Origin of the sequence: Mesorhizobium sp. L48C026A00, assembly GCF_000502375.1 — a bacterium.
Taxonomy (GTDB): Bacteria; Pseudomonadota; Alphaproteobacteria; order Rhizobiales; family Rhizobiaceae; genus Mesorhizobium; species Mesorhizobium muleiense.
The window spans coordinates 284,529-342,199 of record NZ_AYWU01000006.1 but is presented as its reverse complement, the minus strand read 5'-3'; the positions used below and the strand labels follow the sequence as shown (position 1 = coordinate 342,199).

Below are 57,671 nucleotides of genomic sequence, written 5' to 3'. Positions count from 1 at the left end.
CCTCGCGGAAGCGCGGCAGGCTGTCGGGCAGCGGCTTGCCGCGGAGGCGGCCGGTGAAGCCGCTGACCATCGCGGTGCCGAACAGATGCGCATGGTCGATGACCGTTTCCCAGGCATCAAGCACGCCGCGATCGACATCGCCGCTCTCCAGCGGATTGCCGAAGACGCCGAGCGAGGAGACGACGACGTCGGCGTCGCCGATCGCCTCGCGGATCTGGCCGGCCAGCCGCGGAAGATCCTTGCCGCCCAGCGTCTGCCAGAAGAAGGGCTGGATGCTTTCGAAGCCGAGCGGCAGGATGGCCTCGATATAGGCGGCCGGGTCATCGAGATTGGCCCGCATCATGGTGCCGATCCTGATGTCGAGAAGCGGGTTTGGCATCGTCACCCTTCCTGTGCGATCGCGACCCGGCGCCCGGTTTCGGCGCTTTCGATCGCGGCGAAGACCATGGCCAGGCTCTTGATGTTGTCGGCGCCACGCGTCTCCGGCTCGCTGCCGGTTTCGACGGCGCGCACAAAATCCTGGATGATGCCGAGATGGCCGCCGATGCGGTCATTGGGATCGAGCGGCGGCACGGCGAGCGGCTCTGTGCGATCGAACAGGCCTTCACGGATAGGCCGCGCGACTTCCGCCCTCAGCCCGTCCTCACCGTCCCAGACCAGGCTGCCGTGCTCGGCGACGATGCGCCATGTGCTCTCCCAACTGGTGCGGAACCCGTCGGCGCACCAGGAGCCGGCATAGGTGAACAGCTTGCCGCCGCCGAGCTCGAAGATTGCGGTGGCCGACGATCCCTGCCGGTACCAGGAATTGACCGGCTCCCATTCTTGGCAGTAGACGCTGGCCGGCGCGCCGCCGACCATGTAGCGGGCGGCGTCGAAAGTATGGATCGCCATGTCGAGCAGCAGGACATGGCGCATCTCCTCGCGAAACCCGCCGAAATGCGGCGCGACGAAGAATTCGGCGTGGATGCTGGTTGGCGCACCGATGGCGCCGGAATCGAGAAAACGCCTGATGCGCCTGACGTTGGCGACATAGCGGCGGTTCTGGACGACGGCGTGCACGCGCCTGGCGCGTCGGGCAGCCTCGACGATGGCGCGCGCGTTCTCCGGGCTGTCAGCCAGCGGCTTCTCCGTCAGGAGATGGCAATGATGGGCAAAGGCCGAAAGCGCGACATCGCGCCGGGCCGCCGGAACCACGACGTCGAACACAGCGTTGGGCTTGGTCTGGTCGAGCACTGCGTCAAGATTGGTCCCGACAATGGCGCCGGCAAGCTCGTATTCGCGCGCCCTTGCCTTCGCCCTGTCGGCGTCGAGGTCGACAAGGCCGACAATAGCCAACCCGTCGATCTGCCTCGCCGCATCGAGCCAGTGCTTGCTCATCGCTCCGCAGCCGACCAGGACGACATTCATCATCCAGCGCTCCTCCTCCGCTCGGCCCCTCCAGACCGGTCGTCACGGCATTCACGGCATGACCGTAAACGTTTTTCCGTAAACGTTTACGAGAACACACCGGAAGGCGTAGAATGTCAATTGGCCGCTCGCGAAAATCACCTTGATCACCTTGGCCTGAAGAGCGGTCGATGATAGCCAGGCAAGGGGGAGAACTGTCCTTTGGCGTCCAGCATTCACGACCTTGCGCGTCACCTGAACATTTCGATCGGCACCGTGTCGCGCGCGCTCAACGGCCGTGCCGACGTCAATGCCGACACCCGCCAGCGCGTGCTCGATGCGGCGGCAAAGCTGAACTATTCGCCGAACCAGTCCGGCCGCAGCCTGCGGCGCGGCGCCACCCACTCGATCGCCTTCATGCTGCAGCCGCACCCGGGCGACCAGCAATATGGCGAGCCGTTCTTCATTCCGTTCCTGACCGGGCTGCAGGCGAAACTCGCCGAAAGCGGGCTCGACCTGATCGTGGTGATGGGCGCGCCGGGCGACTACCAGCAGGAGCGCCTGCGCCGGGTGGTCGAGACGCGCCGGGCCGACGCCGTGGTGCTGGCCTATACGCGTCGCGAGGACGAGCGCATCGATTATCTGACCAGGGTCGGCTTCCCGTTCGCGACGCTCGGCCGCAGCCGCTCCGGCGGCAAGACCTACCCGTCGCTCGACCTTGATTTCGAAAAAGCCGGGGCCGACGCGGTCGACCGCCTGGTGGCGCGCGGCCACCGCCGCATCGCCGCCATCCGCCCGTCCCTCAACCTCAATTTCGGCTATCTGTTCCTGGCCGGCTATCGCAAGGCCTTGCGGCGGCACGGCATCGAGGTCGACCCCGGGCTGATCGCGAAAGGCTTCATCAACGAGGCCGGCGGCGACGCGGTGACGCCGCAGGTCATGCGCTCCAAGGACCCGCCGACCGCCATCATCTTCAACAATGACGCTATGGCACTCGGCGGCTGCAAGGCGCTGGCCGAGATGGGCATCAAGCCGGGCCACGACATTGCGGTGATCGTCATCGTCGACACGCCGCTCTGCCGCTATTTTTCACCGGCACTGACCGGCTTCCGCCCTCGTCTGGAGCCGATGGGACGGCGGCTTGCAGAAATGTTGCTGGCGTCGATCCCCGCCTTCGCCGGCCCCGAAGGCGCGCGGATCATCCGTGAGGTCTGGCCGCTGGAGCTGATCGCGCGCGACAGCGACTGATCGTGGCCGCGTGTCGTGGTCTTCTACATGCCGCATCGCGCTGAACTTTCGTCAATCGATGGATTGGCGTCGCGCTCTATGGCTGGTTGCCATGATCTGGTTCGTGCTGGACAAGCGTTTCGAAAGGAGATCGAAAAATAGGTCCGCCCTATTCCCGCATTGCCTTCAGCTTTTCGGCCACCGAGGCAGCGAGGTCGGCATAGCGCTCCTCCAGCCGCTCGGCCGCCTTGATCACCGAAAAATCATGGCCGAATTTTTCCAGCGCCATGCGCAGCTTCTCGACGAACTCCGCCTGCTTTTCGAGCGCCGAAAACAGCGTTCTCACTTGCGCTTCGCTGATGTCGGGATTGGCAAGCATTTGCGGCACCTCACGGCTCATCTGGTCGCCGGTGGCGGTCTGTTCTTTCAGGATCTCGATCCAGTCGGTCAATCGGTAATCTCCTTCTTACGCGGACAGCATGCGCAGCGCCTGCCGATGTGGTCAACCCAAGGGCGCCCAAACGGGGCTTGCGCGAGCCTGTCGCCGCGTTAAGTTCGGCGCAACCTGAACGAGGACACTATCGATGACCACCGACGCCGAAATCCAGAGCGCTTTGCCTGCCCTTGGCTCCGGCAACGTTGCCGTCATCACCGGCGGCGCCAGCGGCATCGGCCTTGCCGCGGCCAAGCGGCTGGCGGCAATGGGCCTGAAAATCGTGCTGGCCGATATCGGCGGCGCGCGGCTCGACGAGGCTGCCCGCGCCGTTGCTACGATTGCCGGCGACAGTGCCGTGCTTGCTGTCGCCACCGATGTCTCGAAAGCCGAGGAGGTCGGCCGGCTGGCCGAAAAGGCTTTCGATGCCTTCGGCGGCGTGTCGCTGCTGATGAACAATGCCGGCGTCGGCAACAATCCCGGCAAGCCCTGGGAGAACCGCGACGGCTGGAAGCGGCTGCTGGACATCAATTTCTGGGGCGTCGTCCATGGCGTGGAGGCCTTCGTGCCACGCATGCTGGCTGCAGGAAAATCGGGCCTGATCGTCAACACCGGCTCCAAGCAAGGCATCACCACGCCGCCCGGCAACCTTGCCTACAACGTCTCCAAATCAGGCGTGAAGACCTTCACCGAAGGCCTGGCACATGCGTTGCGCAACGAGCCCGGCGGAAAGATTGCTGCGCATCTGCTCATTCCGGGGTTCACTTTTACCGGCCTGACCGAAGGTGCGACCGAAAAGCCCGCCGGCGCCTGGTCCGGCGAGCAGGTGATCGACTTCATGCTGGCCGCGCTGGTGCGTGGCGACTTCTACATCCTGTGCCCCGACAACGAGGCGACGCGGCCTATGGACGAAAAGCGCATGGCCTGGGCAATCGGCGACATCATCGAGAACCGCCCTGCTCTGTCGCGCTGGCACCCGGATCACAAGGACGCTTTCGCGGCGTTCATGGAAAGCTGACGCTCACGCCGCATGTGTCTTCGAGCCGCGCTTTTGCCCAGTGGCTTTCTTGACCGCCCTATCATGCCGTTTTGCCGCCTGTTCACATTTTCTACGGATCTCCTTGACCTCGGATTCGGTCAGGTGCTCGATGCCGATAAAGGTATTGTGAGCTTTGCCGACCCGGATCAACTCGTCGAGTTTCGTCTGAATCGCCGTGCCATCGCGGTTCTGGGTGTTCTGGATGAGGAACACCATCAGGAAGGTGACGATCGTCGTGCCGGTGTTGATGATGAGCTGCCACGTATCGGAAAACCCGAACATCGGTCCGCTTGCCGCCCAGGCAACAATGATCAGGAAACAGACGGCGAATGTCGACGGCAGACCGGCTAGATGCGCAACATAGTTGGCGATCCTGGTGAAATGCTTCTCTATCATGGCAGGAGAAACAACCAGCATCCGCTCCGGGTTCCCTCCTTTCACCGACGTAGCCGTTCAGAGAGCCGCAAGGATCAGGGGATTTCGTGCTCCCAGCGGTCGAGGAAGGCCTCGATGGAAAGCGCCTGCATGTCGGGAATGGCCCTGGCGAGTTTTTCGACCGACCAGTCCCACCAGCCGAGGCTTTCAATCCGCGCAGCGGTTTTCTCGGCAAAACGCTGGCGCAGCGGCTTGGCCGGAACCCCGGCGACGATCGCATAGGCAGGTACATCGCGCGTCACCACCGCATTGGCGCCGACGATCGCGCCATTGCCGATGGTCACATCAGGCATGATCACCGCACCATGACCGATCCAGACGTCGTGGCCGATAGTGACGGGCGTCGCCCGCCGTCGCTCCCGAAATCCGGCGTCGACGCCGAGCCAGCGGAAATACTCGTTTGGCCGGTAGCTGATCTTGTGCTGGGTCAACCGTTCGATCGGATGCTCGAGCGCGTTGATACGGCTGTTGGCGGCGATCGAACAGAACTTGCCTGTTGTCGTGTAGATCGCCTCGGCGTGGCGCTCGAAATAGGAGAAGTCACCGACTATGACTTCGCGCAATATGACCCGCTCGCCGATTGAGGCGTAGCGCCCAAGCTTGCATGCCTTCAACTCCGCGGTCGGGTGGATCCGCGGCTCGGGGACTTTCAGGACGAGGTTTTCGGGACGGTCCATCCCGGCGGCTTTACGCCCGAGCGGTTAGTCCCGCAAGCGGGAGCAATCGTCCGTCACCTGTTTCCAGAGCCTATTTCGGCTTGCCGTTGGTCCACATCACGTTCTGGCCATAGAGCGGTACCGTGGTGACCGACATTTTCGCTGAACCGTCCTGCACCTGGCGCGAATGCGACAGATAGATCAGGGTCTCGTTGGCTTTATCGTAGATGCGGTTCACCACCTGTTTCTTCCAGATCAGGCTGATGCCTTGCTTGAACACCTCCTCGCCGGCCTCGCTCATGTCGATGTCGCCGATGGTGATCGGCCCGGTTTGGCGGCAGGCGATCGAGGAATCGGATGGGTCCTCGAACCAGTTGCCCTTTTGCAGGCGATCGATCACGCCACGGTCGAAATAGGAGACATGGCAGGTCACGCCTTCAACCTTCGGGTCCTTGATCGCCTCGACGATGATGTCGTTGCCGAGCCAGTCGACGCCGACCTTGCCGACCTCCTGGGCGACAGCCGCACCAGCACCGATGACAAGGCACGCGGCCAAAGCGCCGCCGATCAGTTTTCGCCTAATCAGTCCTTGCCCAATCAGTCCTTGCCCAATCAGTCCTTGCAAGAAAGCCTCCTGCCGTTCGAGTTTTGCCGACCTCAGGTGGGACGGGCGGCAGCACTTTGCAAGCGGATCATTTTTTAAGAGAAAGCCGGTTGCGGCAACGCGACATCTTTGCGCGAGCGAGATCAAACCGTTAAGAGTGTTCGCCCAACAAGCTCCAAAGGCGCCGATACGGCGCCGATGAAAATAGCGACGGACAGCCAATTGATGATGCGTTCAATACTGGTCGGCATTCTCGTCCTGATGGCGGCGGGCATCGGCTGGCTCACCTTTGAATGGTACCGCGGGCATTATGGCGGCGAGCCGTTCGGCGCGCCGTTCACGCTGGTCGACCAGAAGGGCGCCCCGATCACCGAGGCTGCCTTTCGCAGCCACCCTAGCGTCGTCTTCTTCGGCTTCACCCACTGCCCGGAAGTCTGCCCGACCACGCTGTTCGAACTGGCCGGCTGGCTGAAGACGATGGGTGACGATGGCAAGAACCTGCGCGCCTATTTCGTGACGGTCGACCCGGAGCGCGACACGCCCGAAATCATGAACGCCTATATCAGCAACTTCTCCGATCGCATCCTCGGCATCACTGGCGACCCGGACAAGGTCCGCGCCATGGCCAAATCCTTCGGCATCTATTCGAAAAAGGTCGATACCGGCGACGGCGACTACACGATGGACCACACCGCTTCGGTGCTGCTGCTCAACGCCAGGGGCGATTTCGCCGGCACCATCGCTTATGGCGAAAGCCCGGACGCTGCCATCGCCAAGCTCAAGCGGCTGGCGGCAGGTTAGTGCATGATCCCGAGCCGAAGGTCCGCGCCAGCGAAAAGTGGGGACCGGATTTCGGACAAGATCATGCTCACAAAGAAAATCGGTTGATGACCCAAACGCGGCTTTATTTCACCACTGGAAAGGTCGAGGCCGACCGTATCTTCGCGGTGTTCGAAGCGGCATTCGAAGATGAGGGCCTGCCGATTGGCTTGGTCGAAGTCGACGAGGACCGCGACATCCACGAAGTGTCGCTCTATGCCGACGGCGATGTCGATGCCGTCGAGGCGCGCTTGAAGGGGATCCTTGCCGGGCTTGCTCTGTCGAGGCCGATTGCGCGCGAGCCCGTGCCTGATATCGATTGGGTGACACGTTCTTTGGAGGGACTGAAGCCGGTGCGCGCCGGCCGTTTCTTCGTCCACGGCGCGCATGACCGCAGGAAGCGCCACAGCGGCGAACTCGCCATCGAGATCGAAGCGGGCCTCGCCTTTGGCACCGGCCATCACGGCACCACCGCCGGCTGCCTCGAAATGCTGGAACAGGTCGTGCGGCGCGAACGCCCGCGCAACGCGCTCGACCTCGGCACCGGCAGCGCGGTGCTGGCCATCGCGCTGGCCAAGCTCGCCCATATTCCGGTACTGGCGACCGACATCGACCCGGTCGCCACAAAAGTCGCCGCCGCCAACGCGCGGCTCAACCACGTCAAGGCGCTCGTCGAAACGGTGACAGCGCCGGGCTTTCATCATCCGATCTTTGCCGCGCGCGGCCCTTTTGGCCTCATCGTCGCTAACATACTGGCGCGGCCGCTGATGCGGCTGGCGCCCGAAATGGCCGGGCATGTCGGTTTGGGCGGCTCGATCGTGCTGTCAGGCATCCTCGACCGGCAGCGCGACGCGGTGATCTCGGCCTATGTCGGCCAGCGGTTCCGCCATGTCAGGACGTTGCATCGCGAAGGCTGGGTGACAATCCACCTCAAGCGGTGACGCACAGCGCCTTCAATCGCACACCGCAAAATCGCTCAGACGTAGCGCGACCTTGCCGCCTTCTTCAGTTCTTCGCGATCGTAGCCGTTGGCTTTCAGCGTTTCGTCGTCAAAGCCAAGCAGAACGCCGCTCACATAGCGGCTCGCTTCGCGCTGGCGCGCTTCGATGAGAGCGTTCACGGCGCTTCTGAAAAATCCGCGTCTGGCTGAATTCGTGGACATGATGGTCTCCTTTGCAGGGCAGTAAGACTCGTTCCTCCACGTCGAAAAGGTAAGCTCTGCTGACCTTTTTGAGAATCGCTGATTCTGCATGGCGTCCATGCGCAAAAGCGCACGTCGATGACCACTGTCGATGCCGGCGCCGCCCCTCATCCGCCTGCCAACACCTTCTCCCCGTCACTATACGGGGAAAGTGCCCGGTCCACCCTCCGCAGCTGCAGCGCAGCTGCTGCGGAGGACGGGCAGGGCAATGAGGGGCAGCGCAGACCTGAAGCGATTGCCCTGCTGGACCGAATCCGGCCGGCGCCTGGCGCAGCAAAAGTCGATTCCGATTTTCGGGGTCATGCGCTACGGTCGAGCCAAAGCATCGGGCCCAAAAGTGGAAACCGGTTTTGGGAAAACCCGATGCTCAAACAAAAGGCTAGATGTGAGCGGCGGCAGGGTTCGACTTGAAAGTCCGCCGCTCACATCTAGCATCCGAGGAGAGGCCATGATGTTCCAGACCTTTGATTCCGCAGGCGACCCCGCCGTCGGCAAGCCACGTGTGGCGTTGCTGCGTCAATGGCTGGCGGCCAACGGGCTGGATGGCTTCATCGTGCCTCGTGCCGACGAGCATCAGGGAGAATATGTCGCCGACCGCTCGGCGCGGCTGAAATGGCTGACCGGGTTCAGCGGCTCGGCCGGCGTCGCCATCGTGCTCGGCGACCGTGCCATCATGTTCGTCGACGGCCGCTACACGCTGCAGGTGCGCCACGAGGTCGATCTCGACATCTTTTCGATCGAAAGCCTGGTCGACAATCCGCCCGCCACCTGGATCAAGGACAATCTCGGCAAGGGCGTGCGGCTTGGCTTCGACCCGTGGCTGCAGACGATCGGCGACGTGAAAGCGCTGAAAGCGTCGGCCGAAAAATCGGGGGCGACATTGGTGCCGCTCGAGAAGAATCCGATCGACGCCATCTGGGAGGACCAGCCCGAACCGCCGCTGGCGCCGGTCGAGATTCATCCGATTGGCTTTGCCGGCGAGTTGGCCAAGGACAAGCTGGCGCGGCTGGCCGAGGCCATCGGCAAGGATGGCGCCACCCATACCGTGCTGACCGACCCGTCCTCCATCGCCTGGGCCTTCGACATCCGCGGCGGCGACGTGCCGCACACGCCGCTGGCGCTCGGCTTCGCCGTGCTCGCCGCCGATCGATCGCACCTGCTTTTCATGGATCAGCGTAAGTTTTCACGCACCGTCGCGGCCTATCTGACGCAGCTCGCCGAATTGCACGAACCCGGTGAATTCGAAGCTGTTATCGCAGCCCTGGCCAAGGGCGGCGCGAAGATCGCGCTGGATCCGGTGCTGGCGGCGGAGAAGCTGAAAATGCTGGTCGAGGACAATGGCGGCACCGTCATCACCGCGCCGGACCCTGCCCGCATTCCGCGCGCGACGAAAAACCATGCCGAGATCAACGGCGCCCGCGCCGCGCATCGCCGCGATGGCGCCGCGGTCGCCAAGCTGCTTTGCTGGCTCGACCGCCAGGAACCCGGCAAGCTCGACGAGATCGCGGTCGTCACCGAGCTTGAGGAGTGCCGCCGCAGCACCGGCGAGGAAACACAGATGCCGCTGCGCGACGTGTCCTTCGACACCATCGCCGGCGCCGGCCCGAACGGCGCCATCATGCACTACCGCGTTTCCCGCGCCACCAGCCGAAAGCTTCAGTCTGGCGAACTGTTCCTGCTCGATTCGGGCGGGCAGTATCAGGACGGCACCACCGACATCACCCGCACGGTGCCGATCGGCACGCCGACCGAGGAAATGCGCGAACGCTTCACGCTGGTGCTGAAGGGCATGATCGGCATTTCCATGCTGCGCTTTCCCCCGGGCACGCGCGGCTCCGAGATCGACGCCGTGGCGCGCCTGGCGCTGTGGAAACATGGCTGCGATTTCGCCCATGGCACCGGCCACGGCGTCGGCTCCTATCTGGCCGTGCACGAGGGCCCGCAGCGCATCGCCAGGACCGGCACCGAAAAGCTGCTGGCGGGCATGACCGTCTCCAACGAGCCGGGCTACTACAAGGAGGGTTCTTACGGCATCCGCATCGAGAATCTCATCCTGGTGACGCCAGCCGAGCCGATAGAGGGCGGTGACATCGCCATGCACGGCTTCGAGACGCTGACGCTGGCGCCCATCGACACCAGGCTGGTGCGGTCTGACCTTTTGACGCGCGACGAGCTGCATTGGCTCGACACATACCACGCCCGCGTGCTGGCCGAGATCGGACCGATGGTCGACGGCGAGGCGCTGGCCTGGCTGGAAAAGGCAACCGCACCACTGCCGCACGACCAGAAGATTTGATTTTTCGGAAAGGCGGTGGGTCAGCTATCGACGCGGGATGCCGGTCTGCAGGAATGGCCTGCAGCCTTATCGCTGCCTTCTAACGCCTCAGCCCGGGTCGCCGACGGATTTCGCAGCGAAACCCGTTGAAGACACATGGCGGGTGCAGGATGACGGTCGTGTCGGCAGAAGGTCTGGCGTGGTGGAACGAGAAGGCAGAGCGTGGGCGAAACCGACGAGCGGCTGCTGGCGCTGATCGCTCAGAACAATGCGGCTGCGGTGGAAGCCATGGTCGAGCGCAAGCTGCCGCGGCTGATCCGTCTCGCCACGCGAATGCTGGGCGACCGCGGCGAGGCCGAGGATGTCGCGCAGGAGACGTTCTTGCGCATCTGGCGGGCGGCTCCGGGCTGGCGCGCCAGCGAGGCGAAGTTCGACACCTGGCTGCATCGCGTCGCGCTCAATCTCTGCTACGACCGGCTGCGCAGGCGGCGGGAGACGCCGGTGGCGGAACTTCCCGATCGCCCCGACGAACGCCCGGGCGCAGAAGCGGATATGCTCGCAGCCGACGACCAGCACCAGGTGCGGCGCGCGTTGGCCGAGTTGCCGGAGCGCCAGCGCGAAGCGTGCACGCTCCGGCTACAGCCAGGCCGACGTGACCGAATTCGCACTGGCGCTGACCGGTTTCAGCACCGGACGCACCAAAGGGCGAGGCCAGGCCGGCGCCTTCACCTTTCGACCCGGGCTGCACGAACCGGGCCAACGCACGATCATGGGCAAGACCTACGGCCAGCGCGGCGACAAACAGGCGCTCGCCGTGCTCGGCGACCTCGCGGCGGCCGACGCGACCGCAATGCACATCGCGACCAAGCTGGCGCGCCACTTCATCGCCGACGAGCCGCCGGCAGCGGTCGTGACGCGGCTCGCCGAAGCCTTTCGCCGGTCGAAGGGCAATCTCGTCGCGGTCTACCGCGCGCTCCTCGACAGTCCAGAAGCCTGGCAACCAGCGGCGGCGAAGTTCAAGACGCCGTGGGAATGGACGATTTCGGCGCTGCGCGGCCTGGGCCGCAGCGACATCGGCAAGCCGCGCCTAGCGCAACTGCTCAACCAACTCGGCCAACCGGTATGGCGGCCGCGTTCGCCGGCCGGCTATGACGATGTTGCCGGGAGCTGGGCCCCACCCGACGCACTGGTCCGCCGGGTCGAGGCGGCGCAGCGCCTCGCCGCGCAGAGTGGCGACATCGATCCGCGAGATCTCGCGCAAAAACTCTTTGCCGGCTCACTCAGCGACCTGACGTTGGCCGAGATCGACCGCGCCGAGAGCCGGCGCACCGGCATCGCGCTGCTGCTCGTGTCGCCCGATTTTCAGCGAAGATGACTTTCAGAGGAGATGACCCAGATGAAACGCCGTCAATTCCTTACTCTCGCCGGCGCCGGCCTCGGCTCGATGCTGATCGCGCCGCGCATCGTCTTCGCCAATGTGGAAACCGACCGCCGCTTCGTTTTCATCATCCAGCGCGGCGCTGCGGACGGGCTGGACACGATCGTTCCCTATGCCGACCCCGCCTACCGCGCACTGCGCGGCTCATTGGTCATCGACGATCCGATAAAGCTCGACGGCATGTTTGGCCTGCATCCCTCGCTTACCGGTCTCGGCAAGCTGCATCAGGACAAGCAGGCACTGTTCGTCCACGCGGTCGCTTCGCCCTATCGCGAGCGCTCGCATTTCGATGGTCAAAATGTGCTCGAAAGCGGCGGCACCTCGCCCTATGAACGCAAGGACGGTTGGCTGAACCGGCTGGTCGGCATGCTGCCGAAGTCGCGCGGCGAAGCAATCGCTTTTGCACCGACTATCCCGCTGGCACTGCGAGGCGAGGTGGACGTCACCTCCTATGCGCCGTCCGCCCTGCCGGAGGCGCCGGACGACCTGATGATGCGCGTCGGCAAGCTCTACGACGCCGACGAACCGCTGCATGCGCTGTGGAGCAGCGCGATGGAGACACGGGCGTTGGGCGCGGTGAACGCGCAGCGCAAGGACGCGGCGAGCGTCGGCCGCACCGCCGCGGGTTTCCTCGCCAAGGCCGGCGGACCGCGCGTTGCCATGATCGAAACCAGCGGCTGGGACACCCATAGCGGCCAGCAAGCCAGGCTGGCCAACCAGCTCAGAGCGCTCGACGCGCTCATCGATGGGTTGCACGTTGGGCTCGGCGATATCTGGAAGGATACGACCGTGCTGGTCGCCACCGAGTTCGGCCGCACTGTCGCCGTCAACGGCACTGGCGGCACCGACCACGGTACGGCATCGGCTGCGATGATCGCTGGCGGAGCGGTGAATGGCGGGCGGGTGATGGCCGACTGGCCGGGACTGTCTGCCGGTGCGCTCTATCAAGGACGCGACCTCGCACCGACGCTCGACCTCGACGCGCTGATTGCGGTGACATCAGCCGAAACGTATGGTCTCGATCCGCAAGAGACGATGCGCAGGCTCTTTGCAGAAGGTCGATTCGATCCCGCAATCTCCGACATCGTGCGCAAGTAAGACTGGCGTACTCAGCCGGTCCGGTTACCCGACGAACTGCCGGGCCAGCACCAGCACGACGGCGCCGGCCAAAAACATCGCCATGAGCCCGCTGCGCAGCGAGACCAGCCCGGCGACGATCAATGCCGCCCATTCCGCCGGCCCGCCGCCAAGTGCTGCCGGCGCCACCAGCGTCGTCAGCACTGCGGCAGGCACGGCGTTCAGCCCGGCCTCGACGCGCGGATGGATGTTTTCGAAGCGCGAGATCACCAGATGGCCGCCGATGCGGGTCAGATAGGTCGCGATCGCGCCGGCGATGATGATCCACAAGGTCGTGCTCATGGCCGCGCCTCCACGCCGCTGTGGCGCGGCGGCAGGATAACCGCGAGCAGCACGCCGGCCACGGCGCCAATCGAGACGTGCCAGGGCGAGCCCACCGTCTTGTAGGCGATGATCGAGGCAGCAGCACTGGCGACGACCACCGGCAGCCACAGTGGCCGTTTGCGAAAGCCCATTACCAGTCCGAGGAAATAGATCGGCAGCAGGAAATCGATGCCCAGCGCATGGGTATCGGGAATAAGCCTGCCGAATACCGCGCCAAGCGCGCTTTCGGTCACCCAGAACACATAGACCGGCAGGCCAAGCCCCATATACCAGGCGAAGCCGACCGTCTCGCCAGCCTCCGCCTTGCGCTCGGCCACGGCGAACTGCGGATCGGTGAGCAGGAAATAGCCGACCGCCTGCTGCACCGGCGGCCAGTGCGCGATGCGGCGGCCGATGCCCGCCGAGTAGAGCACATGGCGGAAATTCACGGCGAAGATCGACAGCACGATCAGCCATGGCGCGACATGCTGCCCGAACAATTCGATGCCGACCATCTGGCTGGCGCCGCCGAAAACCATGGCGCTCATCAGCAAGGCTTCAAGCACCGAAAATCCGTTGTCGACGGCGAGCGCCCCGAACAGCAGTCCAAACGGCGCCGCCGCCACCACGACGGGCATGCTGAGCCGCACGCCTTGCCAGAAATCGCTTTTTGCGCGGTTTTCGGAGATTGCTTGCGCCGACATCAGCCACTCCTTGGAGCGCCGCTCGCCCTTGGACGAGCAAAGGACGCTCTAACACTTTGAATCCACGCGTCGGGCCATCCGAAAATCGACCCCGATTTTCGGGCCGATGCGGGGGGAAAGATCGTATGTAGGGAGCGCTGTCAGCCTTGTCACACCAATTCGCTTGAGCCAACGATCAGCGGAAGTGATCCCTCGTCGCAGGTTCAGGCGTGCGCGTTCGGCCAGGTGCTCAGTCCACCGGGACCTTGGCTGCGATCGCCCTGCCCCAGTCGAGCAGCGGCTTGGCCCGCAAGGCGAAATCGACCAGCTCGTCGACCAGCGCCGGCCCGTGGATTCCCGCAGGGTCGACTTCGTGCCGGACGGCGAAATGCCGGTTGCGGATGGCCGCCGCGAGATCGGCCGCCGTGACATGCTCGAAGCCGCGTGGCGCGCGCTTCATGCAGCCTTCCGCATCGAGTTCGAGGCGGTTTTGCTTCAGCGCCTCGATCAGCGCCCGGAATTCACCCGGCCGCGCCGCGATGGCCTGGCGCATCGCCAGCAGCAGCGCCGGCCCCGGCTGCCACCAGGCAACGCCGGCAAAGCAGCGCTCAAGCCCGATATGGATGAAGAACACGCCCTGTTCCATCTTGGTGCCATCAGGCGAGAGGATTGCCGACAGATGCCGGTTGTAGGGCCGCTTGTCCTTGGCGAAGCGCACGTCGCGATTGATCCGGAACAGCGACTTCTTGCGATCGCCGCGCAAGCCCAGCCCCGCTGCCGCGAAGCGCCCGGAGAGCGTTTCGACCAGATCGCCGAAGGGGTCGCGCAGCTCGGTTTCGAAGAGGTCGCGGTTTTCCAGAAACCACTCCCGGCTCTGGTGAAAATCGAGCGCCTTGAGGAAGGGAATTGCCTTTTGGCCGAAACCGGTGAACGCGCCTTCCATCACGCCTTGCCGATCCGCGCCAACCAAGCGTCTTCGTCGATCACCTCGATGTCGAGTTCGGTGGCAAGCTTGAGCTTGGAGCCAGCACCTGGGCCCGCCACCACGAGATCGGTCTTCGCGGAAACCGAGCCCGCGACCTTCGCGCCGAGACGTTCGGCCATCGCCTTGGCTTCAGGGCGCGTCATCTTTTCCAGCGTGCCTGTAAACACGATCGTCTTGCCGGCAACCACGCTGCCGGCTGAGACGTTGACAATGTACGGCTTCGGCCGGACCTGCGCGAGCAGCGCTGCAAGCACGTCGTCATTACGTTCATTGCCGAAGAAATCGCGAAGCGCGCCTATCACCGTGTCGCCGATGCCATTGACCGATGGAAAAACCGTGTGTGGATCGTCCGCCGCAGCTGTCTCTTTGCTGACGCGGATCAACTCCTCGATGGTCGAGAAGGTTCGAGCAAGCACAGCGGCCGTGGTTTCGCCGATATGGCGGATGCCTAGCGCAAAAATAAAGCGATCGAGTTCCGGTTCGCGACGAGCGTCGATGGCCGCGAAGAGCTTGTCGAGACCTTCGTAGTTGCGTTCCTCGACACCGCGTACATTCTTGCGCGTCTTGCCCGATGCGGCCTCGCGCTGTCTGGCCTGCTCCTCGCGCCGCTCAGCCAGAGCCTTGGTGACGGCGGGACGGCGATCCCTGAGAGTAAAGATATCGGCGGCTGTTTTGATCAACCCCGCATTGAAGAACAGGTCTATGTTTTCAGCGCCCAGGCCTTCGATATCCATGGCGCCGCGTGACACAAAGTGGCGCAATCCTTCCACGGCCTGCGCGGGACAGACCAGTTCGCCGGTACAGCGTCGACGGGAATCTTCCTTGCCAGTCTTTTCGTTGATCTCGCGCGTTGCGGGTGAGCCGCAGATCGGACACTTGTGCGGGAATTCGTAGGGCACGGCATCAGGCGGACGCTTGTCGATAACGACGCTGACGATCTGCGGAATAACGTCCCCTGCCCGCTGGATCACGACTGTGTCGCCGATACGTACGTCATAACCGTCGCGGATCGGCTGGCCGTTGCTGTCCAGACCCTTGATGTAGTCTTCGTTGTGAAGCGTGACATTTTCGACCACCACGCCGCCAACGGTGACGGGAGCTAGCCGTGCAACGGGCGCCAGCGTGCCGGTACGGCCGACCTGAATGTCGATCCTAAGCACGGTCGTCATCGCCTGTTCAGCCGGAAATTTGTGGGCGATGGCCCAGCGTGGTTCGCCGGTGACGAAACCCCATCTGCGCTGCAACTCCAACTGGTCGATTTTGTAGACGACGCCGTCGATGTCGTAGCCAAGCGATGAGCGCTGGGCCTCGATAAGGTGATAGTGCGCGACCAGTTCCTCGACCGACTTCGCCCGCACCATCAGCGGACTGATCTTGAACCCCCACTCCGCGAATCTTTGCACTGAATCGTATTGGGTCGGAGCTGGGTCCTCGGATGTATAGCCCCATGCGTAGGCAAAGAACTTGAGTTTGCGGCTGGCGGTAACGGACGGATCCTTCTGGCGCAAGGATCCGGCCGCCGTATTGCGCGGATTGACGTAGTCCTGGCCGCCGACCGCTGCCGACCGTTCCTTCAACGCCTTGAATTCTGCATAGGTCATATAGACCTCACCGCGTATTTCGATGATATCAGGCCAGCCTGAGCCCTTCAGTGTCTTGGGAATGTCGGCGATTGTCCTGAGATTGGCGGTGATGTCCTCCCCAACGGCGCCGTTGCCGCGCGTTGCTCCCTGCACGAACACACCACCTTCATAACGCAAAGAAGCCGATAGCCCGTCGATCTTCGGCTCAGCCGTGAAGGCGATGTCGAGGTCCTTGTCGCGATCAAAGAATCGACGGCCACGTTCGATGAAGTCGGTGACGTCCTGGTCGGTATAGGCCTTGGCGAGACTGAGCATCGGCACCGCATGGCGCACCTTGGCAAAGCCTTCCGCCGGTGGCGCGCCCACTCGGCGCGATGGCGAATCCTCTAGCAGCAAAGCGGGGAAGCGCTGTTCGATGGCGAGGTTGCGCCGCGTTAGCGCGTCATATTCCGCGTCCGTTATAATCGGTGCATCCTCGGTGTGGTAGCGCCGGTCATGCTCGGCGATCTCAGCCGCCAGCCGCTTTAGCTCGCTTGCGGCCTCGCTTTCGCTCAGCGAATCAACTGGTTTTTCGGCCATGCATTGCTCCCTTCCCGATGGCGCGACACAATAGAACAGGATTCTCTGATGAGGGAGAGACCGGGCACGAAAAAATCATTGCTGAACAGCGGGATGGAGCCACATCCTGACTCGATCCACGACGCCGAGCATGAGCTCCGCTATGCTGCGGTGTTTTCGCGAAGCAGCCGCTCGGCCGCTGCGCGCGCCTCGTCGGTGATGGTCGCCCCGGCAAGCATCCGCGCGATCTCTTCCTGGCGCGCCGCCCGGTCCATCTCGGCGATGCCGGTGGCGACGCGATCGGCGCTGCCGGATTTGGAGATCAGGAAATGCGTTGCCGCGCGTGCCGCCACTTGCGGCGCGTGCGTGACCGAAAGCACCTGCACGCGCTTCGACAGCCGCGCCAGCCTTTGGCCGATGGCGTCCGCCACCGCACCGCCAACGCCGGTGTCGATTTCATCGAACACCAAGGTCGGCGCCGAGCCGCGGTCGGCCAGCGCCACCTTCAGCGCCAGCAGGAACCGCGAAAGTTCGCCTCCGGAGGCGACTTTCATCATCGGGCCCGGTCTTGTGCCGGGATTGGTGCGCACCCAGAACTCGACCTGATCGATGCCGTCTTCCATGCGGCTCTCGGCCTCGCTTGTCATTTCGACGATGAAGGCTGCCCGTTCGAGCTTCAGCGCCGGCAGTTCGGCCATCACCGCCCTTGTCAATCCGACCGCCGCCGCATGGCGAAGCGACGAAAGCTGGGCAGCGGAAATGTCATAGGTCTCGCGCGCGGCGGCGGCCTGCTTCTGCAGCCCGTGCAGGCGCTCCTCGCCGGCGTCGAGATCGGCAAGATCGGCGGCCATCGTATCGCGCAATTGCGCCAGGTCGTCGACCGCCACACTGTGCTTGCGTGAGGCGGCGCGCAGCGAAAACAGCCGCTCCTCGGCCTGTTCCAGCCGCCGCGGATCGTATTCGGTGGCGCGAAGTGCCGCTTCCACGCCCGATTGCGCTGCGTCGAGCGACAGCATCGCCTCATCGAGCGATTTGACCACGTCGTCGAGCAGGCCGGGCGCCTCGGTCACCTTGCGCTGCAGCCGCCGCAACAGGCTGGCGAGTTGCGGCAGGGGCGAAGACGGGCCTGAGAGCACATCCTGCGCGTCATGGATTTCCGAGGCGATCTTTTCCGCCCGCATCATCGAGGCGCGCAGCTCGGCAAGGTCGGCTTCCTCGCCGAGCTGGGGGTCGAGCTTCGTCAATTCGGCGACCGCGGCGCGCAGATAGTCGGCCTCACGGGCCGCCGCTTCCACCTTGGCGCGATGCCGCGAAAGTTCCTGTTCGCAGGCCCGCCAGTACCGCCATGCCTCGCCGGTCGCCCGCCCAGCGCCGAGATGACCGCCAAAACTGTCGAGCAATTCGCGATGGGCGCCGGGATCGACCAGGGCACGCTCGTCATGCTGGCCGTGGATCTCGACCAGCGCGTGACCGACATCGCGCATCAGTGTCACGCTGGAAGGCTGGTCGTTGACGAAGACGCGGGTACGGCCATCCGCCGTCTGCACGCGGCGCAGGATGATGTCGCCATCGTCCTCGATAGCGTTGTCGGCAAGCAGCATGCGGGCAGGATGGTTGCGCGGCACGTCGAACACGGCAATGACCTGGCCCTGTGCCGCGCCATGCCGCACCAGCGAGGCGTCACCGCGGGCGCCAAGCGCCAGCGACAGCGCGTCGAGCAGGATGGATTTTCCAGCACCGGTTTCGCCGGTCAGCACCGAAAGACCGGACGAGAAGTCGATGTCCAGCTTCTCGATCAGAACGATATCGCGGATCGACAGTCTGGAAAGCATGTGACGCGCCGCTCAGGCGCCGGTGATCAGCTTCCCAGCCTTGGCGATCCACGAGCCCGCATTCTCGCGCGGCTCGAGCCCACCAGTCTGCAGGAGCTTGTAGGAATCCTTGTACCACACGCTGTCGGGATAGTTGGTGCCAAGCACAGCAGCGGCAGTCTGCGCTTCCGATGTCAGTCCCATCGCATAATAGGTTTCGGTAAGGCGCGCGAGCGCTTCCTCGACATGGCGCGTGTTGGAATAGGTCTCCACCACGACGCGGAACCGCTTGACGGCGGCGATGTATTCACGGCGCTCGAGATAGTAGCGGCCAATCTGCATCTCCTTGCCGGCGAGCTGGTCGTTGGCGAAGCGGATCTTTTCCTTGGCGTCGTCGACATATTCGGAATCGGGCCAGCGCGTCACAAGATCCTGCATCGTCTGCACGGTCTGACGCGCTTCCTTCTGGTCCTGGGTGACATCCCTGATTTGCCGGTAGTAGCTCAGCCCGATGATGTACTGGGCATAGGCAGCGTCGTCGGTCGACGGATAGAGCGTGAGATAGCGCTTGGCCGAACCGATAGCCTCGGTATAGTTGCCCTGGCGATAGTCGGCAAAGGCGCCCATCACCATCGATTTGCGGGCGTATTCGGAATAGGGATGCTGGCGGTCGACCGCACTGAATTTGCGGCTCGCCTCCTGCAGGCGCCCGGCATTCAGATTGGCGAGGCCCTGATTGTAGAGAACGTCTGCCGGCTCGGTCTGCTCGACATAGGTCGACAGGTCGACATCCTTTTCGGACGACATGCAGGCCGACAGGAACAGCGATGGAACAACCACCGAAAGCGCCAGGAAAACAGCCCGATGCGGCGCTTTCGATTGACCAATTCGCTTGAAGAACATGATTGGATTCCGCCCTTTCGGCGTCATTTCAGTCGACATTTCGCCCTGGGGCAGCAGGCATAACCATAATCGCCGTGCCCGGCAACGCTATCTCCGGCCATTCGCACATTTTTGTGGCAGCCTGGCGCAGCCCGCACACTTGCGTGATTTCGCCGGCCGATGGTGCATTCATGCAACACAGGCCGGCGGCCATAAAACGCAAACGTTAAGAATCAGATCATCCAGGGCGCGTAGACAGGTGCATAGACGGCGCTCTTTTCGACGGTGCGACCGCGCTCGCGGCGTGTCGTCTCGACGATCTCGAACGCCGAACGGTCCGACAAAAGGCGGCGCAGCGCTGCCGCATTCAGCCTGTGGCCGCCGCGATAGGAACGGAAGCAGCCAATGAACCGGGCGCCGGCCAGCGCCAGATCGCCCATGGCGTCCATCGTCTTGTGGCGCACGAATTCGTTGGGATAGCGCAAGCCTCCGATGTTGATCACGCGGTTGTCGTCGCCGATCACCAGGGAGTTTTCCAGCGAGGAGCCGAGCGCATAGCCGGCTGCCCACAGCCGCTCGACGTCCTTCATGAAACCAAAGGTCCGGGCCCGCGCGATATCGCGGCGAAAAATGTCGGCGTTCATGTCGGATGCAAAGAGCTGACGGCCGATCGCCGGGCTTTCGAAATCGATCTCGATTTCGAAGCGCGTGCCGTCATAGGGCCTGAACTCCGCCCAGGAGGCACCGTTCTCGATGCGAACCGGCTTGACCACCCTGATGTAGCGGCGCTTGACCGGCAGTGTATCGATGCCCGCCTGGTCGATAGCCTCCACGAACGCCATGGCGCTGCCGTCAAGGATCGGAACCTCACGGCCGTCGATCTCGATGACGACATTGTCGATCCCGAGCCCGAAAACCGTGGCCATCAGATGTTCGACTGTGGCGATGTGCTCGCCTGCCGGATCGCCGAGCATGGTGCACAGATCGGTGGCGCCGACCTCGGAAACGAGTGCGCGGAACTCCCGGACTTCGCTTCCATTCGAAAGCTGGAACACGACACCCGTATCAGCGTCTGCCGGCAGGAAACGAACGGTAACGGAATTGCCGCTGTGAACGCCGGTGCCGGTCAGCGTCGCACGCGATCTAAGTGTCGTCTGATAGTCGTGCAAAACAAACCCCATAGCCCATACTGCCTACGTCCGCTTCATAAGCCCAAGGGCGCGGCTCTTTGATCGGCAGGCAGGGCCACTTCCCCGAATCCCAGCAAACCGAAATTGATCGCGGCGAAGATAGTGGTCCGGCAGGAAGTCTCCAAATCACGGTTTCTTACTTTCTGTAACCGCGATCCGAACCGGATACGGTCTCATAACTCCTTGTTTTACATGCACTTTTAGCGTTAACAGGCAAACAATTTCTTGTCTGCCTGTTAACAACTGTTACGGTCCGTTAACAGGTTAGTTGGCCTGGCGGCGCAGGAATGCCGGAATCTCCAGCTGATCGTCTTCCTGGACAGCCCTGCTCTGCGGCGTCAGCCGGCCCTGGTCGTCCAACTGGCCGCGGCGTGGCGCGTAAAGCTGCGGATCCTGGCTGGCAAGGCGGCGCACTTCGGGTGCCGCCTGACGCAGTTTCGGCTCGCGCGGCTGCGCCGGCTGCAGCCGTGCAGGCTCTTCTTCGCGACGGGTAAGGCCGTTGGTCAGGCGCTTGAGCAGTCCCATCGGTCCGCTGTTCTCGTGGTCGGCCGGACGGCTTTTGGCTTCCACCTCGGCTTTCACCACCGGCGGAAAGTCCTCGACGCGCGGCATGCGCTGGGGCGCTGCCGGCTGAAGCACTTCACGCTGCGGCGCGGGCTGCATCGTTTGCTGAACCATTGGCTGCAGCATCGGCTGCGGCTGGGCCGGCGGCGCCTGGAAGATCTTGCTCTGCGGGCGGAAATCTTCCGCCTGGGAGGCCGGCGCGGGACGCGCCATCGCCGCCGCATTCGCCTCGGCGAGCTGGATTGCCTCGGCGACCGGATCGGCGGCGCGCGGCTCGTAGCCTCCCTGCTGGACAGGCGCCGGACGGCTTTCCGTGACCGGAGCGGCCGGGCGGCTGACCGGCTTTGGCGGAGCCGTGCGGATGGCGATCGGCGCGGCAGCGATTTCTGCCGCCGATTTGTCGATGCCGGTAGCAACCACCGAGACGCGGATGACGCCTTCGAGATCCTCGTCGAAGGTCGCACCCAGGATGATGTTGGCTTCCTGGTCGACCTCCTCGCGAATTCGGGTCGCCGCCTCGTCGACTTCGAACAGGGTCAGGTCGCGGCCGCCGGTGATCGAGATCAACAACCCCTTGGCGCCCTTCATCGAGGTCTCGTCGAGCAGCGGATTGGCGATCGCGGCTTCGGCGGCGGCCATGGCGCGCCCCTCGCCGGAAGCTTCGCCCGTCCCCATCATCGCCTTGCCCATCTCGCGCATGACCGAGCGGACGTCGGCGAAGTCGAGGTTGATCAGCCCTTCCTTGACCATCAGGTCGGTGATGCAGGCGACGCCGGAATAGAGCACCTGGTCGGCCATGGCGAAAGCGTCGGCAAAGGTCGTCTTGTCATTGGCCAGCCGGAACAGGTTCTGGTTGGGGATGACGATGAGGGTATCGACGCATTTCTGCAATTCCTCGATGCCCAGATCCGCCGTCTTCATGCGACGCTGGCCTTCGAAATGGAACGGCTTGGTGACGACGCCGACGGTGAGAATCCCCTTCTCGCGCGCCGCACGTGCAACGACCGGCGCGGCCCCCGTGCCGGTGCCGCCGCCCATGCCGGCAGTGACGAAGCACATATGGGTGTTGGAGAGATGATCGACGATCTCGTCGATGCATTCCTCCGCCGCGGCGCGTCCGACTTCCGGCTGCGACCCCGCACCCAGGCCCTCGGTGACATGCGCGCCGAGCTGGATCAGGCGATCCGCCTTGGACATGGTCAGCGCCTGCGCATCGGTATTGGCCACCACGAACTCGACGCCGCGCAAGCCGGCGGTGATCATGTTGTTGACGGCATTGCCGCCGCCGCCGCCGACACCGAACACGGTGATACGCGGCTTCAGCTCGGTGATGTCCGGCTTTTGCAGATTGATGGTCATTGTCTCCGTCCTTTGCCTTTCCCGCCGCTTCGCCGCTGCGGCCGCCTATGGGGCTGTCCCCGTCAATTTAAAAACTGTCTCTCAACCACTGACTCATTCGATGCAGTTTTCCGCCTGTTCCGGTCATCCTGAGACCAGAAATTCCTTTCGCCGGATGGCTCTCGAAATTCGCCATCTGCGGGTAGATCAGAAGCCCGACTGGCGTCGAGAAAGCCGGCCCCTTGGCCGCCTCCGGCAGGCCCGCTACACCGAGCGGACGGCCGATGCGCACATTGCGTCCGAGAATGCGGCGCGCTGCCTCGGGCAGGCCGGAAAGCTGGCTGGCGCCGCCGGTCAGCACGACGCGCTTGCCGGCCGCGTTGCCGTAGCCGGACCTGTTCAGCCGGTCGCGCAACAGTTCGAGCGTCTCGTCGATGCGCGCCCGGATGATGCGCGTCATCACCGAACGCGGGATCTGAAGCGGCACCTCGCCGTCCTCGCCGATCGGCTGTATCGAGACCAGGTCGCGGTCGTCGGCACTGCCGGGCAGCGCCGAGCCATGCATCACTTTCAGCCTCTCGGCGGCATCGAGCGAGGTTGACAGGCCCTTGGCCATGTCCAGCGTAACGTGGTTGCCGCCGATGGCGATGGCGTCGCCATGAACGAACTTGCCTTCCGAAAACATCGAGATCGTCGTGGTGCCGCCGCCCATGTCGATGCAGGCTGCGCCCATCTCGAGTTCGTCGTCGACCAGTGCGGCAAGACCGCTGGCATAGGGCGTCGCCACCATGCGCTCGACCGACAGGTGCGAACGGTTGATGCAAAGCTCCAGATTGCGCAACGGTGCCGCGTCACCCGTCAGCACGTGCATGTCGACGCCGAGCTGGTCGCCGACCATGCCGCGCGGATCACGCACGCCGCGCTCGGCGTCCAGCGAAAAGCCGACGGGAAGCGAATGGATCACTTCGCGCTCGGCCCGCAGCGCCTGCTTGGCGCCGGCGGCAAGCACGCGCTTGATGTCGGCCTCGTCCGCCTCATGGCCGCCAAGGTTGATGGTTGCCGAGAAGCTTTCGCTCTTCAGCCGGCCGGCCGTCATGTTGACGATCAGCGAATCGACGGTCAGCCCGGCCATGCGCTCGGCGGCATCGACGGCAAGGCGGATGGCGTGCTCGGCCCTGTCGAGATCGATGACGACACCCGATTTCACGCCTTGCGATTTCTGGTGGCCGATGCCGATCACCTGGATGCGATGCGAGCGCCCGCGCAGCAGCATGCCGTCCTCGCGCGGCTTGAGCTTGGCCACCACGCAGCAGACCTTGCTCGAGCCGACATCCAGCACCGTCATGATGCCGGACCGGCGCGACGAGGCATCGCTGTTGCCGCCAAGCCAGCTCATATCTTCGTCTCCGGCTTGCGCTTCGGCATTTTCGGCTTTTCATTGAGCGCGGCCTGACGCTGCGTCGCCGCCTCCGGCGTCAACTGGACGACGAGGCGATCGGAAAGGCGCATGTCGACGGCGGCGATATCGCGCGTCAAAAGCCCGTTCTCTCGGTCCATCCTGAGCAGATCGGCGATCGCCTGGTCCTCGCCATCCTCGGGGAGCTTGACCGTGATGCCGTTTTCCAGCTTCAGGTCCCAACGCCGTTCGCCGATGCGGATGTAGCCTTTGATCCGTGCGGCAAGCTCTGGGTATTTCTTGATCCTGGCCAGGAAATCCGGCGCCTTGGCCGGGGCGCCGGTGCCGACGATCAGCGGCAGCAGCGACTGCTTGCCGCCGGAGAATGGCGCGATCACGGCGCCGGAGCGCTCGATGACCGAAAGCTCGCTGCCCTGCTGCCAGAGCGCGAAGGGCTCACGCTCCTCGATGCGCACCTCCAGCGTGTGCGGATAGACCTTGCGCACCGCCGCAACCTCGACCCAGGGCAGCGTGGCGATGCGTTCCCGCGCGGCTTCGGCATCGAAGCCGATCAGCGACGTCCAGCCATCGAGCTGCATCCTGTCGAGAATATCGATCTCGGAGGTTGCGCGGTTGCCGACGACCTTGATCTGGTCGACGGCAAAGCCGGTGCGGGCGGTGATGCCCTGGACGATAGCGTCGACATGCCCGCCGAGGTAGGCGCCATAGGCACTGCCCGATACGAGCAGCGCCGCCGACAGCACGGCTGCGGAAAACGGCGGCACCTCGAAGTCGTCCTCGCCCAGACGCGCCAGCATGCGCGCCGGCCGGCGAAGCAGGCGCGGCAGCACGAAATGATCGAACGACAACGCCACACCGAACAGCGTCGGCCCGGCCGCGCCCTTCCCCTTGCCCTGTCCCCACCTCAACGCAGACACGAAGCGTCCTCCACCATCCAACTCAACAAATCGCCGAACGAGTGTCCCGCCTGCGCGGCGATCTCAGGCACCAAGGATGTCGGCGTCATGCCGGGCTGAGTGTTGACCTCGAGCCAGACAATTTCGCCGTTCTCGGAGTGTCGATCATCATAACGGAAGTCCGACCGGGAAACGCCCCGGCAGCCGATGGCTTGGTGAGCCCTGAGCGTCAGTGTCTGTATTTTTTGGTAAATATTCGGTGAAATTTTTGCAGGGCATTCGTGTTTTGATCCGCCCGCGACGTATTTTGAATCATAGTCGTAGAAGGAATGGCCGGTCGGGATGATCTCGCAGACGCCGAGCGCCACATCGCCCATCACCGCGCAGGTCAACTCCCGCCCGTGCACATAGCGCTCCGCCATGACGGTATCGCCATACTTCCAGTCGGACGAACCGATGACCTGCGGCGGATGCGACTGCCCTTCGTGCACGATGACGACACCGAAGCTCGACCCCTCATTGACCGGCTTGACGACGTAAGGCGGCTTCATCGGGTGCTTGTTCTGGATGGCGAAGCGATTGACCACCTTCGATTCGGCGACCGGAATGCCGACAGACTTGGCGATCTTCTTGGCTTGCTCCTTGTTCATGGCAAGCGCCGAGGCGAGCACGCCGGAATGGGTGTAGGGAATGGCAAGATATTCGAGGATGCCCTGGATGGTGCCGTCCTCGCCGAAAGGACCATGCAGCGCATTGAAGGCAACATCAGGCTTGAGCTCGGCCAGCACCGATCCAACATCGCGCGAGACGTCGACGCGAGTGACCTGGTAGCCTTCCGTCTCGAGCGCATCGGCACAGGCTTTCCCCGAAGACAAGGACACGGGCCGCTCGGACGAGAATCCACCCAGAAGGACGGCCACGTGCTTGCTTTTCATTTCCCGTCATTCCCTGTCACGGCGGGCCCTTTCACTGCGGGTCTGCATCTCACACGCCCCGGAAAGGGCCATACACTCAAACGCTCGGAGCAGTCCCTGCTCTGATGATTTCTGCACCATCGGTCCCCGAGTTTTCCCGGCAGGCAGCCCCTGACGGAAAAACGCTGGTGACGCGTCGAAACGACTCAAATCAGGAAACGCTTCAGGGCAGAGAATCAGAGAGTTGAATCGCTGGCAAGTCCTTACGATTCCGCGAGATTCACTTTCCGCAAAAACGGCCGCGAAAACTGTGTTGTTGAGTCCTTACAGCAACTGTCCGAGGAATTCCTGGACCTCGTGCCCTGGCCGGAACTTGCCGATGCGCTTGATTTCCCAATGCAGCCGGATGCCCGACCTTTCGAGCACGCGCGCGCGCACCGTCTCTCCAAGATATTCAAGGTCGTAGCCGGTCGCGGTTCCCGTGTTGATCATGAAGTTGCAATGCATCGGCGACATCTGCGCGCCGCCGATCATCAGCCCCCGACAGCCCGCCCTGTCGATCTCCTTCCAGGCCGAGGTGCCCTCCGGATTCTTGAAGGTCGAGCCGCCGGTCTTTTCGCGGATCGGCTGCACGGTCTCGCGATGATGCTGGACGGCGTCCATCGCCGCCTTGATCGCGGCCTTGTCTGCCACAACGCCTTCGAACACCGCCGATGTGAAGATCAGCCCGGCAGGTGCTGCCGAATGGCGATAGGCGTAACCCATATCGGCGTTGCTCAGCGTGTGCACATTGCCCTTGCGGTCGAGCGCCCGCACCTCGACGACGCGCTCGCGCGTCTCGACGCCATTGGCGCCGGCATTCATCCTCAGCGCACCGCCGATGGCGCCCGGAATGCCGTGGTAGAACTCAAAGCCGCCTATGCCAGCCTGATAGGCGACAGCGGCAAGGCGTTTGTCGGGCGTGGCCGCGCCCGCCTTGATCGTGGTCGGCGCAATCACTTCGGCTTCGCCAAAGCCCTTGGCCGAAAGCCGGATGACGAAGCCCGCAATACCGCCGTCACGGACAAGCAGGTTCGAGCCGATACCGACGGTGGTCAGCGGTATCTCTTCGGGCACTGCCCCCAGGAACGCAGCGAGATCGTCTTCGTCGGCCGGCTGGAACAGCGCGTCGGCCAGCCCGCCGGCGCGGAACCAGGTGATCTTGTCCATCTCGGCATTGGGCGTGATGCGGCCGCGCAGGCCGGCAAGCCGGCCGCCAAGCTTGTCGATCAATGCCTGGCCACGCATCATGAGGCAGTACCGCCGAGTTCCCTGGGCAGCGCGTAGGCCCATTGCGTGATGTTGCCGGCACCGAGGAAGACGATGAAATCGCCTGGTTTGGCCAGGTCGCGGATAACCGGCGCAATCGCCGCGGGGCCTTCGATGTAGCGCGCGTCGCGATGGCCGCCGGAGCGGATGCGCGACACCAATGCCTCGGACGTCACCCCGTCGATCGGCTCTTCGCCTGCCGCATAGACCGGCGCCACCATCACCGTGTCGGCATCGTTGAAGCAGACGGAAAACTCGTCGAACAGGTCGTGAAGCCGGGTGAAGCGGTGTGGCTGGGCAATCGCGATGACGCGGCCCTTGGTGGCATCGCGCGCCGCCTTGAGAACCGCCGTGATCTCGACCGGATGGTGGCCGTAATCATCGAACACATCGACGCCGTTCCACGAACCGGTACGGGTGAAGCGCCGCTTGACGCCGGCGAAGGACGACAGGCCCTTCCTGATCGCCTCGGCCGAAAGGCCGAGCTCATGCGCGACGGCGATCGCCGCCGTCGCATTGGCGACGTTGTGACGGCCGGGCATCGGCAGGCGCAGGCCTGATATCGTCGACTGGCCGCCGGTCTTGCGGTCGCGGATCACCACGTCGAATTCCGAGGTCGGGCCATCCATGCGGTGATTGATGAAACGCACGTCGGCCTGTGCGTTCTCGCCATAGGTGATGACGCGCCGGTCCTCGATGCGGCTGACCAGCGCCTGCACCTCCGGATGGTCGGTGCACATGACGCCGAAGCCGTAGAACGGCACGTTTTCGACGAACTGGCGAAAGGCCTCGCGCACCTTGTCGAAGGAGCCGTAATGGTCGAGATGTTCGGGATCGATGTTGGTGACGACGGCAATCTCGGCCGGCAGCTTCAGGAACGTGCCGTCGCTCTCGTCGGCCTCCACCACCATCCATTCGCCATCGCCCATGCGGGCGTTGGTGCCGTAGGCATTGATGATGCCGCCATTGATCACGGTCGGATCGAGCCCGCCGGCCTCGAGCAGCGTCGCCACCATCGAGGTGGTCGTCGTCTTGCCATGCGTGCCGCCGATGGCCACCGCCTGCCGGAAGCGCATCAGTTCCGCCAGCATCTCGGCGCGACGGACGATGGGAAGCAGTTTCTCGCGTGCCGCCTTCAGCTCCGGATTGGATTTCTTGATCGCCGTCGAGACGACGACCACTTCGGCATCGCCGATATTGTCGGCATGGTGACCGACGAAGCACTCGATGCCCTTGTCGCGCAGCCGCTGCACATTGGCGCTGTCGGCCTGGTCGGACCCTTGCACCTGGTAGCCGAGATTATGCAGTACCTCGGCGATGCCGCTCATGCCGATACCGCCGATGCCGATGAAATGCACGAGGCCGATCGTCTGCGGCATCTTCATACGTGCGTCTCCTTCCTGAATTCCGATACGCTTTTCTTCGACGCAATAGCCTCTGTCAGATCGGCGAGCAACCGTGCCGCGTCCGGTTTTCCGGCCGATTTCGCCGCCGCTGCCATCGTGGTCAGCCGCTCCGGATCGTCCATCAGCGCTCCGACGAGCGCGGCGATGCGCTCGGACGAAAGCGTCGATTGCGGATGCACTTCGGCGCCGCCTGCCGCGGCCAATGCCGCGGCATTGGCCGCCTGGTCGTGGTCGAGCGCATGCGGATAGGGCACCAGCAGCGCCGGCCGGCCGATCACCGCGATTTCCGATACGGTCGATGCGCCGGACCGCGACATCACCAGATGCGCCGCAGCCATGCGCGCCGCCATGTCGGTGAAGAAGGGCGACACCTCAGCCTCGACGCCAAGGGCGGCATAGGCCGCCTTCACCCGCTCGACATCGTCGGCACGCGCCTGCTGGGTGATATCAAGCCGCCCGCGTTGTGCATCGGAAAGCCGTCGAACCGCCGCCGGCACCGCATCGGAAAAGAACTGTGCGCCCTGGCTGCCGCCGAACACCAGGAAGCGGAACCGCTGCTCCCCGGTCGACGCCGCATAGGGCGTCTTTGCCGCCTCCAGCACTTGCGGCCTGACCGGATTGCCGGTCGTCACCGTCTTGGCGCCTGCAGCGCTTGAATCTTCTGGCAAAAACCCGCCGGCGATGGCATCGACACGGCCGGCGAGCGCCCGGTTGGCGCGCCCCATCACCGCGTTCTGCTCGTGGATCAGCGTCGGCACCTTGCGCCGCGTCGCCGCATAGAGCGGCGGCAGCGTCGGATAGCCGCCGAAACCGACCACCACGGCTGGCTTGACCCGACCGATCACGGCCGATGCCTGCCGCACGCCGCCCCAGATCTTCCAGAAGGCGGCGAGCACGGCGAAAGGATTTTTCGAGCCGATGGTCGCCGACTGGATCGGATGGATACCCGCGGCCGGGAACTGGCCGGCAAAACGCTCGGCACGATCATCGGCGGCCAGATGCACCGTCCAGCCGCGCCTGATCAGCTCGTGCGCCAGCGCCTCGGCCGGGAAGAGATGCCCGCCCGTGCCGCCGGCCGCCAAAAGGATCGCGCCCCTCGACATTTCACTCCGCCGGCATGGCGCGCTGCGACGGCGCGAAGCCCAACTGCTTGCGCTTTTCCGGCCGCTTGCGCGTCAGCGCCAGCACCATGCCCATCGAGATGGCGATGGCGATCTGCGAAGAGCCGCCATAGGAGATGAACGGCAAGGTCATGCCCTTGGCCGGCATCAGCTGCAGATTGACGGCCATGTTGATGACCGACTGCAGACCGAAGACCGTGACCAGGCCGCCGACCGCATAGCGTGTGAAATCGTCCTGCTCTTTGAGCGCGGTGCCGAGGCCGCGCAGCACGATGAAGGCGAAGATGATCATGATGAAGAAGCACATGATCAGTCCGAACTCCTCGCCGGCCACCGAGTAGACGAAATCGGCATGGCTGTCGGGTATCACCCGCTTGACGGTGCCCTCGCCCGGACCGACGCCGAACCAGCCGCCATTGATCAGCGCATCGCGGCCCATGTCGACCTGGAACGTGTCGCCCTCGCCGGTCATGAAGCGATCGATGCGGCCGGCGACATGCGGGAACACGGTATAGGCGGCAAACACGCCGCCGATGCCGACAGCGCCCAGCGCGATGATCCACAGCCATGGCAGTCCGGCCATGAAGAACATCACCCCCCAGGTGCCGAGCACCAGCATGGTCTGGCCGAAATCGGGCTGCGCCACCAGCAGCGAGATGACGAGGGCCAGCAGCAGCATGGCGAACAGATTGCCTGGAATGTCGGGCTGGCGCTTGTGTTCGGCAAACAGCCAGGCGCAGATGACGACGAAGGCAGGCTTCAGGAATTCCGACGGCTGCAGCGACACCCCGGCGAGCGACACCCAGCGACGCGCGCCCTTCACCTCGACGCCGATGTAGAGCACCGCCAACATCAGCACCAGCGTGATGCACAGCATCGCCAGGGCCATGCGCCTGATCTGCCGCGATTCCAGGAAGGAGACGGCCAGCATCACGCCAAGTGCGGGAATGGTGAAGATGATCTGCCTCGTGGCGAAGTGGAAACTGTCCAGGCCGATGCGCTGGGCCACCGCCGGGCTTGCCGCGAAGGACAGCACGATGCCGAGCCCCATCAGCGACAGGAACGCAGCCAGGAACCAGCGATCGATCGTCCACCACCAAGTGGCAACCGGGCTTTTGTCGAGACGGCTTTGCATTATCGTGCCCCTCCGATGAGCTTCACGCCATCAATAGTGCTCGCAGCTTGCCTGAAGGCTTCGCCGCGCACTTCGAAATTCTTGAACTGGTCGAAACTGGCGCAGGCCGGTGAAAGCAGCACCACCACCTCGCCGTTGCAGTCGTCCCTGGCCGCGTCGCTTGCCGCATGCTCGACAGCTGCCGCCAGAGTGCCGGAGATCTCGTAGGGCACCGCCTCGCCAAGCGTCGCCGAGAAGGCTGGTGCGGCCTCGCCGATCAGATAGGCCTTGGCGATGCGCGGAAAGAGGCCGCGCAACGGCTCGATGCCACCCTCTTTCGGCAACCCGCCGGCGATCCAGTAGATGCGCGAAAAGGAGGACAATGCGGGCGCAGCCGCATCGGCATTGGTCGCCTTGGAATCGTTGATGAACAGCACATGGCCCTTGCGGCCGACCTGCTCCATACGGTGCGCCAGCCCGGGAAAGCTCTCCAGCCCCGACTGGATCTCGCCCAAATCGAGCCCGACCTTGAGGCAGGCGGCGAGAGCGGCCAGCGCATTCTGCGCATTGTGCTGGCCGCGCAGCGAGCCGATGCCCGCGAGAAAGGCGACCCGGCTGTAACGGCCGTGCACCGCCTCCATCAGATCGGTGCCCTCGGCGAAATAGCCGTCGGTCAGCGGCAGGCGCTTCGAAATGCGGATGACGTGCCGGCCTGCCCGCTCCAGCCGGTCGGCGAGCTGGGCGCACCAGGAATCGTCGACGCCGACGATGGCCGTTTCGCTGCCGGCCGTCAGCCGCTCCTTGATCGCGGCGTAGTGCTGCATCGTGCCATGACGGTCAAGATGATCGGGCGTCAGGTTGAGCAGGACGCCGGCGGTCGGATTGATCGAGGGCGCCAAGTCTATCTGGTAGGACGAGCATTCCACGACATAATGCCGCCCCGGTTCCGGCGGATCGAGCGTCATCACCGCGCGGCCGATATTGCCGCCCATCTGCGTGTCGCGTCCGGCCGATTTCAGGATATGCGCCGTCAGCGCCGTGGTCGTCGATTTGCCGTTGGTGCCGGTTATGGCGACGAAGGGTGCAGCCGGCGCCAGCAAGGTCCGCTGCCGGCAGAACAGCTCGATGTCGCCAATGATCTCGACGCCTGAAGCGCGCGCCAGTTCCACTGTCCAGTGCGGCTTCGGATGCGTCAGCGGCACGCCGGGCGACAGCACGAAGGCCGAGAACTTCGCCCAGTCGGCGCCACGCAGGTCGCCGGTCGCGATACCGACGGCCGCGGCATTGGCGACACTGCCGGGATTGTCGTCCCAGGCGAGCACCTCCGCCCCGCCCTCGATCAACGCGCGCGCAGTGGCGATCCCCGAGCCGCCGAGCCCGAAGAGTGAAACGCGCTTGCCTGCGAAGGATGCGGCGGCGATCAAGCGGCCTCCTATCGCAGCTTGAGGGTCGACAGGCCGACCAGCGCCAGGATGACGGCGATGATCCAGAAGCGGATCACCACCTGGCTTTCGGTCCAGCCGAGCTTTTCGAAATGATGGTGGATCGGCGCCATCAGGAATACCCGCTTGCCGGTCATCTTGAAGTAGCCGACCTGGATGATGACCGACAGGATCTCGACAACGAACAGGCCGCCGACGATGACCAGCACGATCTCGTGCTTGGTGGCAACCGCAACCGTGCCGATCAGGCCGCCAAGCGCCAGCGAGCCGGTATCGCCCATGAAGATCGCCGCCGGCGGTGCGTTGAACCACAGGAAGCCGAGGCCGGCGCCGATCACTGCGCCGAGGACCACCGCCAATTCACCGGTGCCGGGCACGAAATGGATCTGCAAATACTCGGCGAAGACCGCATTGCCGGACAGGTAGGCGATGACGCCGAAGGACGCCGCCGCGATCATGATCGGCACGATCGCAAGGCCGTCGAGGCCATCGGTCAGGTTCACCGCGTTGCCGGCGCCTACGATGACGAAGCACGAGAACGGGATGAAGAACCAGCCGAGATTGATGAGGAACTCCTTGGCGAAGGGGAAGGTCAGCGACGATGAGAACGGCGCCTGGCCATTGTGCATGATCACCCAGGCGGCGATGCCGGCGATGACGAATTCAAGCCCCAGCCGCGCCTTGCCAGAGAAGCCGAGATGCGATTGCTTCGTCACCTTGAGATAATCGTCGTAGAACCCGATCGAGCCGAAACCCAGGGTCACCAGCAGCACCACCCAGACATAGATGCTGGACAGGTTCGCCCACAACAGCGACGAGCCGATGATGCCGCACAGGATCATCAGCCCGCCCATGGTCGGCGTGCCGGCTTTCTTGAAATGCGTCTGTGGCCCGTCGGCGCGGATCGGCTGGCCCTTGCCCTGCCGCAGCCTCAGCGAATTGATAATGGCCGGGCCGAAGATGAAGACGATCAGCGCCGCGGTGATCAGCGCGCCGCCGGTGCGGAAGGTTATATAGCGGAAGACGTTGAAGACCGAGATCTTGTCCGCGAATTCGACGAGCAGTGTGAACATGCGATTCGGTCCCCGGACCTGGCTCTAGGTCTGTTTGGCGGTTGCGGCTGCCGCCGGAAATTTGCTGAGCAGTGCGTCGACCAATTTGGAAAACCCGATGCCTTTCGACGATTTGATCATCACCACGTCGCCCGGCTTCAGTGCCGACAGAAGCACCAGTTTCAGATCCTCTGCGCCGGCGCGATATTCTGTCTCGATCTCATCAGGCAGGATATCGGCCAGCGCCCGCATTTGCGGGCCGGCGAGAAAGACCGTGCGCGTGTCGGTGCCGACGATGAGATCGGCAAGGGCGGCGTGCAGCTTCGCCGAATGGTCGCCGAGCTCGAGCATGTCGCCGAGCACCGCGATGCGCCTGCCTTCGCCCGACACCGGCGTCGCGTTGAGCAGCGCCATTGCTGCGCTCATCGACGCCGGATTGGCGTTGTAGCTCTCGTCGATCAGCGTGATCGGACCTTTCGGGTGGCGCAGCACATGGCGCTTGCCGCGTCCGCGTTCGGCCGAAAGATCGGCCAGCGCCGGCGCCACCCTGGCGATGTCGGCGCCGACCAGGTGCGCGGCGCCCAGCACGGCCAGCACATTCTGCACCATGTGTCGGCCCGGCGCGCCGACCCTGGCGGTGATCTCCTGACCGCCGATCTTGGCAGTGATGACGGAATGATCGGCATGCAGCGCGCATGTCAGCAGCTTGAAGGTCGCACGGGCATTCTCGCCAAAGCCGTAGATGTGCTCGACGCCGGCGGCTCTCGCCATCTTGTCCAGAAGCTTCCAGCGCGGGTCGTCGCGGTTGAGAAGGACGGCGCCGTCCGGTTCCAGTCCTTCGAAAATCTCGGCCTTGGCCCTGGCGATCTCGTCCAGGTTGCGGAAGAAGCCGAGATGTGCCGCGGCGATCAGCGTGACGATGGCGACATGCGGCCGGACCATCCTGGCCAGTGGCCGGACCTCGTCAGGATGGTTCATGCCGATCTCGAACACGGCATAGTCGCAATCCACAGGCAGCCGCGCCAGCGTCAGCGGCACGCCCCAGTGGTTGTTGAAAGACTGCGCCGATGCGTGCACCTTGCCGACTACGGACAGCACATGGCGCAGCGCTTCCTTGGTGGTGGTCTTGCCCGCCGAACCGGTCACCGCGATGATCTTGGCATTCGAGCGCGCGCGCGCGGCCAGCCCCAGCTTTTCCAGCGCGGCCAAGACGTCCTGCACGACGATCATCGGCGCCGTCAGCCGCCCGAGCGACGGCAACTTGCCCTCAGCGACGACCAGCACGCCGGCGCCGGCCTTGATGGCGGCGGTCGCGAAATCATGGCCGTCCATCGCCTCGCCCTTGATCGCGAAGAAAGCATCACCCGGCTCAAGGCTGCGGCTGTCGATCGAGATGCCGCCGATACCCTCCGGCATCGCACCGAGCGGTCGTCCGCCCATGGCGGCGACAAGATCCTCTGACGTCCACAGCAAGCTCATGCGGCGTGCTCCTGGAGCGCGGCGCGGACTTCCTCATGGTCGGAAAAATGCAGCGTCTCGGCGCCGACGGTCTGGCCTTCCTCATGCCCCTTGCCGGCCACGATCAGCGTATCGCCGGCATGGAGCATGGCGACTGCCTCGTGGATCGCCTTGCGCCGGTCACCGATCTCGATGCCGCCGGGTGCAGCGGCAAGAATCGCGGCACGGATCGTTTCGGGCACTTCCGAGCGCGGATTGTCGTCGGTGACGATTACGACATCGGCGAGCCGCGTGGCGATCTCGCCCATGATCGGACGCTTGCCACGGTCGCGGTCGCCGCCGCAGCCGAACACGACGATGACGCGGCCGGTGGTGAACGGCCGCACCGAAGCCAACACGTTTTCCAGCGCGTCCGGCTTGTGCGCGTAATCGACATAGACCGGCGCACCGTTGGCAGCGGTGCCAACAAGGTCCAGCCGGCCCGGGGCGCCCTTCAATTTCTCCAACGCCATCAGGGCTTTGGCGGCAGGTGTTCCAGTAGAAATGGCGAGGCCCGCCGAAACCAGGGCATTGGCGATCTGGAAATCGCCGGCCAGCGGCAGGTCGATCTCGTGGAGAACGCCATCGACTTCCACCTCGGCACGCTGGCGGTGGCGCTCGTGCTCGACCCGCTTCAGTGTCAGGAACTCGCCGTGGCGGCCGACCGTCAGCACATCCAGTCCCGCGGCCCTTGCCGCCTGGATCGTCGGCTCCGACCAGGGATCGTCGGCAAAGATGACGGCCGGCGCGCCCTTCGGCAGCAGCGCGTCGAACAGGCGCAGCTTGGCGCGATGATAGTCCTCGACTGTCGGATGATAGTCCATATGATCGCGGCCGAGATTGGTGAACCCGCCGGCTGCGAGTTTCACGCCATCAAGCCGGCGCTGATCGAGACCATGGCTGGAGGCCTCCATCGATGCGTGGGTGACGCCGGCATCCGCCAGTTCGCGCAGCAGCCTGTGCAGGTCGACCGGGTCGGGGGTGGTCAGCGAGCCGTACTCGTTGCGGCCCGGCGCCACCACGCCGGTCGTGCCGATCGAAGCAGCGGCAAAGCCTGACTGCTCCCAGATCTGCCTGGTGAAAGCCGCAACCGATGTCTTGCCGCTGGTGCCGGTCACCGCGACCATCGTTTGCGGCTGCCTGCCGAAGTAGCGGGCCGCACTCAGCGCCAGCGCCAGGCGCGGATCGTCGACGGCGAAAACCGGCACCGGCAGTCCGGTGACGGCGCCGCTGCCCTTGCCGGTCACGATCGCTGCGGCGCCGCGCTTGGCGGCATCGGCGGAATAGGCCGCGCCATCGGTCTTGGTGCCAGCGAGCGCGAAGAAGACCACGCCCGGTCCTACCTGGCGGGAATCCGAAGAAATCCCGGTAACCTCCGTATCGAAGGAAGCTGTCCCCTCGACAGGCAGGATACCGGCTAGGTCTTTCAGCTTCATCGAACCCCGTTCATAGCAACAAAATAGCGCGCAGTTGCCGGCGCGCCCTCAGAATCACTGATAGGAAACCAGCGTTGCGCCATTTTCATGGCTGAAATCTGGCTTCACGCCAAGCATGGAAGCCGAACGTCGGATAATGTTTGCAGCCATGGCGCCTGCATTCGAGGCGGCCGTCGCACCCATGCCGGGTTTTTCCGGCTTCGGTTCGTCGGCGATGGTAAGCACGATGTATTGCGGATCGTCCATCGGGAACGCCGCGACGAAGGCGTTGAAGTTCTTGTCCTTTGAGTAGCGACCGTTGACAACCTTCTCGGCCGTTCCCGTCTTGCCGCCGACGCGATAACCTGGGACCCTGGCGTTCCTGCCTGAGCCTTTCTCGGCATTGAGTGCATAGAGATAGCGCATGTTCTCGGATGTCTTGTCGCTGACGACTTTCTTGGCCACCGACATCGCCTGTTCCTGCGCCCGTCTCAGGAATGTCGGCTGGATCAGATAGCCGCCGTTCATCAGCGCGGCACAGCCGACCGCCGTCTGCAGCGGCGTCGTCGACACACCGTGACCAAAGGCGATGGTGATCGAATGGACCTGTTTCCAGACTTTTGGCTCGGTCGGGCGGGCGACCTCAGGCAGTTCCGTCTGCATTCTCTCGAGGATGCCCAGGCGATGCAGGAATTCGCGGTGCCCCTCGATGCCGACCGCTTCAGCTTCCTTGGCCGAACCGATGTTGGACGAATAGATGAACACTTCGGGCACCGACAGCACCCGGGACTTGCCATGAAAATCATGGATGGTCTGGCGGCCGATCCTGATCGGGCGCGTAGCGTCGAAACGGCTTTCCAGCGTCACTTTGCCGGAATCGAGCGCCATGGCGGTGGTAAAGCTCTTCAAGGTCGAGCCCATCTCGTAGAGCCCGGCCGACATGCGGTTCAAGCGGTCCTTGTCGTGCGCATTATAGGGGTTGTTCGGATCGAAATCCGGAACCGAGGCCATCGCGACCACTTCGCCGGTCTTGACGTTGAGAACGACGGCGCCCGCCGCGATTGCGCGGTATTTTTCCATGCCGGTGGCGACCTCATCACGCACGATATGCTGGACGCGCAGGTCGATCGAGAGCTGCACCGGCTTCAGATCCTTGGCCACCGCCAGGCCGGACGCCTGAAGATCGCTCAGCCCCTGTTCGTCGATGTATTTCTCCATGCCGGAGATGCCCTGGTTGTCGATGTTGGTGAGGCCGACAATGTAGGACGAGGTTTCGCCGGCCGGGTAGAAGCGGCGCTTTTCGGTGCGGAAGCCGATGCCCGGAATGCCGAGCTGCAGAATCTCCGATTGTTGCTTGGGCGTCAGTTGCCGCTGCAGCCAGACGAAGCCGGCGCCGCTCTTCAGCTTGTGATAGGTCTGCTCGTAGTCGATTTCGGGAAGCACCGTCGCCAGTTTTTCGATCGCCTCGTCGGCGTCGACAATGCGGCGCGGTTCGGCAAACAGCGACGCCGTCTTGATGTCGGTCGCCAGAACTTCGCCGTTGCGGTCGACGATGTCAGGCCGGGACGCCGTCACCCGGCTCTGCGGACCGCCGGACAGGTCGGGGTTCTGGAAACCGAGATAGACCAGCCGCCCGGTGATGGTCAGATAGATGCCGAAAAACACCGCCATCGTCATCACGACGCGGGTCCTGCCCTTGCCGCCGGTCGCCTTGCGGGCGCCTTCGACCACAATCGATCCGTCGTCACCGGACTTGGCGCGGCGCGTCAGCAGACTGGTCATCACTGGAAGTCTGGCGATCATTGGACGATGCCTCCGGTGACCACGGGGTCGTTGCCCATCGGTTCCTTGCTGGAACTGTCGGCCATGCCGCCCAGCCGCTCGGACGAAAGGTCCTCGATGGTGAGGGGTTTTGCCGGCAGATCGTCCAGCCCGATGATCTGGCGGGCGCTGACCGGCTCGAGCTCGAGTTGCGATTTATAGGTCTCGGCCAGCTTTTGCAGGCGCGACGGTTGGGTAAGCAGGCTCCAGTCCGCCTTGAGGAGATCGATCGTATCCTCCTCGTAGCGGATCTGCGCCTGGATCTTGTGCACCGCCGCCAATTGTTCCTCGGCCTCGCGCTTGGTCTTGAAGGTCAAGGCCGCGGCCGAAACCATGACGGCGATAAGGACTATGTCGCTGGTACGAAACACGTGCTCACCTCTCTCCCGGCCGCTCGGCACCGGGAAGTTTTGGATCAGGAAGTTTTGGAAGCCCGAAAATCGAAAAATCGCCGGCGCGCGCCGGCGCGTCGGTGCGGATCGCCGCGCGCAGCCTTGCCGAGCGCGCCCGCGGATTGGCCGATATCTCGGCCTCACCGGGCGTCACGCCGCTGCCCACCTTTTTGAAGGTGGCGCTGCGCGCCTGCGCCTCGGGCAGGTGCCGCGATCCGGTCGCCGCATCGGCGCGATCGGCGATGAAGCGTTTGACGATGCGGTCTTCCAGGGAATGGAACGTCACCACGGCCAGCCGTCCGCCCGGTTTCAGCACGCGTTCAGCCGCAAACAGCGCTTTGGCCAGTTCGCCGAGTTCGTCATTGACGAAAATGCGCAGCGCCTGGAAGACGCGGGTCGCTGGATGGATCTTGTCCTTCGGCGCGCGGCCGATATGCGTCTCAATGGCGTCTGCAAGGTCGAGCGTGCGCTCGAACGGATGTTTTTCGCGACGGCTTTCAATCATGCGGGCGATGCGGCCGGCATGGCGCTCTTCGCCAAGAAACCCGAAGATGCGGGCAAGATCGCCCACCTTGAAAGAGTTGACGACATCGGCGGCGCTGAGGCCAGCCTGCGCCATGCGCATATCGAGCGGTCCGTCGGCACGGAACGAAAAACCGCGCTCCGCCTGATCGATCTGCATGGAGGAGATGCCGATGTCGAGCACGACGCCGTCAGCGCTTTCGACATGCTCGTCCAATGTCGAGAACGGCGCCTGAACAAGCCGGAGCCTGCCGCCCGATTGTTGCTCGAGAACACGACCGGCAGCAATCGCATCCGGATCGCGGTCGATCGCGACAACCGAGGCGCCGCTCGCCAGAATGGCTTTGGAGTAGCCGCCGGCGCCGAATGTGCCGTCGACGACCACCTCGCCCGTCTTGGGCGAAAGCGCCTCCAGCACTTCGGCAAGGAGGACCGGAATGTGACGGGCTGGTCCGCCAACGGCGTGAGGGTCATCGCCGTAGCCCGCCATCATTCCGGCCGCTCCCCAGGCTTCGTCCCCTGCCGAAGCTGCAAAAGCCGGGCGCGTGCTTCCGCCCCATAGGCGGTGAGCCGTCCAGGTTCCCAGATCTGAAAGAAATTGCCGCGGCCGACAAAAGCCACTTCCGCGGAAATGCCGGTATGCTCGCGGATGAAATCGGTCATCGAGATGCGGCCGTCCTGATCGAGCTTGAGAAAGGTTCCATCGCCATGGCAGAAGAACGACATGTCGTCCGAGGTCTGCAGGAAGGGGTCTTCCTGCGCGATGCGCTGCTCGTAGCGGTCGAGCAGGTCGAGCCCACCGACATCCATCGCCGGACGGTCCAGGCAGCGCAGCGCATAGAGTTCCGAATAACCGCGCTTCTGCACAACCGCACGGAAATGCGCTGGAACGGACACCCGCCCCTTCGCATCGATCCTGTTCACCGCGCTTGACAGAAACCGGTCCATTACGCGTTACGGCCGCTTGCGCCGCCGCACCCCTCTGCATCTTCCCGCCCGCGCCGCCGCAGCACGGTCCCTGCCCAAAACTCACTTCGCTCCAAAAGGCAAAAACAGGCGAACGCGCAGCCGCCGCGGCTGCCCGATTGGCGTACGCTTCACCCTGACGCGGAACGAAGGCTTGAATATCTGAATGGGATATCATGGGGTACTATGGGCGTCAACGGGAATAGGCTTCACAAAAACGCGCGCCACAACCGATGAGGGCAGCTTTGACGGCACTCCCGTGTTTATGCTCCATTAAGCCTAACGAAGCGTTTAGAGCGGTTTGGCCTAACCGGAGGCGGCTTGCCGCGGAGCGCCACCACGCATAGCGTCGGCCTGTCTTTTCTCGGTCAGAAACAGGTTCTTTTCTCGGTGAGAAGGTTGAAAATACATGTCCGAAACAGCCAAATCGCGCGCGGCCACCCTTGCCCATTTGCGTGGCGTCAAGCTCGCCAAGGGCGACCCGGTCTCGCTGCCGCTGACAATGACGACCACTTTCCATCTGCCCGGCAATCCGGCCGGCGTCAGCCAGTACGGGCGCTACGACAATCCGACATGGGAAGCGGTGGAAGACATGCTCGGCCACCTCGAGAACGCGCCGTCCGTAGCGTTCCCGTCGGGCATGGCCGCGATCGCGGCGGTCTTCTTCGCGCTGCTCAAGGCGGGCGATCGCATCCTGTTGCCGTCCGACGGTTACTACACGCCGCGCCTGCTTGCCGAGCGCTTCCTCAAACCTTTCGATGTCCCGTTCGACACACGACCGACCAAGTCCTTTGTGGACGGCGGTTTTTCCGGCTACCGGCTGGTGTTCGTCGAGACCCCATCCAATCCCGGGCTGGACATTTGCGACCTGGCCGGCGTGGCGCGCCTTGCGCACGAGGCCGGCGCGCTGGTCGTCGCCGACAACACCACGATGACGCCTTACGGTCAGCGCCCGCTCGACCTCGGCGCCGATATCGTCGTTGCTGCTGACACAAAAGCGCCCAATGGCCATTCCGACGCGCTGTTCGGCCATGTCGCCAGCCGTGACGCCGGCATCATCACCGCCATCCGCGAGTGGCGCAAACTGTCGGGCTCCATCCCCGGACCATTCGAAGCCTGGCTGGTCCATCGAGGCCTCGAGACACTGGAGGTCCGCTTCGACCGCATGTGCAAATCGGCCGAACTGATCGCCCGACGCCTGACAGATCATCGGGCCGTGAAATCCGTCCGCTTTCCTGGACTGGAGGATGATCCTTCACACAATCTGGCGACCACCCAGATGGAGCGTTTCGGCTTCCTTGTCGGTCTCGACCTGGGGAGTGAAGCCAGGGCCGAAGCGTTCATCGGCGCCTGCGCCCTGATCCAGCCGGCGACCTCCTTCGGCGGCGTCCACTCTTCGGCCGAACGGCGCGCCCGTTGGGGTGATGCGGTGCCGCCCGGCTTTGTTCGCCTGTCGGTCGGCTGCGAGCCGGTGGAAGCGCTTTGGCATGCGATCGAGGCGTCACTGGACGGCGTCGACGGTTGAGCGAACCGATCACGAAGCCAGATCGTCGGCTTCGATACTGCGCCGGCCATGCAGCACACGCAGGATCTCGACTGCATCCGCGCCGACACGGTACAAGGTGAGGTATTCGCCGACGACCAGATGGCGGATGCCGGGCGCAATGTCTTCGCGCGGTGCGTCCGAGAAAGGATGCAAGGTCAGCAAATCCCAACGCCTCTCCAGGATTTTCACGAGGCGGATCGCCGCATCAGGGTTGTGTTCGGCAATGTAGTCGCCGACCGTTCGAGGTCGATTAATGCCTGAGGAAGCAGGCGGTATTTCACTCCTCAAGGCCTTTGGCCTCGGCCATTTTCAGATATTTGGCGCGCAGTCGTTCCATGATTGACGGGCCGTCCAGCGCCGGCCCGCTGTCGATCCCCTCCTGCACCAGCTTGCGCAACTCCTCGAGCGTGTAGCCGTGCAAGTCACGGCGGTCCTTCCATTGCCTGAGCGCGTCGCGGATCACCTCACTCGCCGAAGCATATTCGCCGGCGGCGACCACATCGTCGACCGCCGCCGCCAATTCCGGCGAGAGCGTGATGCTGCGTTTGTCGACCTGACCCATGGTGCGCTCCTGATACCGCCCGTACTAATGCATGTCGCGCAAAAGTGTGCAGCGGTTCTGCGACATGCATAAACAACAACCTAAAGCGCGTCGCGAGAGGACGGTCGAACGCGACGCGCTTTAGGAAAGTACGATTTAATCGCACCAGTTTCAAGAAACGCTTGCTCCATGCACAGCCCAGTAAAAGCTGATTCAGTCAATGAAGCGCCTGAACCAGCAAGCGCGCCCGAAGACGCAACCTGCTGATATCAGGGAGTTTCCCCCTAGAATCTGGACGAAAACGTAGAATCTGGACGAAAATTGCCAGCTGGCCTGTAAGCCGGGTTCTGTATGGCCCTCGCCCCTTGCGGCGCGAGAACGTGGCGGCCATTCATCTTGGGCGCATGTTGCCATGCGCCTCACGCAACCTACCCGGGCGGTGAGCCGGAAACAGCCCTCGAGGGTTTCCCCTCGCACCGCCCCTATTCGGTCTTGCTCCCGGTGGGGTTTACCGTGCCGCTCCTGTTGCCAGTCGCGCGGTGGGCTCTTACCCCACCCTTTCACCCTTACCACGACGGATCGTGGCGGTTTGCTTTCTGTGGCACTTTCCCTAGGGTCTCCCCCGCCGGCCATTAACCGGCACCGTGTCTCCATGGAGCCCGGACTTTCCTCACCCGCAGCCTTTCGGCTTCGCGGGTGCGGCCGCCCGGCCAGCTGGCAAGGCGTATAAAGGGATTCACATTCGAAAACGCAAACAAAAAAAGCAGGTCCCGGTCTATTACGCCGGCGCTCCAAGCGCGGCCAGCTGCACTTTGACCTTGCCGCAATAGGCCGCGGAAATCGGGTTCATCCGCTTGGCGCCATGGCCGGCATTGTACTTCAGGATCGTGCCGCAGGTCGTGCCGTCGCCGAGGTTGCGCGCCATGGCGAGGTATTTCATGCCGTATTTGATGTTGGTTTCGGGATCGTGGAGGCCCTTGATCGAGCCGCTGTAGCCCATCATCCGCGCCGTCGACGGCTTGATCTGCATCAGGCCGATCTCACCGGCGCGGCCGACCTGGTTCGGCTGAAACCTGCTCTCGATCATGATGACGGCCTTGGCGAGCGAGACCGGCACACCATTGCTGGCCGCATGACGCTCGATGATCGTCGAATACTGGCCGCTATCGCCAGCGGCCGCCGGCTTCGGCGCCGCCGCCCGGCTTTGCCGGCCGATCGACGCCGTCGTCGCCTGGTCGATGCGGGTCCTGTTGCGCTTCACATGCCGCTTGGAGACTGCCTTCTTTGCAAGAACTGGCTTCTTTGCAACGACTGCCTTCTTTGCAGAGACCTTTTCCGCCTTTGCGGATGCTGGCTTTTTCGCTTTCACCGCAGCAACTTTTTTCGCCTTTGCGGAGGCTGTCCTTTTTTCTCCGGCATCTTGCCCGGCTTTCGGCGTGGCAGTCTTATCGGACGCGGTCATGAAACCCTGGTCGGCCCGCTGGCTCAAAGGCGCGCCATTGGCCGCACCGATGGCAAAAGTCATTACGCCGGCAGCAACAGCTGCCGTTAAAACGGTCAATTTCTGCATGGGATCCTGTTCTGTTTGAACCGCGCGAAGAACTTCACGCAGCTACGCCAATCAACGTCGGAACATTTTGGAGGCTGTAGGTCCGACAACTCGCACGGATCGCCTTTGACGGTCGAATTTGCGGCAAAAAAGGCGGGGCAAGTCACTTTAAATGACAGGCTGTAACTTACAGCCAGGAAAAGACTACTTGGACGGAACTGCCCTCACCGAGCCAAGCAGCCGTTCCAGCGTGCGAAATGTCGATCCGTCGGCCACGCCATCCACTTTGCGTTGCCGGAAATGCCTCTGGAAAGCCTCGACCACGATTTCGGTTTGCCGCTCGAAAGCGCCTGATATCTCCACGCCATAACCGTAGAGCGCCAGCATCGACTGCAACGCCTCGACCTCGGCAGACGCGTCGCCGGCCTTCAGCACCGCGCCGCGCCTGACGGGTGCCGCTTCGACAAGATGGCCGACACCGGCCTCGAACAGGGCCTTCCAGGGGAATCTCTCGCCCGGGTCGATCTTGCGTCCCGGCGCCACGTCGGAATGGGCGAGCACCCGTTGAGCCGGGATGGAATGGCGCTGAACAATCCCCTTGCACAGGCCGATCAGGGCTTCGATCTGCCGTTTCGGAAAATTCCGGTAGCCCAGCGAATGTCCCGGATTGACGATCTCGATGCCGACCGAACAGGAGTTGATGTCGCTACGTCCGAACCAGGAACTCTTGCCGGCATGCCAGGCACGGTCGCTTTCCCTGACCATCTGGACGATGCGGCCGTCCTCATGGACGAGGTAGTGCGACGAAACCTCGCTGGCTGGATCGCACAGCCATGCTTCGGCACCGGCGCCGGTCTCCATGCCGGTGTAGTGCAGCACGATCATGTCGACCGTCTCGCGTCGTGGACCGAAATTCGGCGATACCCTGACCTCGGCGCTCGGCTCGTCGGGCAGGAAGCCGCTCATGCGTGCCGCAGGCCCCGTTCGATCATCTCATAGGCCGCGTTGATCGCCGCTATCCTGCTGGTTGCGATCTTGATGAATTCCTGCGGCAGGCCGCGTGCGATCAGCCGGTCGGGATGGTTGTCCGAAACCAGCTTGCGGTAACGCTTCCTGACCTCCTCGAAGGTTTTTCCCCGCTCGATGCCGAGCACGACATACGGATCGGCCGCACCCAGATCGACGTGCCGGGCCAGAATGCTCTGGTAATGCGCCTCCTCGATCCGGAAGATCTCGGCGATGCGATGCAGGAACTGACCTTCGCGCTCGTGGACCAGCCCGTCGGCCTTGGCGATATGGAACAGCCCGTCGAGAATGTCCTCCAGCATCGCGCAGTTCGAATGGCCGGAGCCGCAAAGCTGCGCCATGCGCGCGGCATAGGTCTCGAAGCCGGCGATGTCGCGCTTGGCCAGATCGTAGAGCCGCGCCACATTGCGCGTCTGCTCCTTCGGCACTTCGAATATCTGCTGGAAGGCGCGCACCTCGTCCTGGGTGACGATGCCGTCGGCCTTGGCCATCTTGGCCGACAGCGCGATCATCGCCACCGAGAAGGCGACGCGCCGGCGCAGGTCGGGGTCGCCGGAGAAAACCGTGCGCACAGCCTCGACCACGTCGGCGACGCCGGACGAGGTTGAGGACGAAACGCGGGTGATGAAGTCGCCGAGGCGATCCCAAATCGACATGGGCACCTATTAGGGCTAACTGGCCGCCGCTATCAACCCCACCGCTATCAAGCTGAAGACAATGCCGCAGGGCCGGCCCAGCCGATTTCGCGGCCGCCTGAGCAGCCGGCGCAACCGTCGATCATGGAAATTAGCCGGCAGCAGCGGCCATGGCGCGCGAAACTGCAAGCCTTCGTCACCTCGCCATTTCGGCCCCTTCTGCTGGGCCAAAAAGTGACAGGCGAAACCGAGCTTGCGGCGGCGGCCGCAAGAAGACTGTCCTGAAGTCAGAAGGCCGGCACGATGCCGGCCTTCTGTTCATCACATAAGAATTACTGCGCCGGCGCAGATGGCTGTGCCGGAGCCGGCTCGGCCGGCTTGGTCGCGTCGGGAGCCGGCTGCATCGGCTGTTCGTTCGCCGGCGGATTGGTGCTTTGCGTGGTGGTGGCGTCCCCGCCCGTGCCGCTGTCGCTGCAAGCCGCAACGCCAAGCAGGGCAAGCGCCGAAACCGACGCAAGAATGAGTTTCTTCATGACATCTCTCCTCTAATCACGCCCCCGCTACCGGTGACGATCGAGGACAGAATGCACCGAATGCCCCATGGGTTTCATAACGTTGCATTTCCGTATGTAACATCATCTGCTTTTGCGTTGCCGGCGAAGCCATGGCGAATTAACACCAGAACATGGCGAATTAGCACATTGGAATCAATAAAATGCCCGGGAGAGCTGCCGTGACCGCCAAATGGGATTTCTGGATCGACCGCGGCGGCACCTTCACCGATGTCATCGGCCGGGACCCGCAAGGCGGGCTGCACCCGCGCAAGCTGCTATCCGAAAATCCCGAAGCCTATGCCGACGCCGCCATCCAGGGCATTCGCGATCTGCTCGGGCTAAAATCCGGCGCGCCGATCCCATCCGGCCTGATCGGCGACATCAAGATGGGCACCACCGTTGCCACCAACGCGCTTCTGGAGCGCAAGGGCGACCGTGTGCTGCTGCTCATCACCAGGGGATTTCGCGACGCGCTGAGGATCGCTTATCAGGCGCGGCCCGATATCTTCGCCAAGCAGATCATCCTTCCCGAACAGCTCAACGAGCGCGTCATCGAGGTCGATGAGCGCGTGCGCGCCGACGGCCGCGTCGAAAGGCTGCTCGACATCGCCGCCATGCGCCCGGCCATCGAACAAGCCAGGGCCGACGGCATCGACGCGGTGGCGATCGTGTTCATGCATGCCTGGAAATATCCCGACCACGAAAAGGCGGTTGCAAAAGTCTGCAGGAAACTGGGGTTTTCGCAGATCTCGGTCAGTCACGAGGTCTCGCCGCTCATCAAGCTGGTCGGCCGCGGCGACACGACCGTGGTCGACGCATATTTGTCGCCGATTCTGTCGCGCTATGTGCAGGGGGTGGCAGAAGAACTGGGCGTCCTCTCCCCCCTCGAGGGGGAGATGGCTGCGCAGCAGCCAGAGGGGGTCATCTCAGAAGGCACCGCCAACGAGTCGAACCCAGTCGAGCCGACCCCACCCGGCGGCTTCGCCGCCACCCTCCCCTCAAGGGGGAGGGAATCCCCTCGCCTGATGTTCATGATGTCATCCGGCGGCCTTACCGCCGCCGATATGTTCCAGGGCAAGGACGCGTTGCTGTCCGGTCCGGCCGGCGGCGTCGTCGGCATGGTCGAGACAGCAAAGCTCGCCGGTTTCGACAAGGTCATCGGCTTCGACATGGGCGGCACCTCAACCGACGTCGCTCATTATGACGGCCACTATGAGCGCGCCTTCGACACCGAGGTTGCCGGCGTGCGCATCCGCGCGCCGATGATGCGCATTCACACCGTCGCCGCCGGCGGCGGCTCCATCCTGCACTACGAGGCCGGCCGTTTTCGCGCCGGGCCGGATTCGGCCGGCGCCAATCCCGGCCCGGCCGCATACCGGCGCGGCGGCCCGCTGGCCGTCACCGACGCCAATGTCATGCTGGGCAAGCTGCAGCCCGACTTCTTCCCGGCCATTTTTGGACCCGGCCAGGACGAGCCGCTCGATGTGCAAACCGTGCGCGAGAAATTCGCCGCACTCGCCGCCGAAATCGGCGACGGCCGCACGCCGGAGGCGGTCGCCGAAGGGTTCGTCACCATCGCCGTCGAAAACATGGCCAACGCCATCAAGAAGATTTCCGTGCAGCGCGGCTACGACGTCACCGAGTATCTCCTGAACTGTTTTGGCGGCGCCGGCGGCCAGCACGCCTGCCTCGTTGCCGACGCACTCGGCATGGAGGCGGTGCTGATCCATCCCTTCTCCGGCCTGCTGTCGGCCTATGGCATTGGATTGTCCTCGATTTTTTCGTCGCGCCAGCAGGCGCTGCTGAAACCGCTGGCGGAAGTGTCCAGGCCGGCAATCGACGAGCTCATCGCGACGCTGCGCAAAGCCGTCATCGACGAACTTGCCGCGCAAGGCATTGCCGAGAACGCCGTCGCCTCGAAACCGGTGCTGCAGATCCGCTACGACGGCACCGACACCGCGCTGCCGGTGAATTTCGAGCACGGTTCGATCGCACGCGCCAAGGCGGATTTCGAATCAGCGCACAAGGCGCAGTTCGGCTTCGTCTATGACGACAAGCCGATGATCGTGGAATCGGTCGGCGTCGAAGGTATCGACAGCGGCGCCGCCGGCCGCGAGGAAAGTGATTCAATCTTTGAGGACATCGCCGCAAACCCTTCGGAAAATCGGCAAATCTTCATCGACGGCACCTGGCGAGACGCCGGCATTTTCCGCCGCGAGGCGCTCAAACCGGGGCACAAGCTAGGCGGCCCGGCCCTGGTCATCGAACCGAACCAGACCATCGTCGTCGAGCCGGGCTGGCAGGCCGAAATCACCGCCAGGAACCACGTGCTCCTGCGTCGCATCGAGAAAAAGCGCCGGCTGGCGGCGCTCGGCACCGAGGCCGATCCGGTCATGCTGGAGGTGTTCAACAACCTGTTCATGTCGATCGCCGAACAGATGGGCGTGACGCTGCAAAACACCGCCTATTCGGTCAACATCAAGGAACGGCTGGATTTCTCCTGTGCCGTCTTCGACCGCAATGGCGCGCTGGTCGCCAATGCGCCGCACATGCCGGTGCATCTCGGCTCCATGGACCGTTCGGTGGAAACCATCATCCGGCTCAACTCCGGCGACATTCACCCCGGCGACGTCTTTGCACTGAATGCGCCTTATAATGGCGGCACACATCTGCCCGACATCACCGTGGTGACGCCGGTCTTTGAGGATGGGCGCCCAATCTCCCCCCATGTGGGGGAGATGTCGGCGAAGCCGACAGAGGGGGGCGCTGTCCCGCCAACGCCTCCAATTGGCGAGCCGGCATACCGCGAAGCTGAGCGCTCGACGTTGCCCCCCTCTGCCCTGCCGGGCATCTCCCCCACAAGGGGGGAGATCGGCCAATCGCCAAAGATCCTCTTCTACGTCGCCTCGCGCGGCCATCATGCCGACATTGGCGGCACGGCGCCCGGCTCGATGACGCCGCTCGCCACCACCGTCGACGAGGAAGGCGTGCTGTTCGACAATTTCCGCATCGTCGATCGCGGCCGGTTCCGCGAGAAGGAGCTGGAGACGCTGCTCACCGACCACCCCTACCCGGCGCGCAATCCGCACCAGAACATCGCCGACCTCAAGGCGCAGGTTGCCGCCAATGAAAAGGGCGTTGCCGAGTTGCGCGAGATGGTCGCGCATTTCGGCCTTGGCGTGGTCGAGGCCTATATGGGCCATGTCCAGGACAATGCCGCCGAAAGCGTGCGCCGCGTGCTGGAGCGGCTGCCAGACAGCTCCGTATACGAGTATCCGACCGACACCGGCCAAATCATCAAGGTGAAGATATCGGTCGACCGGCAAAAGCGCGAGGCAACCGTCGACTTCACCGGCACATCGCCGGTCATGAAGAACAACTTCAACGCCCCCGAGCCGGTCGCCCGCGCAGCCGTGCTCTATGCGTTCCGCGTCATGGTCGAGGACATGATCCCGATGAATGCCGGGTGTCTGAGACCGATCAACATCATCATTCCCGAAGGTTGCATGCTGAAGCCGACCTACCCGGCCGCGGTCGTCGCCGGCAATGTCGAGACCTCGCAGCATGTCACCAATGCGCTGTTCGGCGCCATGGGCGCGATGGCCAATGCGCAAGGCACGATGAACAACCTCACCTTCGGCAACAAGCAGTACCAGTATTACGAGACGATCTGCTCCGGCTCGCCGGCAGGCCGGATGAACAGCGGTCGCGGCTTTGCCGGCACCTCCGGTGTCCACACCCACATGACCAATTCGCGCCTGACCGACCCGGAAGTGCTGGAGTTGCGGTTCCCCGTCCTGCTCGAGGATTTCCACATCCGCGAAGGCTCCGGCGGCAAAGGCAAATGGAGTGCCGGCGACGGCACCGAGCGCACCATCCGTTTCCTCGAAAAGATGGAATGCGCGATCCTGTCCTCACATCGCAATCGCCCGCCGCAAGGCCTGGACGGCGGCGGCGATGGCGAGGTCGGCTCGACCAAGGTTCGCCGCAAGGATGGCCGCATCGAAGTCCTGAAGGCTTGCGACCAGACGGTGCTCGAGGCCGGTGAAGCCGTCATCGTGACGACGCCGACGCCGGGCGGATTTGGCAACGCCTGAACTCGCCTCAACAGACTGTCACCGGCCTGTCATCCACCTGCGCTACCCGCTTGCGCCAGAGCAAACGGGGAATCGCCTTGTCATGACGGATGTTTCCGGAGAACTGGTTTTTCGCCGCGGCAAGCAAGTTGGCAAGGCCGTCTACCAGAACCGCCCGCTGTCTAAGGCCGGCCTCTCCGAGCGGCTCTTCGCCTTGCTGTTTTCCGGCCTGGTCTATCCGCAGATCTGGGAAGACCCCGACGTCGACATGGAGGCGATGCAGCTTGGCCAGGGCCACCGCGTCGTCACCATCGCGTCGGGCGGCTGTAACATCCTTGCCTATCTCACCCGGTCACCCGAAAGGGTCGACGCCGTCGATCTCAACGCCGCCCATATCGCGCTGAACCGCATGAAGCTGGAAGCGGTGCGCCATCTGCCGTCGCAGGGCGACCTGTTCCGTTTCTTCGGCGCTGCCGAGACCCGTCACAATTCGCAAGCCTACGACCGTTTCATCGCGCCGCATCTCGACCCGGTCAGCCGCCATTACTGGGAACATCGCAACTGGCGCCGGCGTCGCCGCATCGCCGTCTTCGACCGCAATTTCTACCAGACCGGACTGCTCGGCCTGTTCATCGCCATGGGCCACCGCACCGCCAAATTCTTCGGCGTCGATCCGGCCGGCATCATGGAAGCCAAAAGCCTGGCCGACCAGCGCCGCTTCTTCGACGACGAGCTGGCGCCGGTCTTCGAAAAACCGCTGCTGAAATGGGCAACATCGCGAAAAGCCTCGCTGTTCGGCCTCGGCATTCCGCCGGCGCAGTACGATTCGCTGATCACCTCGGGCGACGGCACCATGGCCAGCGTGCTGAAGGCCCGGCTGGAAAAGCTCGCCTGCGATTTTCCGCTGGAGAACAACTATTTCGCCTGGCAGGCTTTTGCCCGCCGCTACCCCAATCCCGGCGAGGCGGCGCTGCCTGCCTACCTCGAAAAACGCAACTACCAGGCAATCCGCAACAATGTCGACCGCGTCGCCATCCACCATGCCAATCTGATCGAGTTCCTTGCCGGCAAGGATGCCGGTTCGGTCGACCGCTTCGTCCTGCTCGACGCGCAGGACTGGATGACCGACGACCAGCTCAATGCGCTGTGGGCCGAGATCACCCGTACCGCGTCGACCGATGCTCGCGTCATCTTCCGCACCGCGGCCGAACCCAGCCTGTTGCCCGGCCGGGTCTCGAATTCGCTGCTCGACCAGTGGAGCTATGCGGACGAGGCGTCGCGCGAATTCTCGGCCCGCGACCGTTCGGCCATCTATGGCGGCTTCCACCTTTATGTGAAGCAAGCCGCATGAGCGCGACCGAACTGCCGGCCAGGCACGGCGAACCGCCGGCCGGGCACGCCGAGCTGATGGACGGCGTCTACCGCTGGCAGCGCCACGCCTACGACCTGACCCGCAAATATTACCTGCTCGGCCGCGACCGGTTGATATCAGCGCTGGAAGTGCCGGCCGGCGGCACCGTGCTCGAGCTTGGCTGCGGCACCGGCCGCAACATAGTCCTCGCCGCCCGCCTTTATCCCGACGCCCGCTTCTTCGGTCTCGATATTTCAGCCGAAATGCTGGAAACGGCCACTGCTGCCATTGCCCGCGAAGGTCTTTCCGGCCGCGTCAAGCTGGCGCGCGGCGACGCCACCGATTTCGACGCGAAGGCGCTATTTTCCGTCGAAAGTTTCGACCGCATTTTTGTCTCCTATTCGCTGTCGATGATCCCCGGCTGGGAGAAGACGATTTCCGCGGCACTTGCAGCCCTGTCACCCGGCGGCTCGCTGCACGTCGTCGATTTCGGCCAGCAGGAGGCCCTGCCCCGCTGGTTCCGCACGCTGCTGCGCGGCTGGCTGAGAAAATTCCACGTCGAGCCGCGCGAGGCCCTGCGGGACGTCCTGCAATCAGAATCTGCAAGAGTGGGCGCAACCCTTCGGTTTAGAACGCTTTATCGCGGTTACGCCTGGCTGGCCGTGATCAAGATCGCCAGCTAGTTCCGCAGCCCAGAGGATTTGCTCTTTGACTGAGCCCTGTGGAGGGTCGCTGCCGACCGGCCTGCAACCGCCAATCTCCAACGTCTGCGATTAGCCATAAGCCCCCGCGCCTTCGTCATCCTAGGTCAAGCAAGGAGCGAAGCGACGGCGCAGACCCTGGGATCCATTCCGTGACATCAGCCGAAGGATGCAGCGGCTCAGAACGAAAACGGTAGCGATCCTTCGCGCCCCCCTCTGTCCTGCCGGACATCTCCCCCACTTGGGGGGAGATCAGATGTCGCGTCCGGCTTCGCCAATCTTCAACGTTGAAAGAAGGGTGAGGCGCGCGAGCTGCCAATCTCCCTCCTTGTGGGGGAGATGTCCGGCAGGACAGAGGGGGGCGCCTCGCTCCGCGATCGAAGGTTCTGCACCGCAGCAGCGCTCCAAGGTCACGGAATCCCAAGATCGGTCGCGTCGCTTCGCTCCTCGCCCGACGGGCGGGCGCGTATTGATCGTGGAAGGCCTTTGGCGACAGCTGCATAGACTCTGCGGCGAGCGATCGCCGCATTCCTCTAATGCAGCGCCTTCACCAGCGCTGCCAGCATGATCTGCGGCCGGTAGCCGAGCTTGGCCGGCGTCAGGCCGAGCCGCACCACCACAAGCTGCGCCGAGGGGATGATGGCGACCGTCTGCCCGTCATGGCCTTCCATCCAATAGCTATCCCTTGGCAGGCCCGCAGCGATGCCGGCGCCGGGGCTCTCCTCGTCGCCCGGACCCTCGATCCACACCTGGCCCCTGCCGTAGACTTTCGAGGCGGTTGCGGCTTCCCGCATCCAGGCGACGAAGCCCGCAGGCAGGACCTCCTGGCCGTTCCAGACACCATCCTGCAGCAGGAACTGGCCGAAGCGCGCCCAGTCGCGGGCGGTGGCGTAGAGATAGGACGAGCCGACGAAGGTGCCGTGCTCGTCGGTCTCCAGCACCGCGCTCTGCATGCCGAGCGGGTCGAACAGCGCAATCCTTGGCCACGCCAGCGCCTTGTCCTTGTCGCCGACCGCATCCTGCCAAAGCCGCGACAGCATCGCTGCCGTGCCGCTTGAATAGGAAAATACCTTGCCCACCTCGCCGGTCAGCGGCTTGGATCCGGCAAAGCCCGCCATATCAGGCTCGAGGTAGAGCATCCGCGTCACATCGGTGACGTCGCCATAATCCTCGTTGAATTCCAGCCCGCTCGACATCGCCATCATGTCGGCGAGGCTGATGGCGGCGCGGCCGTCCGCTTTCCAGGGCCCGAACAGGCCCTGGTTCGTCATCACCATCTTGCCGTCCTTCACCAGCGTGCCGACGATCGCGGCATTGACCGTCTTGGTCATCGACCAGCCAAGCAGCGGCGTCTTTTGGGTAAAGCCTGCGCCATAACGCTCGGCGACGATGCGGCCGTTCTTGACCACCACCACCGCCCGCATACCGGCGCCGGTCATTGCAGGATCGTCGAGGATTTTCGCGATCTCGGGGTTTTGCGATGCGTCGACCTTGTCGCCCTCCGGCCAGAGCGCGTCGAGCGGCGGCGGCGGTGTCAGCGCCGGCCCGGCGACTGCTTTGGCCCGGGCGATGTCGCCGCCCGGAACCGCGGTGCAGCCAAGCCCGTCTCGAACGACGGCGACGCTCTTGCCGAACACGCCGAACAGCCCGGCCGAAACCGTGCCCTGTTCCTTGTCGACGGACATCCTCATCAGCCGCAGCAGTGGATGGCCCGGCGCCTGCACGTCGACTGCGAGCACCTCATCGGCATCGCGTCCGGCGATGAAGACATTCGAGCAGACGATCTTGGCCGTATAACCCGAGCCGACTCGGATCAGTTCCGGCGGCGCGATGTAAAGCCAGGCGGCGAGTGCTGCGACCGCCAATACGGCCAGCCCGAGCAGCCACTTCACCAGCCTCAGAGCAATCTGCATTTTCCGATTCCCCCGGAAGCTCATCTATGCCATCGATTTGCCGTCATTGCTTCGGCAAAATCGCGGTTCTGGTCGAGCGCTGTCAACGGAATATCAACCATGATCAGCGATACACCAGGGATAGGAGAGCGGTCCTGTGGGGCGATCGCTTGGGGGCACGGTCGAGGGACCACCTGCAGCAACAACCCATCAGCGGCCGGCTGAAACCGGTTCAGGAGTAGCGATGCGCCGTTTCGCGGCTTTCATCTTGCTGACGCTACTGGGCGCCTGCTCGACCGTCGACGATCTTGCGCCTCCCTCATCGGGCGCGCCGAGCGTTGCGGTGCGCGCACCCCGTTTTGACGACTCCGACCCGCATGAGTGGGACAGCGGCGCGCCGTGGAGCTATGCCGTCCATGGCACCGACGTCTCCAAATACCAGACCTCGGTCGATTGGCCGGCGGCCAGGGCCAGCGGCATTTCCTTCGTTTTCGTCAAGGCGACGGAAGGTGGCGATCGCTTCGACGCGTATTTCAACGAGCATTGGAGCCGCACGAAAGCCGCCGGAATTCCGCGCGCCGCCTATCATTTCTACTATTTCTGCACACCGGCCGCGACGCAGGCGCGCTGGTTCATCCAGAACGTGCCCAGAGACCGCTCGGCAATGCCACCGGTTCTCGACATGGAATGGAACCCGCAATCGCCGACCTGCAAGCTGCGCCCCAATGCGGCCACGGTGCGCAGCGAGATGAGCACTTTCCTCGAAATCGTCGAAAAGCACTATGGCAAGAAGCCGATCATCTACACCTCGATCGATTTCTTCGACGACAACGGCCTGTCGGCCTTCCGCGGCTATCCCTACTGGCTGCGTTCGGTGGCCGGCCATCCGCGCAAAAGATACGGCAGCCACCCGTTCACCTTCTGGCAGTACACTGGAACCGGTATTGTGCCGGGCATCTCAGGGAAGGCCGATATCAACGTATTCAACGGCTCGGAAGCCACCTGGAACAAATGGCTGCGGCAGAACACCCGTTGACAGCGGGCCTGCAGCCTGCTTTTCGACACAGCTAATGAAGGACGCCTGCAACCGCCGGTAATCTTCTCGGGAGGATGGCGATGCGATTGCGCTTGGAAATTCTCGCGGCGCTGTTTCTGGCCGCCACGTCGCCGGCGGTGGCACAGCAATGCGGCGGCGATTTCCAGGCCTGGAAGCAGGGCGTTGTGGCCGAGGCGAAGAACGCCGGCGTCGGCACTGCCGGACTTGAGGCGCTGGAAACCGCCGCTCTCGATGGAAAGGTGCTGGCGCGAGATCGCGCCCAAGGCGTCTTTACCCAGACCTTCATCGAGTTTTCGAACCGCATGATATCGGCCTATCGGCTGAAGCAGGGCGCGGTCGTTTTAAAGGAATATGCCGACGTGTTTGCCCGCGCCGATCGCGAATTCGGCGTTCAGGCCCCGGTCATTGCCGCCTTCTGGGCGCTGGAAACCGATTTCGGCGCCGTGCAGGGCGATTTCCAAACGCTGAACGCGTTGGTCACGCTCTCTCACGACTGTCGTCGCCCGCAGCTCTTCCGGCCCCAGATCGTGCCATTGTTGACGCTGATCGATCGCGGCGTGGTCCCGGCCGACGTCACCGGCGCCTGGGCGGGCGAAATCGGCCAGACGCAGATGCTGCCTTCCGACTATCTCGGCCGAGGCGTCGACGGCGACGGCGACGAAGTGATCGACCTGCGCGGCAGCGCGCCTGATGTGATCATGACCACCGCCAACAAGATCACGTCGCGCGGCTGGAAACGCGACCAGCCCTGGATCGAGGAAGTCCGCGTGCCGGACGACTTGCCATGGGACCAGACCGGCCGCACCAACAAGCTGCCGCTGGCGCAATGGGCTCAGTGGGGTGTCACCAACCCGAACAGCACGCCGCTTGTCGACAACGGCCTGAAGGCAGGCCTCGCGCTGCCTATGGGCCGCAAGGGGCCAGCCTTCCTAGTCTACGACAATTTCGACGTCTACCTCGAATGGAACCAGTCCTTCACCTATGCGCTGACCGCGGCAAATCTCGCCGCGCGGCTGGCGGGTGCGCCGCAATTCGACCCGCGCAATCCCGAACCCGGCCTCAACGGCGACCAGATGAGGGCATTGCAGACAAAGCTCGAGGCCAGAGGCTATGACGTGGGAACGGTCGACGGCATCCTGGGCACCAACACCCGCGAAGCGATCCGCAAGGAGCAGATGCGGCTAGGCCTGCCGGTCGACGGCTGGCCGACACCGGAGCTTTTGGCGAAGCTGTAGCAGGTTAGCGAGCAGTGAGTAGTGAGTAGTGAGTAGTGAGTAGTGAGTAGTGAATGGTAAATGGTAAATGGTGAATGGAACTAGGTGCGCATTACTGATTACTGACTACTGACTACTGACTACTGACTTATTCACTATTCACTATTCACTATTCACTATTCACTATTAACTATTCACTATTCACTAATCCATCATCGCCTGGCAAGCAGGAAGTCGATGAAGACTCGCAAGGCCGGCGGAACCTGCCGGGAGCTTGTATGATATAGGTAAAAGCCCGGAAATCTCGGCGACCAGGCTTCGAGAAAACGGATGAGCTTGCCGGTTTCGATCCACGGCCGAACCTGGTAATCCAGCATGTAAGCCACGCCGATCCCATCCAGGGCCGCCCTGATCATCAGTTCCGTGTCGTTGACCGTCAGACCGCCGTTCACGGCTATTTCCAAAGCGTGTTGGCCTCGCGCGAACTCCCATCGATAGACGTTGCCGCCACCGGGCCACTGGAAATTGATGCATTGGTGATGGTGCAGGTCGGCGGGATGACGGGGCATGGGGTGATCCTCGAGATAGCTGGGCGCCGCCACTGCGGCCATCTCCAGCTCCCCGCTGAGTTTCACCGCCACCATGTCCTTATGCAGCCGCTCACCAAGCCTGATTCCGGCATCGAATCGTCCCTCGACAATATCGGTCAGCATGTCGTCGACGATGATGGTGAGGGCAATATCGGGATAGGCGCGGCGGAAATCGCCGAGGATGGGCACGATGAAACGCATGGCGGCGATGCGTGGAACATTGATACGCAGCGAGCCTGCCGGTCGATCGCGTGATGCATGCGCGTCGGCGACAGCCCCTTCGAGTTCGCTGAATGCCGGAGCGAGGCGGGCAAACAGCGTTTCGCCTGCAGCGGTCGGCGACACGCTGCGGGTCGTGCGGTTGAGCAGCCGGACACCGACACGCTCCTCCAGCCCGCGTATCGTCTGGCTAAGCGCCGGCGGCGAAATCCTGAGCCTGGCCGCGGCGCGGACAAAGCTGCCTTCCTCGACGATCGTCGTGAACGCCCTCAGCTCGGAAAACTCGGTCCCTCGCATTATGTACCCCAGACTTAACAAGGCTGTTCGATCATAGGCTATTATCTGATCAATAGCATGCCCCTAACTTCCACATGGAACGCCGCCGCTCGATTTGGAACGGCCGTAGCCAGACGAGAAAGGGACAGCTATGTATCATTCGCTTGAAGGCAAAATCGCGCTCGTGACCGGCAGTTCGCGCGGCATCGGCCGCGCCATCGCCGAGGGGCTCGCGGCAAACGGCGCGGCCGTGGTCGTCAATTATGTCGGCAACGAGAAAGCCGCTCAGGAAGCCGTTGCTGCCATACGCGACAATGGCGGCAAAGCCGTCGCCATTCAGGCCGATATCTCCAGCGCTTCCGACATTCGCCGGCTGTTCGATGAAACCGAGAAGCAGATGGGCGCGATTGAAATCGTCGTCGCCAATGTCGGCGTCGCCGTCATAAAGCCGTTCGTCGAGGCCACCGAAGCCGACTTCGACCAAGTCTTCGGCGCCAATGCCAAAGGCACCTTCTTCACGCTTCAGGAAGCGGCGCGCCGCGTGCGCGACGGTGGCCGCATCATCGCGGTTTCCACCGGTGGAACCAAGATGTTCTTCACCCAGACCGCCCTTT

General features: G+C 63.6%; 52 protein-coding genes, 1 other RNA gene and 1 pseudogene (2 of these 54 cut by a window edge). 15 read left to right on the top strand and 39 right to left on the bottom strand.

What is annotated here, in order from left to right; genetic code table 11:
* A protein-coding gene (locus X738_RS55615) for a sugar phosphate isomerase/epimerase family protein (protein WP_023798766.1) crosses the window boundary here: on the bottom strand, nt 1–379 show its start. It extends 527 nt beyond the left edge of the window; only the first 379 of its 906 coding nucleotides appear in the window; its start codon is at nt 377–379; its stop codon lies beyond the left edge, outside the window.
* 2 nt (nt 380–381) lie between these two features.
* On the bottom strand, nt 382–1,410 hold the full coding sequence (locus X738_RS55610) for a Gfo/Idh/MocA family protein (protein WP_023798765.1): 1,029 nt from the start codon (nt 1,408–1,410) through the stop codon (nt 382–384).
* 198 nt (nt 1,411–1,608) lie between these two features.
* Between X738_RS55610 and X738_RS55605 the strand changes: the two genes are divergently transcribed.
* Nucleotides 1,609–2,634, top strand: coding sequence for a LacI family DNA-binding transcriptional regulator (locus tag X738_RS55605; protein ID WP_023798764.1), 1,026 nt, complete (start codon nt 1,609–1,611; stop codon nt 2,632–2,634).
* Nucleotides 2,635–2,782: 148 nt separating this feature from the next.
* Here X738_RS55605 and X738_RS55600 read toward each other — a convergent pair whose 3' ends face one another.
* Entirely contained in the window at nt 2,783–3,064 is a 282-nt protein-coding gene (locus tag X738_RS55600) for a hypothetical protein (RefSeq protein WP_023798763.1), read from the bottom strand.
* Between the two features lie 133 nt (nt 3,065–3,197).
* Between X738_RS55600 and X738_RS55595 the strand changes: the two genes are divergently transcribed.
* Nucleotides 3,198–4,064, top strand: a complete 867-nt coding sequence (locus X738_RS55595) for an SDR family NAD(P)-dependent oxidoreductase (protein ID WP_023798762.1) — start codon at nt 3,198–3,200, stop codon at nt 4,062–4,064.
* A 3-nt stretch (nt 4,065–4,067) separates the two neighbouring features.
* Here the strand turns inward: X738_RS55595 and X738_RS55590 are convergent, their stop codons facing one another.
* The 3 genes from X738_RS55590 to X738_RS55580 all read right to left on the bottom strand — a co-directional run bounded on the left by X738_RS55590 (nt 4,068) and on the right by X738_RS55580 (nt 5,762).
* Complete coding sequence (locus X738_RS55590; RefSeq protein WP_031254749.1) at nt 4,068–4,481, bottom strand: low affinity iron permease family protein; 414 nt, start codon at nt 4,479–4,481, stop codon at nt 4,068–4,070.
* A gap of 74 nt (nt 4,482–4,555) precedes the next feature.
* On the bottom strand, nt 4,556–5,197 hold the full coding sequence (locus X738_RS55585; RefSeq protein WP_023798760.1) for a DapH/DapD/GlmU-related protein: 642 nt from the start codon (nt 5,195–5,197) through the stop codon (nt 4,556–4,558).
* A 70-nt stretch (nt 5,198–5,267) separates the two neighbouring features.
* Nucleotides 5,268–5,762 (bottom strand): CreA family protein, encoded by a 495-nt coding sequence (locus X738_RS55580; protein ID WP_023798759.1) that lies wholly within the window; start codon nt 5,760–5,762, stop codon nt 5,268–5,270.
* Nucleotides 5,763–6,005: 243 nt separating this feature from the next.
* On the opposite strand from X738_RS55580, the gene X738_RS55575 reads away from it, so the two are divergent.
* Nucleotides 6,006–6,581 carry an SCO family protein gene (locus X738_RS55575; RefSeq protein ID WP_023798758.1) on the top strand — a complete coding sequence of 192 codons (576 nt, stop codon included), beginning with the start codon at nt 6,006–6,008 and terminating at the stop codon, nt 6,579–6,581.
* A gap of 86 nt (nt 6,582–6,667) precedes the next feature.
* On the top strand, nt 6,668–7,540 hold the full coding sequence (locus X738_RS55570; RefSeq protein ID WP_023798757.1) for a 50S ribosomal protein L11 methyltransferase: 873 nt from the start codon (nt 6,668–6,670) through the stop codon (nt 7,538–7,540).
* A gap of 35 nt (nt 7,541–7,575) precedes the next feature.
* Here X738_RS55570 and X738_RS55565 read toward each other — a convergent pair whose 3' ends face one another.
* Entirely contained in the window at nt 7,576–7,761 is a 186-nt protein-coding gene (locus X738_RS55565; RefSeq protein WP_023798756.1) for a hypothetical protein, read from the bottom strand.
* A gap of 490 nt (nt 7,762–8,251) precedes the next feature.
* Here X738_RS55565 and X738_RS55560 point away from each other — a divergent pair, with 490 nt between their 5' ends.
* The 4 genes and pseudogenes from X738_RS55560 to X738_RS55555 all read left to right on the top strand — a co-directional run bounded on the left by X738_RS55560 (nt 8,252) and on the right by X738_RS55555 (nt 12,611).
* Nucleotides 8,252–10,096 (top strand): aminopeptidase P family protein, encoded by a 1,845-nt coding sequence (locus X738_RS55560; RefSeq protein WP_023798755.1) that lies wholly within the window; start codon nt 8,252–8,254, stop codon nt 10,094–10,096.
* A 267-nt stretch (nt 10,097–10,363) separates the two neighbouring features.
* Nucleotides 10,364–10,654: pseudogene (locus tag X738_RS86935) on the top strand (sigma-70 family RNA polymerase sigma factor); the annotation flags it as partial.
* Nucleotides 10,655–10,727: 73 nt separating this feature from the next.
* A complete protein-coding gene (locus X738_RS86930; RefSeq protein WP_051407784.1) occupies nt 10,728–11,450 on the top strand; it encodes a DUF1800 family protein in 723 nt (240 codons plus the stop codon).
* Between the two features lie 21 nt (nt 11,451–11,471).
* A complete protein-coding gene (locus X738_RS55555; protein ID WP_023798753.1) occupies nt 11,472–12,611 on the top strand; it encodes a DUF1501 domain-containing protein in 1,140 nt (379 codons plus the stop codon).
* 24 nt (nt 12,612–12,635) lie between these two features.
* On the opposite strand, the gene X738_RS55550 is transcribed toward X738_RS55555, so the two are convergent.
* The 23 genes from X738_RS55550 to mraZ form a co-directional block, all read right to left on the bottom strand.
* On the bottom strand, nt 12,636–12,932 hold the full coding sequence (locus X738_RS55550; protein ID WP_023798752.1) for an AzlD family protein: 297 nt from the start codon (nt 12,930–12,932) through the stop codon (nt 12,636–12,638).
* Nucleotides 12,929–13,657 (bottom strand): AzlC family ABC transporter permease, encoded by a 729-nt coding sequence (locus X738_RS55545; RefSeq protein WP_023798751.1) that lies wholly within the window; start codon nt 13,655–13,657, stop codon nt 12,929–12,931. The genes X738_RS55550 and X738_RS55545 overlap by 4 nt, the downstream gene beginning before the upstream one ends.
* Before the next feature lie 229 nt (nt 13,658–13,886).
* Entirely contained in the window at nt 13,887–14,579 is a 693-nt protein-coding gene (locus tag X738_RS55540; protein ID WP_023798750.1) for a DUF2461 domain-containing protein, read from the bottom strand.
* Nucleotides 14,579–16,783, bottom strand: coding sequence for an NAD-dependent DNA ligase LigA (ligA, locus tag X738_RS55535; RefSeq protein ID WP_023798749.1), 2,205 nt, complete (start codon nt 16,781–16,783; stop codon nt 14,579–14,581). The genes X738_RS55540 and ligA overlap by 1 nt, the downstream gene beginning before the upstream one ends.
* 140 nt (nt 16,784–16,923) lie before the next feature.
* Nucleotides 16,924–18,594, bottom strand: a complete 1,671-nt coding sequence (gene recN, locus X738_RS55530; RefSeq protein ID WP_023798748.1) for a DNA repair protein RecN — start codon at nt 18,592–18,594, stop codon at nt 16,924–16,926.
* Between the two features lie 12 nt (nt 18,595–18,606).
* Complete coding sequence (locus tag X738_RS55525; RefSeq protein ID WP_023798747.1) at nt 18,607–19,476, bottom strand: outer membrane protein assembly factor BamD; 870 nt, start codon at nt 19,474–19,476, stop codon at nt 18,607–18,609.
* Nucleotides 19,477–19,688: 212 nt separating this feature from the next.
* Nucleotides 19,689–20,636: a UDP-3-O-acyl-N-acetylglucosamine deacetylase gene (gene lpxC, locus X738_RS55520; RefSeq protein WP_023798746.1), complete on the bottom strand. Its 948-nt coding sequence runs from the start codon at nt 20,634–20,636 to the stop codon at nt 19,689–19,691.
* Between the two features lie 273 nt (nt 20,637–20,909).
* Nucleotides 20,910–22,568: a cell division protein FtsZ gene (gene ftsZ / locus X738_RS55515; RefSeq protein ID WP_023798745.1), complete on the bottom strand. Its 1,659-nt coding sequence runs from the start codon at nt 22,566–22,568 to the stop codon at nt 20,910–20,912.
* 67 nt (nt 22,569–22,635) lie between these two features.
* Entirely contained in the window at nt 22,636–23,943 is a 1,308-nt protein-coding gene (ftsA, locus tag X738_RS55510) for a cell division protein FtsA (RefSeq protein ID WP_023798744.1), read from the bottom strand.
* Nucleotides 23,940–24,881, bottom strand: a complete 942-nt coding sequence (locus tag X738_RS55505; protein WP_023798743.1) for a cell division protein FtsQ/DivIB — start codon at nt 24,879–24,881, stop codon at nt 23,940–23,942. The genes ftsA and X738_RS55505 overlap by 4 nt, the downstream gene beginning before the upstream one ends.
* Complete coding sequence (locus X738_RS55500; RefSeq protein ID WP_023798742.1) at nt 24,869–25,795, bottom strand: D-alanine--D-alanine ligase; 927 nt, start codon at nt 25,793–25,795, stop codon at nt 24,869–24,871. The genes X738_RS55505 and X738_RS55500 overlap by 13 nt, the downstream gene beginning before the upstream one ends.
* Before the next feature lie 303 nt (nt 25,796–26,098).
* Nucleotides 26,099–27,064, bottom strand: a complete 966-nt coding sequence (murB, locus tag X738_RS55495) for a UDP-N-acetylmuramate dehydrogenase (RefSeq protein ID WP_031254742.1) — start codon at nt 27,062–27,064, stop codon at nt 26,099–26,101.
* Nucleotides 27,061–28,467 carry a UDP-N-acetylmuramate--L-alanine ligase gene (gene murC, locus X738_RS55490; protein WP_023798740.1) on the bottom strand — a complete coding sequence of 469 codons (1,407 nt, stop codon included), beginning with the start codon at nt 28,465–28,467 and terminating at the stop codon, nt 27,061–27,063. The genes murB and murC overlap by 4 nt, the downstream gene beginning before the upstream one ends.
* The gene (gene murG / locus X738_RS55485) at nt 28,464–29,591 is read right to left on the bottom strand and encodes an undecaprenyldiphospho-muramoylpentapeptide beta-N-acetylglucosaminyltransferase (protein WP_023798739.1); all 1,128 of its coding nucleotides are present in this window, start codon (nt 29,589–29,591) and stop codon (nt 28,464–28,466) included. Before murG ends, murC begins: the two co-directional genes overlap by 4 nt.
* Nucleotide 29,592: 1 nt before the next feature.
* A complete protein-coding gene (gene ftsW / locus X738_RS55480; protein WP_023798738.1) occupies nt 29,593–30,744 on the bottom strand; it encodes a putative lipid II flippase FtsW in 1,152 nt (383 codons plus the stop codon).
* Entirely contained in the window at nt 30,744–32,147 is a 1,404-nt protein-coding gene (gene murD, locus X738_RS55475; RefSeq protein WP_023798737.1) for a UDP-N-acetylmuramoyl-L-alanine--D-glutamate ligase, read from the bottom strand. The genes ftsW and murD overlap by 1 nt, the downstream gene beginning before the upstream one ends.
* 8 nt (nt 32,148–32,155) lie before the next feature.
* Nucleotides 32,156–33,238 (bottom strand): phospho-N-acetylmuramoyl-pentapeptide-transferase, encoded by a 1,083-nt coding sequence (gene mraY, locus X738_RS55470; RefSeq protein WP_023798736.1) that lies wholly within the window; start codon nt 33,236–33,238, stop codon nt 32,156–32,158.
* A 24-nt stretch (nt 33,239–33,262) separates the two neighbouring features.
* Nucleotides 33,263–34,696, bottom strand: a complete 1,434-nt coding sequence (locus tag X738_RS55465; RefSeq protein ID WP_023798735.1) for a UDP-N-acetylmuramoylalanyl-D-glutamyl-2,6-diaminopimelate--D-alanyl-D-alanine ligase — start codon at nt 34,694–34,696, stop codon at nt 33,263–33,265.
* Nucleotides 34,693–36,150: a UDP-N-acetylmuramoyl-L-alanyl-D-glutamate--2,6-diaminopimelate ligase gene (locus tag X738_RS55460; protein WP_023798734.1), complete on the bottom strand. Its 1,458-nt coding sequence runs from the start codon at nt 36,148–36,150 to the stop codon at nt 34,693–34,695. The genes X738_RS55465 and X738_RS55460 overlap by 4 nt, the downstream gene beginning before the upstream one ends.
* Nucleotides 36,151–36,204: 54 nt before the next feature.
* Entirely contained in the window at nt 36,205–37,932 is a 1,728-nt protein-coding gene (locus tag X738_RS55455) for a peptidoglycan D,D-transpeptidase FtsI family protein (protein ID WP_031254740.1), read from the bottom strand.
* Nucleotides 37,929–38,321, bottom strand: coding sequence for a cell division protein FtsL (gene ftsL, locus X738_RS55450; protein WP_023798732.1), 393 nt, complete (start codon nt 38,319–38,321; stop codon nt 37,929–37,931). Before ftsL ends, X738_RS55455 begins: the two co-directional genes overlap by 4 nt.
* Before the next feature lie 4 nt (nt 38,322–38,325).
* A complete protein-coding gene (rsmH, locus tag X738_RS55445) occupies nt 38,326–39,357 on the bottom strand; it encodes a 16S rRNA (cytosine(1402)-N(4))-methyltransferase RsmH (protein ID WP_023798731.1) in 1,032 nt (343 codons plus the stop codon).
* A complete protein-coding gene (gene mraZ, locus X738_RS55440; protein WP_023798730.1) occupies nt 39,354–39,812 on the bottom strand; it encodes a division/cell wall cluster transcriptional repressor MraZ in 459 nt (152 codons plus the stop codon). Before mraZ ends, rsmH begins: the two co-directional genes overlap by 4 nt.
* A gap of 427 nt (nt 39,813–40,239) precedes the next feature.
* Here mraZ and X738_RS55435 point away from each other — a divergent pair, with 427 nt between their 5' ends.
* The gene (locus tag X738_RS55435) at nt 40,240–41,355 is read left to right on the top strand and encodes a cystathionine gamma-lyase (RefSeq protein ID WP_023798729.1); all 1,116 of its coding nucleotides are present in this window, start codon (nt 40,240–40,242) and stop codon (nt 41,353–41,355) included.
* A 9-nt stretch (nt 41,356–41,364) separates the two neighbouring features.
* Here the strand turns inward: X738_RS55435 and X738_RS55430 are convergent, their stop codons facing one another.
* From X738_RS55430 to X738_RS55405, 7 genes are all read right to left on the bottom strand, one after another.
* A complete protein-coding gene (locus tag X738_RS55430) occupies nt 41,365–41,565 on the bottom strand; it encodes a type II toxin-antitoxin system RelE/ParE family toxin (protein ID WP_245277637.1) in 201 nt (66 codons plus the stop codon).
* A gap of 88 nt (nt 41,566–41,653) precedes the next feature.
* On the bottom strand, nt 41,654–41,938 hold the full coding sequence (locus tag X738_RS55425; RefSeq protein WP_023798727.1) for a type II toxin-antitoxin system ParD family antitoxin: 285 nt from the start codon (nt 41,936–41,938) through the stop codon (nt 41,654–41,656).
* Between the two features lie 299 nt (nt 41,939–42,237).
* Nucleotides 42,238–42,635: RNase P RNA component class A (rnpB, locus tag X738_RS80815), an RNA gene on the bottom strand.
* A 60-nt stretch (nt 42,636–42,695) separates the two neighbouring features.
* The gene (locus X738_RS55420) at nt 42,696–43,487 is read right to left on the bottom strand and encodes a lytic transglycosylase domain-containing protein (protein WP_023798726.1); all 792 of its coding nucleotides are present in this window, start codon (nt 43,485–43,487) and stop codon (nt 42,696–42,698) included.
* A gap of 183 nt (nt 43,488–43,670) precedes the next feature.
* Nucleotides 43,671–44,432, bottom strand: a complete 762-nt coding sequence (locus X738_RS55415; RefSeq protein ID WP_023798725.1) for an N-acetylmuramoyl-L-alanine amidase — start codon at nt 44,430–44,432, stop codon at nt 43,671–43,673.
* On the bottom strand, nt 44,429–45,148 hold the full coding sequence (locus tag X738_RS55410; RefSeq protein ID WP_023798724.1) for a J domain-containing protein: 720 nt from the start codon (nt 45,146–45,148) through the stop codon (nt 44,429–44,431). Before X738_RS55410 ends, X738_RS55415 begins: the two co-directional genes overlap by 4 nt.
* 311 nt (nt 45,149–45,459) lie before the next feature.
* Nucleotides 45,460–45,660 (bottom strand): hypothetical protein, encoded by a 201-nt coding sequence (locus X738_RS55405; protein ID WP_023798723.1) that lies wholly within the window; start codon nt 45,658–45,660, stop codon nt 45,460–45,462.
* 200 nt (nt 45,661–45,860) lie between these two features.
* Between X738_RS55405 and X738_RS55400 the strand changes: the two genes are divergently transcribed.
* The 3 genes from X738_RS55400 to X738_RS55390 all read left to right on the top strand — a co-directional run bounded on the left by X738_RS55400 (nt 45,861) and on the right by X738_RS55390 (nt 51,791).
* Nucleotides 45,861–49,778, top strand: coding sequence for a hydantoinase B/oxoprolinase family protein (locus X738_RS55400; RefSeq protein ID WP_023798722.1), 3,918 nt, complete (start codon nt 45,861–45,863; stop codon nt 49,776–49,778).
* Nucleotides 49,779–49,860: 82 nt separating this feature from the next.
* On the top strand, nt 49,861–51,108 hold the full coding sequence (locus X738_RS55395) for a DUF3419 family protein (RefSeq protein WP_023798721.1): 1,248 nt from the start codon (nt 49,861–49,863) through the stop codon (nt 51,106–51,108).
* Nucleotides 51,105–51,791: a class I SAM-dependent methyltransferase gene (locus X738_RS55390; RefSeq protein WP_023798720.1), complete on the top strand. Its 687-nt coding sequence runs from the start codon at nt 51,105–51,107 to the stop codon at nt 51,789–51,791. Before X738_RS55395 ends, X738_RS55390 begins: the two co-directional genes overlap by 4 nt.
* A 551-nt stretch (nt 51,792–52,342) precedes the next feature.
* On the opposite strand, the gene X738_RS55385 is transcribed toward X738_RS55390, so the two are convergent.
* The gene (locus X738_RS55385; RefSeq protein ID WP_023798719.1) at nt 52,343–53,722 is read right to left on the bottom strand and encodes a serine hydrolase domain-containing protein; all 1,380 of its coding nucleotides are present in this window, start codon (nt 53,720–53,722) and stop codon (nt 52,343–52,345) included.
* Nucleotides 53,723–53,945: 223 nt separating this feature from the next.
* On the opposite strand from X738_RS55385, the gene X738_RS55380 reads away from it, so the two are divergent.
* On the top strand, nt 53,946–54,737 hold the full coding sequence (locus X738_RS55380; RefSeq protein WP_023798718.1) for a glycoside hydrolase family 25 protein: 792 nt from the start codon (nt 53,946–53,948) through the stop codon (nt 54,735–54,737).
* Nucleotides 54,738–54,817: 80 nt separating this feature from the next.
* Nucleotides 54,818–55,993: a lytic murein transglycosylase gene (locus X738_RS55375; RefSeq protein ID WP_023798717.1), complete on the top strand. Its 1,176-nt coding sequence runs from the start codon at nt 54,818–54,820 to the stop codon at nt 55,991–55,993.
* A 191-nt stretch (nt 55,994–56,184) separates the two neighbouring features.
* On the opposite strand, the gene X738_RS55370 is transcribed toward X738_RS55375, so the two are convergent.
* A complete protein-coding gene (locus tag X738_RS55370; protein WP_023798716.1) occupies nt 56,185–57,078 on the bottom strand; it encodes a LysR family transcriptional regulator in 894 nt (297 codons plus the stop codon).
* Nucleotides 57,079–57,208: 130 nt separating this feature from the next.
* On the opposite strand from X738_RS55370, the gene X738_RS55365 reads away from it, so the two are divergent.
* On the top strand, nt 57,209–57,671 hold the 5' portion of the coding sequence (locus X738_RS55365) for an SDR family oxidoreductase (RefSeq protein ID WP_023798715.1). The gene runs 269 nt beyond the window's last position; 463 of the gene's 732 nt are visible here — the first part of the coding sequence; it begins with the start codon at nt 57,209–57,211; its stop codon lies beyond the right edge, outside the window.

Coding starts and splice junctions, on each gene's coding strand:
- X738_RS55420 (WP_023798726.1), bottom strand. CDS start 43,487: ATGCAGAAATTGACCGTTTTAACGGCAGCTGTTGCTGCCGGCGTAATG.
- X738_RS55370 (WP_023798716.1), bottom strand. CDS start 57,078: ATGCGAGGGACCGAGTTTTCCGAGCTGAGGGCGTTCACGACGATCGTC.
- X738_RS55570 (WP_023798757.1), top strand. CDS start 6,668: ATGACCCAAACGCGGCTTTATTTCACCACTGGAAAGGTCGAGGCCGAC.
- X738_RS55540 (WP_023798750.1), bottom strand. CDS start 14,579: ATGGAAGGCGCGTTCACCGGTTTCGGCCAAAAGGCAATTCCCTTCCTC.
- X738_RS55460 (WP_023798734.1), bottom strand. CDS start 36,150: ATGAAGCTGAAAGACCTAGCCGGTATCCTGCCTGTCGAGGGGACAGCT.
- recN (WP_023798748.1), bottom strand. CDS start 18,594: ATGCTTTCCAGACTGTCGATCCGCGATATCGTTCTGATCGAGAAGCTG.
- mraY (WP_023798736.1), bottom strand. CDS start 33,238: ATGTTCACACTGCTCGTCGAATTCGCGGACAAGATCTCGGTCTTCAAC.
- ftsZ (WP_023798745.1), bottom strand. CDS start 22,568: ATGACCATCAATCTGCAAAAGCCGGACATCACCGAGCTGAAGCCGCGT.
- X738_RS55565 (WP_023798756.1), bottom strand. CDS start 7,761: ATGTCCACGAATTCAGCCAGACGCGGATTTTTCAGAAGCGCCGTGAAC.
- X738_RS55560 (WP_023798755.1), top strand. CDS start 8,252: ATGTTCCAGACCTTTGATTCCGCAGGCGACCCCGCCGTCGGCAAGCCA.
- X738_RS55590 (WP_031254749.1), bottom strand. CDS start 4,481: ATGATAGAGAAGCATTTCACCAGGATCGCCAACTATGTTGCGCATCTA.
- X738_RS55595 (WP_023798762.1), top strand. CDS start 3,198: ATGACCACCGACGCCGAAATCCAGAGCGCTTTGCCTGCCCTTGGCTCC.
- ligA (WP_023798749.1), bottom strand. CDS start 16,783: ATGGCCGAAAAACCAGTTGATTCGCTGAGCGAAAGCGAGGCCGCAAGC.
- X738_RS55390 (WP_023798720.1), top strand. CDS start 51,105: ATGAGCGCGACCGAACTGCCGGCCAGGCACGGCGAACCGCCGGCCGGG.
- X738_RS55585 (WP_023798760.1), bottom strand. CDS start 5,197: ATGGACCGTCCCGAAAACCTCGTCCTGAAAGTCCCCGAGCCGCGGATC.
- murB (WP_031254742.1), bottom strand. CDS start 27,064: ATGATGCGTGGCCAGGCATTGATCGACAAGCTTGGCGGCCGGCTTGCC.
- murC (WP_023798740.1), bottom strand. CDS start 28,467: ATGAAGATGCCGCAGACGATCGGCCTCGTGCATTTCATCGGCATCGGC.
- X738_RS55425 (WP_023798727.1), bottom strand. CDS start 41,938: ATGGGTCAGGTCGACAAACGCAGCATCACGCTCTCGCCGGAATTGGCG.
- X738_RS55465 (WP_023798735.1), bottom strand. CDS start 34,696: ATGAGCTTGCTGTGGACGTCAGAGGATCTTGTCGCCGCCATGGGCGGA.
- X738_RS55385 (WP_023798719.1), bottom strand. CDS start 53,722: ATGCAGATTGCTCTGAGGCTGGTGAAGTGGCTGCTCGGGCTGGCCGTA.
- X738_RS55405 (WP_023798723.1), bottom strand. CDS start 45,660: ATGAAGAAACTCATTCTTGCGTCGGTTTCGGCGCTTGCCCTGCTTGGC.
- X738_RS55410 (WP_023798724.1), bottom strand. CDS start 45,148: ATGTCGATTTGGGATCGCCTCGGCGACTTCATCACCCGCGTTTCGTCC.
- X738_RS55610 (WP_023798765.1), bottom strand. CDS start 1,410: ATGATGAATGTCGTCCTGGTCGGCTGCGGAGCGATGAGCAAGCACTGG.
- mraZ (WP_023798730.1), bottom strand. CDS start 39,812: ATGGACCGGTTTCTGTCAAGCGCGGTGAACAGGATCGATGCGAAGGGG.
- X738_RS55555 (WP_023798753.1), top strand. CDS start 11,472: ATGAAACGCCGTCAATTCCTTACTCTCGCCGGCGCCGGCCTCGGCTCG.
- X738_RS55545 (WP_023798751.1), bottom strand. CDS start 13,657: ATGTCGGCGCAAGCAATCTCCGAAAACCGCGCAAAAAGCGATTTCTGG.
- lpxC (WP_023798746.1), bottom strand. CDS start 20,636: ATGGGGTTTGTTTTGCACGACTATCAGACGACACTTAGATCGCGTGCG.
- X738_RS55395 (WP_023798721.1), top strand. CDS start 49,861: ATGACGGATGTTTCCGGAGAACTGGTTTTTCGCCGCGGCAAGCAAGTT.
- rsmH (WP_023798731.1), bottom strand. CDS start 39,357: ATGATGGCGGGCTACGGCGATGACCCTCACGCCGTTGGCGGACCAGCC.
- X738_RS55575 (WP_023798758.1), top strand. CDS start 6,006: ATGATGCGTTCAATACTGGTCGGCATTCTCGTCCTGATGGCGGCGGGC.
- murG (WP_023798739.1), bottom strand. CDS start 29,591: ATGTCGAGGGGCGCGATCCTTTTGGCGGCCGGCGGCACGGGCGGGCAT.
- X738_RS55380 (WP_023798718.1), top strand. CDS start 53,946: ATGCGCCGTTTCGCGGCTTTCATCTTGCTGACGCTACTGGGCGCCTGC.
- ftsA (WP_023798744.1), bottom strand. CDS start 23,943: ATGAGCTGGCTTGGCGGCAACAGCGATGCCTCGTCGCGCCGGTCCGGC.
- X738_RS55415 (WP_023798725.1), bottom strand. CDS start 44,432: ATGAGCGGCTTCCTGCCCGACGAGCCGAGCGCCGAGGTCAGGGTATCG.
- ftsW (WP_023798738.1), bottom strand. CDS start 30,744: ATGCAAAGCCGTCTCGACAAAAGCCCGGTTGCCACTTGGTGGTGGACG.
- X738_RS55455 (WP_031254740.1), bottom strand. CDS start 37,932: ATGATCGCCAGACTTCCAGTGATGACCAGTCTGCTGACGCGCCGCGCC.
- X738_RS55435 (WP_023798729.1), top strand. CDS start 40,240: ATGTCCGAAACAGCCAAATCGCGCGCGGCCACCCTTGCCCATTTGCGT.
- X738_RS55525 (WP_023798747.1), bottom strand. CDS start 19,476: ATGTTCTTCAAGCGAATTGGTCAATCGAAAGCGCCGCATCGGGCTGTT.
- X738_RS55550 (WP_023798752.1), bottom strand. CDS start 12,932: ATGAGCACGACCTTGTGGATCATCATCGCCGGCGCGATCGCGACCTAT.
- X738_RS55500 (WP_023798742.1), bottom strand. CDS start 25,795: ATGAAAAGCAAGCACGTGGCCGTCCTTCTGGGTGGATTCTCGTCCGAG.
- X738_RS55375 (WP_023798717.1), top strand. CDS start 54,818: ATGCGATTGCGCTTGGAAATTCTCGCGGCGCTGTTTCTGGCCGCCACG.